Origin of the sequence: Pseudocolwellia sp. AS88 (assembly GCF_030551755.1) — a bacterium.
Lineage (GTDB): Bacteria > Pseudomonadota > Gammaproteobacteria > Enterobacterales > Alteromonadaceae > Pseudocolwellia.
On sequence record NZ_JAUPEC010000002.1, the window covers coordinates 57,672 to 115,342 of the forward strand.

Consider the following 57,671-nt stretch of genomic DNA (forward strand, 5'->3'; position numbering starts at 1 on the left):
GATAAAAATTGATGAAAAAAATCATCAACATTACAAAATATATTTATTAACGTATCCATCTGTCCACCATTGTTGCTTTCAAATCGTTTTTAGTCGAAAGATGTGAACGAAAGGTGGAAATTTAGTTCAATCCTCATCCAGCTTTCAGGTTATTTATTTACTAATAGAACAATCAACCTACATTAGGCTTTATAATATTCAATATCATAAAAATAATTGACCATTAAACTCAGTTTGCACTAAAAAGAATGCTGAGATTTATAATCATTCATTCAACACTTTGTTATATATTTTAATAAAAGGTGTCGGAATACTTTACACAAATGAGTTTTAAATTAATTATACTTTTTCAGTAATTTGATACAGCCCTTTGACAACTTGTAATTAACAGATTATTTACAAGTTGGAACATTTATTGCTAATAAAGACCCTACAAAATACAAGTGATTAATTGTGATTTCTTAAGTATTAAAGAAAATAATCACTGTTTTGAATATTTCGTTCATTTTTATTTCAAAGGATAAATAATAAAATGCTTAAAAAATCTATAATCACGGCGGCAATTTTTACGGCTATAACAGCATTACCTAGTCAAGCAGGTATAGTTTTTAATTTTGATTATTCGGGTAACACTGCAGATGTTGGCTTTTTAGATAGCAGTGAAGGAATCGCACGCCAATCAGCATTAGACACTGCAGGTAGCATGTTCTCAGATTTATTCGGCAGCTACTTCAGTGACTCAGCGACTCTTGATATTGCAGTAACTTCTACTGATGATAGTACAAGTGATACATTAGCTTCTGCAGGTTCAAGTATTGTTAGTTCATGTCCAATTACAGGTGGCTGTGTTATAACAGAAGTTGTAAAAACTAAACTACAAACAGGTGTTGATGCTAACGGTACAGAATCAGATGGTAGCGTTGATGTAAACTGGGCTTCGGATTGGCAACTAGATCCGAATACTCCTGCTGACTCAACAAGTGAATTTGATTTTTTTGCTGCTATATTTCATGAATTAACTCATGCACTAGGTTTCAGCTCACTTATTGATGAGAGCGGTGTTGGTTTCTTTATTGATGAATGGTCAACATTTGATACGTTTTTAGTAGACGCTAATGGTGTAAATGTTGTTACTGATACCTTTTTTATAGATCAAGCTGCCTGGGACGATGCTAGTGTAAGTGCTAATGGTACTGGTTTATACTTTGGCGGTGCTAATGCTGTAGCAGCTAATGGCGGCAACGCTGTTGAAATATATAGCCCTACAAGTTGGGAAGAAGGAAGTAGTGGTAGCCATATTGACGGTACAGCTTTTCCAACTGACATGATGAAATATGATAGAGGTTACGGTGCTGAAACTCGTACTTATAGTGCTGTTGATGTTGGTATATTAACCGATATTGGTTATACCAGAGTAGCTACAACAAGTGTTCCAGAGACTGGCACTTTAGGCTTAAGTTTTTTGGGAATGGCTGGTTTATTTTTAAGTCGTCGTAAAAAAGCATAGCAATAGTATTACAAGAATTTTTTATTTAAAAAGCTCGGAAACGAGCTTTTTTTGTTTTTATCCTTTTATTTTGAGGTACCCAATAAATGTGTTTTAAACAATTTATCACTCTCTTATTAGCGGGAACTTTTTTTGTAGGAACTGGTTGTATGGCAAAAGCAAGAAGTAACAATACAGATTCTTTTCCCTTAACTTATGGATTAGACACAGTAACTGTTACTCTAACAAAACACGCTGGAGCTAAAAAAGGCTCGAGTTCTCAACATATTCAGTTTTTAGGGACAGGTCTTTCGATATTAGAAAAAGAAGGCAAGAAAGTAACATTCAACTATTCACACACAAAACTAATAAAGCTACTGAATAACCTCTACAGTATTCATTTTTTTAACCTGCCGACTCGGTATAACATAAAGTATTCTGTTTATCTCAAAGAGGATGGCACTGTTAATACTAATGCTTTACGCATGGTAGATGCATCAAGCACTACAATTTGTTTTAATATTCCTAGCTTTGAAAAGTGTGTTACTTATAGCTCAGACGGGCCAACAGAGTTACAAGAACTTACTAAATATTTGTTTTCTGAAGCCGAACAATTAGCAAATATAACTCCCACTAAAAAATAATATGCTGGTATAGGTTGAATTTTATAGTGTCGTATAGCCTTTAATAAAGAGGGTTTAGATTAAATATGTAACCACTTGGTGATTTATGACCAAGTGTCAGGTTGGGTGCCATTAAAGGAAACTTTAAGTCTATGAGAAGCTGTTATTTAATTTCTTTCAAAAATTCTCTATAGTCATTCACATTGATAAAACCATCAATATTTTTTAGATGGTATTTAACTATTAGGGTTAGCAACAGTAAGTAAATGTTTATTCCCCTCAACGTATTTCTGGTAGTGGTTATATCGAACCAGGCAGTAAGTTTCCTACTATATTAAACGAAGCTTTACCTTTCCTTGGTAAGCCACAGGGCGGTCGATATAAACTTAACTTTTAGTGGTTAAGTCTTTAGCTAAAATTCGCTTAGTTACTTAAAACTGGATGTGCTTTTATTTCTTCTAAAAGTACATCATAGTTTGAAATAGCAGGATATTGTGTGATCACATTGTCCGCTTTTTTACTGTCAGGATTTGCAATCGCCAGTAAATGCCCGATACCATATTGCTGCGCCGATGCTAAAATTGGCAAGCTATCATCAACAAATAATGTGCTTTCTAATTCAAAACCTTCTTTAGCCTGTAATCTTTCCCACAATAATTGTGACTCTTTAGTGACACCAAATTCATGGGTAGAATATAAAGTATCAAAATATTTATCGAGCTGAGTACGTTCAATTTTCAATGACAAACTATCAGGATGCGCATTAGTCACTAATACAACTTTTCGACCACTTTCTTTTAAAGCGACTAGAAAGTCGTGTGCGTCATCACGTAACTTAATAAGATGTTGCACTTCTTTTTTTAATTCAGTGATCGGTAGTTGCGTTTGTTCAGCCCAGTAATCTAAGCAATACCAGTCAATAGTACCAAACACCTTTTCGTAGTGAGTGACTAATTTTTGTTGTGCTTCGTCTAGACTTATTTGAGCAGATTCGCTATATCTAAGGGGCAAATGATGAAGCCAGAAGTGATTGTCAAAGTGAAGATCGAGTATGGTGCCATCCATATCAAGTAAAACTGTTGAAATTTTTGACCAATCAAGCATAGATTTTTTCCTAATAACCCGTTTATTATAGGATTATATATAAAAATATCATGCTATTCTAAATGAATTAGCACTATCGAGTAAGGTACATATCGGAATGGGAAAAAAGCTCCCTACTATTGACGACCGTAAATTGGTCGCAAAAAGTAAATTATTTTCAATTGAACAACTCGAACTTACTTTTAGTAATGGTGTCAAAAGACAATATGAACGTATGCAAGGTGGCACTCGAGGCGCAGTGATGATTGTTGCTATGCCTGATCCTGAAACCGTTTTATTAGTTCGTGAATACTGTGCCGGTACTCACACTTATGAACTTGGTTTTCCTAAAGGCTTAATTGATCCTGGAGAAAGCCCTGAAATAGCAGCTAACAGAGAACTAAAAGAAGAAGTCGGTTTTGGTAGTAAGCAAATCAAAGAAATTCAGACTGTTGCTATGGCACCCGGTTTTTTTGCCGCTAGCATGAATATTTTTATAGCAACAAACCTTTACGAAGAACGTTTAGAAGGTGATGAGCCAGAAGAGCTCGACATAATACCTTGGAAATTAAGTGAATATAAGTCGTTACTTGCTCAGCCCGATTTTAACGAGGCACGAAGTATAGCAGCACTTATGTTAGTTAAAGATTATTTAAGTGGACCCCATGAATAACGAAGAACTTCTTTTAATCGCGATAGAAAGCGCTAAAAAAGCAGGTGTAGAAGTGACCAAGCACTATAAAAACGGAGACTACACCTCTGAAATTAAAAAAGATAACAGTCCTGTTACAAGTGCAGACCTAGCTGCAAACGACGTTTTAATGAGTGAGTTACAAAAACGTACTCCCAATATTCCTATTATTTCTGAAGAAGTTGGTGCTTTGCCGCTAGAGGAACGTAGTAAGTGGAAGCAATACTGGTTACTCGATCCTATTGACGGCACCGGTGAGTTTATTCTTGCTAGCGGCGATTTTGCGGTGAATGTTGCGCTAGTTGAAAATGGTTGGCCAACTATAGGTGTAATTCACGCTTCAGATAAAAATACCACTTACTATGCTCAAACGGGGTTAGGTTCTTTTAAAGAAACACCAGAAGGTACCACCAAGTTAGAAGTGGCTGAATACGATAATAAGCGTCCAATCAAAGTGGCGGTGAGTCGTCGTCAAGAATTGAGTTTAATGGGGCAGTACTTAAGTCCAGAATTTGATTATGAATATGTACCTTTAGGTAGCTGTTCATTAAAAAACAGCTTGATAGCTGAGGGCTTAGCCGATTGTTATATACGTATTGGGCCAACAGGTGAATGGGATACAGGCGCGAGTCATTGTATTTTAGAGCAAGCGGGTGGTTCAATTATCGATAGTGAGTTTTCACCATTAAGCTATAACAAACGTGATAGCTTAATGAATCCAGACTTCATGTCGTTAGGTGCTGCCAATATTCCTTGGCAAAAAGTGATAAAACCTCACACAGCTCGACGTGATTAGTTTTTATCATAAGATCTAAAACCTAACTTAATTTATTAAAATAAATTGTGTAATACGGAGAGCTATTCAAGCTCTTCTTTTTCTTCTTCAAATTGATCTTTAGGGATTATATTTACTGTTTCATGTAATTCTGAGTACACCAAAACAGCAGTGCCTAGATCCAGTTGTTTACGTACTTGTTCAACTTTTTCTTCAATTGAAACATCTTCGGCTCCGTATTCGGTACCTTCTCTTAAAACAAACTCTTTAATAATACTAAATAACGTGTCTGGGTTTATATCCTGGATAGGAATAATCATAAAAAATCCTGTAAAAATTGTGGAACCTTAGTCGCTAGCCAATACTTAGGTTTGAAAGGGGAGTTGCCTGTTAGGAATCCTACGTGACCACCTGTGGCTGAAACCTCAAAGGTTATATTATCAGGCAAAGTGTTTAATGCGGTTATTTCCTTATGAGATAAAAAAGGATCGTCTTGCGCATGAATAATTAAACACGGTTTGGTTATCTTGTTTAAAACGCTAATACCACTCGACTCACTGTAATAGTGCTCAGCGTTATCAAAACCATTTAAAGGTGCCGTAACCTTATTATCAAATTCCCACATGGTTTTAATGTGTTTTAGTTCGTTTAACGTAATGTTTTTAATAATACCTAGCTTGATTTTCTTTTCTGTTTCTCTTTTAAGTAACTTCAGTAAGTAATTCTGATAGATCTTTGAAAAACCGCTATTAATTTTAGCACTACAGCTTGATAAATGTAGCGGAGCACAAATGACCGTAGCACATTCATACGGAGAGTTTGGTGTTTCAGCTAAATACTTAGTGAGTACATTACCTCCTAATGAATAGCCAATAGCCGCGAATTTACAATGCTGATAACGTGATTGTAATTGCTCGGTAAAATAGCGAATATCGTAAGTAAATCCGGAATGATAAGAATGTGCCAAGCGATTTGGCTTACCACTACAACCACGAAAATGAATTAATACACCTATCCAACCTTTTTGCACTATTGCTTTAAACATACTTTTAACATAATGGCTGTATTCACAACCTTGTAAGCCATGTAATAAAACCACAATAGGTTTAGTGTTATCTGCTTGTGGAATTTCAGTCCAAGTTAAGTCGACAAAGTCACCGTCAGGTAATTCGAGGGTTTCACGGACAGTAGGAATTAAATCTTTTTGGGTTAACCATTTTGCCACCATTGTTTGTAAATGGGGATTTGATAAACCTTTGGCTGGTTTGAAATTACTTGCTTGGAACATTATTTACAATGAGTTGTATGGCTATAGCTTATTGTAATGAAAATAGTGCCTTTGGTATATGAGGTTAAGACTAAGAGTGGAAAAGAAAAAAATGGAGAGCATCAATAGCAGCGCTCTCCCAAAGCAAGCGTAATTTGAGGGTAGATAAAATAACTATGTTTCAACAATTTTGTTTGTTGTAAATTTACCAATACAACTTTAAGTGACTCAATTTATTATTCAAATTGGTGTTAAGCGTTGTCGTGTACTTTTTTCATAAAATAGAACACATAAAATCCACAAATTCCAAACAAAACCAATAAACCAACAAGTGAATATATGGCAACTGGATCTGTTAGTAGTAAAGTGAAAACGTTCATATAAACCTCTCGTTAGTTGATTGTTAAGTTCTGTAAGTATATTAACTAAACTGAGATTTAAAATGATGATGTGGATCAATAGAAAGTTTGAAAGCTCAAAATATATGTAACTTTAACTCAGGATAATGAATGCCATAATACTCAATGAAAAGAAGTGATTATTAATAACCTTGCTGAGTGACTTTGCTTATATTGAGCTGAGAATTTCAATTTAAAAATAGAATTATTTGAATGAGAGGGGAAAGAGAAAGACAGCTGACTAAAGCAAGTGTTTGTTTAGCCAGCTAATTGAGCTAATTGAGCTAATTGAGCTGATTGTGTATCAGCCTTTATTTGATATTTATTGAACCTAGAGGTCTTAGTAGCTTTTTTGATTCGCTAACTTAGCTTTCATTTCTTCACGTTTCACAATCTCTGCTCGTTTACGCTCCGCTTCTTCACGTACTTTTTTGATTTGAGCAGAACCTAATACACGCTCGTCCATCTCTAAGCTTTTCTTTGCTATAGCGTAGCCATTTCTGTAAGCAATAATATTCCAAAAGTATGATTGCTCATCGCTTTTAGTTACACCTTTACCTTCAGAATACATTAAGGCTAAGTTGAACTGTGCTAATGCATAGTTTTGTTCAGCTGCGCGTTCGTACCAGCGAGCTGCTTTAGCGTAGTCATGGAAAACGCCTTCGCCGTTATAATACATAACACCTAAGTTAAACTGAGCACTTGCTAAGTCTTTATTAGCTGCTTTTTCTGTAAGCGCGAAAGCAGTTTTTAAATCTTGCTTAACACCTTCACCAGAAGAATACATAAGAGCTAAACTGAAAAGGGCGTCAGGGTAGTTTTGTGAAGCTGCAAGGGAAAATAATTCAAATGCTTTTGTTAGATCTTTTTTAACGCCATAACCGTTTTGATAAATTAATGCCATTTGGTATTGTCCGGGCGCATAACCTTCTTTTACAAGTGGTTCAAATTCAGCCTTAGCTTCTTGAAATTCGCCTCGGTTTAATTGAAAAATACCTAATTCTAAATCACCATCGAAACTAAAAGCTGAGAAGCTCGTAGCTAAAGCTAAAAATATACATACTCGTGAGTGCATTTTCATTGTGGACTCCTTATTTATCGGCATTTTATGCAAGATAAATGGTCAAAATAAATAGTGAATAAATCGATCATTGTACAACGGCTTTGTTGAAGGCTATTTCATTTTAGATAAAAGCCAAAATAAAAGAGCAACAGACCTTTCTACAGTGTAGCAATAATGTTGCAATTTAGCTTACAACATTAATGTTACGATATTTGTGTATATATCTAATTGAGTTGTATTGATAAATGTTACTCTTGAGACATAACTGCTTCAATCTGTTCTTCTAAATCTAGCCATTGCATTTCATTTTCTTCAATTTCTGATTTCAAGTTTGCTTGTTTTTTTATAAGTTCAGACAAGCGCGCTTTATGTTCAGCCTGATATATATCGGGATCTGCCAACACAGATTCAACCTCATCAAGCTCAACTTGGTATTTTGTTACTAATTTTTCAAATTTATCAGCTTGTTTCTTCAAAGGAGCCGCTTTTTTTCTTAGCTCGGCTTGTTCTCTACGTTGTTGTTTTTTATCAACGCCTGAATCTACAAAACCTGAATTAACTTTCGCATTTTTAAACGTTAGTTTTTTCTCGTCATTTAACCATTGTTGGTAATCGTCTATATCACCAGAAAAATCTTTTACGGTGTTATTTGCCACAATATAAAATTCGTCAACGCACGACTCAAGTAAAAACCTATCATGTGCAATCAGTATTATCGCACCTTCAAAATCTTGCAGCGCTAATACTAGAGCTTGGCGCATTTCTAAATCTAAATGGTTAGTTGGTTCATCGAGTAAGAGTAGTTGTGGTTTTTCTAAAACAATTAACGCTAAAACTAAACGCGCTTTTTCACCACCCGACATAGTACCTACAGAATCTAACGCTTGATCACCACTAAAACCGAAGCGACCTAAAAACGAACGTGCTTCTAATAGCGTTTTTTCAGGTTTAGCACGTAAAATATGATCAATCGCTGAACTTGCCATGTGTAACTGTTCTAATTGATGCTGCGAGAAGTAACCTACTTTAAGTTCTTGTGCGCAGTATCGTTCACCTTGCATCAAGGCTAATTCACCCGCTAACGACTTTATCAATGTTGATTTACCCGCTCCGTTTCGCCCTAACAATCCAATGCGGCTTCCTGGTACTAAGGTCATATTAACTGAGCTTAGAATAATTGCTTCAGGGCTATAGCCACACTCACTGTCGGTAAGTGAGAGTAAAGGATAAGGTAAACTTTCAGGTGTTTCGAAATTAAAGGTAAACTGGCTGTCTACATGTGCTGGCGCTAAGTCAGGTAACTTTTGTAAGCGTTTTAAACGACTTTGCGCTTGTTTAGCTTTACTGGCTTTTGCTCTAAAGCGATCAACAAAAGAGGTGAGGTGAGCCACTTCCTTTTGTTGTTTTTGGTATTGTGCGTCTTGCTGGGCTAAATGTTCGGCACGTTGTCTTTCAAATGCCGTGTAATTACCAGCATAAAGTTTGGCTTGTTGGTGCTCAATATGAAGAATCTGGCCGATAACATCATCTAAGAAGTCACGGTCATGAGAAATAAGGACTAACGTACCTGTAAAACGTTTTAACCAACGTTGTAGCCAAATAACCGCATCTAAATCTAAATGGTTAGTAGGTTCATCGAGTAATAATAAATCGGCACGGCTGATCAAAGCTTGTGCTAAGTTCAAACGCATGCGCCAACCACCCGAGAATGCTTTTACAGGATTAACGAGTTGTGATTGTAAAAAACCTAAACCATGCAACAACTCACCCGCTCTTGCCGGTAAGCTATAACCATTAATGGCATCAATTTGGTTAATGATTGTTGCTTCAAGCGAGCCATTGTCGTCTTGACGAGCTTGCTCTAACTTCTCTTCAAGCTTTCGGAATTCTTTATCGCCATCCATTACATAATCAAGCGCCGATTGCTCTAAAGCCGGCGTGTCTTGTTTTACGGTAGCAATACTCCAACTGCTTGGCATAGACAAATCGCCTGTATCTGGCTGTAGTTCACCAAGCAAGGCCGCAAATAAAGAAGATTTACCACAACCATTAGCGCCTACTAATCCTACTTTATGATTAGGGTGAATGGTAAAGCTAGAGCCAGAAATAAGGTTTTTTGTACCTCGGTCTAAGCCCAAGTTATTCGCAGTAATCAATGTATTATTCCTTCTTTATAATCAATATGGGTATTGTCGCTTTTCCTATGGGGGTTATTCAAGGTAAAATACGCGTCCTTACAAAATATAAGAGCTTCTTATTGTGAAAAAACGTTTTATCGCTGGTGCAGTTTGTCCAAAATGTAAAGCTATGGATACCTTATCTTTAACTAAAGAAAATGGTGTTGAAAAAGTAACGTGCGTTTCTTGTGGAGAAAGCATGACACAACCAGAAGAGCATGTAGCTAAAGAAGTACGACCTTACGAGCAAGTAATTGGTGTATTTAAGCAAGACTAATTCAAGCTTTATAGGTTAAATAAAGTTTGAACAGATCGACTCTTAAATTAATTTAGTAGTGAGGCGGTGGCGGTTCAATTTCTTGGTCGCCTGATTGTGGCGCCGAAGATGAGTCTTTAATGCGCGCAGCAATTAATGTTAGTTGATGTTGTAATTCTGCTATTTGCGATTGGTGTACCGTAATTTCATCGTTGAGTTGTTCAATAACATCATCTTGAAAAGCATTACGCGATTCTAATGCTTCGATACGTTGTTCTAATGCTGTAATAGAGGTCATATTATTTTATTTGCCACAATTCGGCATATCCAGAAGAGCTTTCAGTAATTATGTGGGCATTATCGCGAAAAGCGACACTGTAAACAACTGCTCCGGCAGGTCTAATGTCATCTCTTGGTGTAACATGCCAACTTTCTATGCGTTTACCGGTTTTAATATCCCATAAACTTACTTTACGAGAAGGTGCACCGGTAAGTAATTGTTTACCATCTTCAGAAAATTGTACTGAGCTAAACACTTCTTGTCGGTTGGTATATTGTAATTGGCTAACAAGTTTTCCTGTTTTTAAATCCCAAATGTTCGCGTCTTTTTTACTGTCGGCAGTAAAGGCATAACGACCTTTTGCATCTAACGCGACTTTGGTTACTCTACTTGGGTGATTAAAACGATAAATAACTTGTCCTGACAAAGTATCCCAAACGTAAGCCACAAAATCATTACCACCTGATAAAGCAACACGTCCGTTAGGCAATAAGTCTACTGAATTAACTTTTTCTTGGTGACCTAAAAATTCTAAGCGTCTGCCTGAATCAATAGTGACATGAACAACCGTACCGTTACTTTTACCAATAAGTACATGTTCGCCATTATTTGAAAGAGCTATATCTCTGATGTTGGAATCACGAACCTGCCAATAGCCTTCTGATCCCCCATTGACCATATTCCATAAGGCAAAGTTTTGGCTGCTAGCGGTTAATACATAACTGTTATCGTCGGCGATATCTATGGCGAGTACTAAATTGTCGGCGCTGTTTTGTTCTTGTGACCAACTGAACTTACGGGCATTTTTTTCTAAATCCCATAAGCTAATGCCGTGATGAATAGATGACACAGCACTGAATTTACCGTTATTTGAAATATCAGCCGCATAAGCGCCTTCAACAGAATGTTGCCAACGTTCAATAGGCGTACTTGAATTAGGCTGACAAGCACTCAATATCAACACAAATAAGATCGAGATATACCATCTGTTACATTTATACAAACTATTAATACTTTTCACTGCCGGTATTTATAGTTAGTATAAGCCGCAATGGTTAACATTACACAAATAAAAACGTTGTCTTGAGGGATAAATTTCCACCGAGCAAGGATATGGAGAAATTAATGAGATTTTTTAAACCGACTTTAGTCGCTATCGCACTTGTAACAGTAATGGGTTGTCAAGAAAAGGCACCTGTTGAAAAAGAATTAGTATTAGATACTGATGTGCAAAAACAAGCATATAGCTTAGGTGCTTCCATTGGTATGTACATGGAACGTAACCTAGAAGAACAGGCTAAAATGGGTATCGTGTTAGACCAAGAAATTATTTTTCAAGGTTACAAAGATAGCTTAGCGGGTAAATCTCAAATTGAGAGAGAAGATATCCAAGCTATTTTAATGAGCTTAGACCAACAAATGAAAGCTAAACAAGCTGAAGCAGCAGCCGCTGAATCTGAAGCAAGTAAAGCTGAAGGTGTAGCTTTCTTAGCAGAAAATGCTAAAAAAGAAGGCGTAATGGTTACTGAATCTGGTATTCAATATAGTGTAATTACTGCAGCTGAAGGCGAAAAACCTACGGCTGAAGATACTGTAAAAGTTCATTATAAAGGTACTTTCTTAAACGGCGAAACGTTTGATAGTTCATACGATCGTGGCGAACCTGCAGTATTCCCACTAAACCGTGTAATTCCTGGTTGGACTGAAGGTGTTCAATTAATGCCTGTAGGTTCTAAATACAAATTCACAATTCCTTCAGAATTAGCTTACGGTGAAGCGGGTAGCCCTCCACGTATTCCTGGTAATTCAGTATTAGAATTTGAAATTGAATTGTTAGATATCCAAAGAGCAGAAGCTCCAGCACAAGTTGGTGAGTAATTCTTCTTCTTAAATAATAAGTGCTTTAAATAGCACTTATTAAAAAAGCGAGCTGTTGAGGGTAAACTTCAAAATGCTCGCTTTTTTTATACTTGTTTTTTGTTAATGTGTTTTAACGAAAAACCATGTAATTATCTGTTTTTAATTACTTAATTCAAAGTATTTTCAAGTGTATAAGCTAAACGAACTGAAGCTTGTAGCATTCTTTTCTCTAAAATACCTTGGTGATCGTCCTGATAATAACTGGGTAAATTAATGATGTTCTTTTCTATTGGCAGGCAGTAATTTTTGTTATTTAACTCACAATATAAAAGATCCGCTGAGCGCGTAATGTTTAACGACTCGGTAGCCCAAGTATAAACAGAATCCTTTTGCCATTGACTCACAGGCGCAAGTGGCCATTGTTTACTTAACTTGTTATGTAGCACGTTAAATAAACCTTGGTTGCTATGATCATGGCTTTTAGATTCAGTTTTAGGGTAAAGCAAACACTCATCCCATAACCAATGCATGTTGTTGCACTTAACAAACTCTTTACCATTTGCTTGAGGATTTAGCATACTGATTTTAGTACGGTTTCCACCAAGGTCGCTGGCGAAATTAATGTGCATAGGCTGGTGAATATCTCCAAACCAATGGCCTAAAAACATTAAGGCTTGAAGTTTCTCCCAAGAATTATCTTTAGTTGACGTACTCGCTGAAGATTCTGACAATATTGCTTTATGAAGTTGTATCGCAGCAGTAATACAATTTTTAGCACAAGTTTGCTCAGTTACTTCTGTTTCATTTCGATCAACATTCAAATAATGCCAGCTTTTATATTTGTCGAATGATTTATCTTTTTTGATTGCATCAGCCCAGGTACAAGATTCAGCAAAGGTAACCTCAGATTTGGTGCTTGAATGGTTGTATTTATTGATGAGTTTCTTATGTTTATTAGAGAGTCCATTCAGCATAGAATTTACTTTATTTTGGGTATTTGAAGACAAATTATCGAAAGCCAGCTGACAAATAACTTGATGCCCAACCTTACCTAACGCAAAAGCCTTAGGTGTAAAAAATGAAAATAAAACTAGGCTAAATCCTAGTAGGGCAATAACACCATTATTTGAACGAATACGCATAGGTTTGTTGTTCCTTGATTTTTGTTTTTAATACTAGTCGCTAATACAGTAAACTACCTCTTTATAGCACTAATTTCATACACTTTTTATCTACAGTGAGCGAATTGATGACCACTCCTGCACATTCTGAATCTTCCTCTGCTCATTCTACAATTATTGCAGGACCAATTGTTAGACATTGTGATGTATCACAACTTAACTTTTGGTTAGTTACCACAACAGCTTGCGATTTCACCTTTAAATTATTTAATGAACAGAGCGAGAGTGACCACTCACTTTTATTTGAAGTTAAATTAAGTTCAAGTGAGGAATTATCTGATAAAAGGTCTAAATCTCATCTGAAGCAGATACAAATAGGTGAATCTGCTTTTATCAACTTAATTAGTATTTATGCAGAAGAGCATTTACCTGATATCTCAATACAAGAAAATAACCTTGTTGAAAGCTCTTTTTCTGCAAGCGTATTCCCTGAAAACACCGTTTTATATTACGACATACTAACTTCACAAATAGATAAAGAATCATCAGATAAAACCAAAAGCGTGAGTGAAGGCGAAAGCATTACCGGTTTGCAAGATTTACTTTATGCTGAACAAAGTTTACCGAGCTTAGTGATAAAGCCAAAAATTGAGAAATTGCTACATGGTTCTTGTCGTAAACCTCATTACAAAGGTGACGATGGTTTAAAGCAAGTCGATAGCGTATTAGAAAGTGCAGTTACCCAAACGATTCATTCAAAAATAGATAGCGAAGAGAATACACAAAGCACCTCAAATATTGAACGACCATCAATGTTAATTATGTCGGGTGACCAAATCTATGTAGATGATGTTGCTGGGCCAACACTAAGTGCTATTCATCAAGTTATTGAGCTGTTAGGTTTATACAATGAAGAGTGGCTAAGTGATGACCCAGTGGTAACTAACAGCCAAGAATTATTCAAACATAAACATTGTTATTACCAACGTCAACATTTATTACCTAACTTTAATAAAAACACACTTTTTGGAGAGAAAACTACACCTATATTTACCTCGGTAAGCGTACACAACCATTTAATTACCTTGTCTGAGATTATGGCAATGTATTTATTAACTTGGTCGCCTGAGTTGTGGAATAGAGTAGATATTACTAAACCACCAGCCAATTTGTCAGCTCCGCATCAAGAAAAGTATGCGCAAGAACTTAAACACATCACCGATTTTTACCAAGGTTTATACCAAGTAAGAAGGGCGATGGCGCATATACCTGTATATATGATTTTTGATGATCATGATGTAACAGACGACTGGAATTTAACCCGAGGTTGGGAGGAAGCTGCTTATACACATCCGTTTTCTAAACAAATTATTGGTAACGCAGTAGCAGGTTACTGGCTGTGTCAAGGAGTAGGCAATGCACCGGACAAATTTACTCAGCTACTAGAAAAGCATAACAATGTATTTAGTGAGCAAGGTTATCAACATAAAGACGATCTAATTGATGAGCTATTAGCGTTTGATCAATGGAATTACACTTTAAGTACATCGCCTAAAATTGTCGTGCTAGACACTAGAACCCAACGCTGGCGATCGGAAAGTAACGCCAACAAACCCTCTGGCTTAATGGATTGGGAAACTTTAACGGATTTTCAGCAAGAAATAGTAAAAGAGCCGAATGTTATTGTCGTTTCACCTGCGCCTATTTATGGCGTTAAGTTAATTGAAACCATTCAAAAAGTATTTACTTTATGTGGAAAACCACTCGCAGTTGATGCGGAAAACTGGATGGCTCATTCAGGCACAGCTAACGTAATATTAAATATATTTAGAAATCCAAGAACACCACCCAACTTTATTATTTTATCGGGCGATGTACATTACTCTTTTGTCTACGACGTTACCCACAGATTTAGAAAGAACAAAGCTAAAATCACACAAATAACCTGTAGTGGAATTAAAAACACTTTCCCAGATAAGTTATTAACCACCTTAGAAAAGCTTAATAAAGTATTGTATGCGCCATATTCGCCACTGAATTGGTTTACGAAACGAAGACGTATGAAAGTTCGTGTACGAAAACCTAACATAGCGGCGGACACACACTTGTTAAATAGCTGTGGAATTGGAGTTTTAAGGTTAGAAGATGGAAATGAAGAAGTGATAACAGAATTTATCACTTCTCAAGGTAAGATGGTTGAGTTTATTCAGTACGAAGCTGACGACGATTAATTCCTATCGTTTATAATTTTAAGGCTTTTTTGCCTTGTTTTAAGCCTGATAATAAATCGTCACTTAAAATACCGTCTCGACCAATAGTAATCGGAATAAAGCCGTTCGGATCTATGGTTGTTGCTAAATGATACTTCAACTCTTCGTTACGGTGTTCACCAAAATAAGTGAGTAACTTTAATAAATCAAACAAACCAACACCTGCGCTTATGCTAACAGGAGTTTCTGTATAAGCTTTTAATAATGGAACTGAACTCGACATCCCCGTTAGTACTTTTTGATCGGCTATACCTAAGCTAAAAGTAACACCTTCAATATCTAAATCGAAACTGTTTGGATTAGACACCATTAAATTCAAAGTAAAATATTGCGTAAAACCTTTAGTTTTTGCAGGCTCAATACTGATCAAACTTACATCAGGGTTTTTAATTGGGGCTATGCTGGCGCAACTCGCTAACATCATGCTAAATATAGCGAAAAACATACTCCATGTACGCATCGGTGGATTCCTTAATAAACGTAATGTTAATAAAAATCGTAAAAAACTAATGTAGCACGCAGTCTTTTAAAATTCGACTAGAAGAAGTGAAAGATAGATGAATTAAATGAGGGTATAAAATGGAACTATATTTCTAAAATATCATGGTAAATATTTAAACGATTTTAAATTGAGATATTCGCTTTGTTGTTGTTTTTACATTATTTTACAAATAAAAAGGCCTTACCAAAGGTAAGGCCGTAAATGCTCGCTGTATTGTCTTGTATAACAAGCTTCTTATTATTTATTTTGACTATTTATTGTTGTTATTCGTTAGCTCGGGACAATTTATAGCAAAGGGATCTAGGGGATGCAACAACTTTAATAGAGTATATACACCAGTATTTCCTTCGTATTTCTGTATGAAAATTAGCCGTTAATTAATTGTTAACAAAATATTTCAATGAATACATATGCTTATTTGTCGGTCTATTAATATTAATTGTAATAAAATATTTGTTTTTATTACGAATATAGAAGAAATAAAATTGTAGTGTTAGAATATTCCCACTTAAAAACCGAGATCCCTTTGATGACTGAATTACAAAACGATACTTATTTACGTGCATTATTACGCCAACCTGTAGATTACACTCCCGTATGGATGATGAGACAAGCTGGACGCTATTTACCTGAGTACAGAGAAGTACGCAAAGGTGCAGGTGATTTTATGTCGGTTTGTAAAAACGCCGAATTAGCGTGTGAAGTTACTATTCAACCTTTACGCAGATTTAAGTTAGATGCTGCTATTTTGTTTAGCGACATTTTAACTATTCCTGATGCTATGGGTTTAGGTTTATATTTTGAAACAGGTGAAGGTCCTAAATTTGAAAGACCAATCACATGTAAAGCTGATGTATTGAAAATTGCAGTGCCTGATCCAGAAGATGAATTAGGTTATGTAATGAATGCTGTTCGTACTATTAAGAAAGAGTTAAATGGTAGTGTTCCGTTAATTGGCTTTTCTGGTAGCCCGTGGACTTTAGCAACTTATATGATTGAAGGTGGAAGTTCTAAAGCTTTTACTAAGATCAAAAAGATGATGTTTTCAGACCCACAAACATTACACATTTTATTAGATAAGTTAGCTGACTCTGTTATTAGTTATTTAAATGCGCAAATTGCTGCTGGTGCTCAGTCGGTAATGGTATTTGATACTTGGGGTGGTGTTTTATCTCCTCGTGACTATAAAGATTTCTCTTTACAGTATATGGCTAAAATAGTTGATGGTTTAACGCGTCATGCTGACGGTCGCCAAGTACCAGTAACTTTATTCACAAAAAATAGTGGCATGTGGTTAGAAGATATTGCCGCAACAGGTTGTGATGGTGTTGGTTTAGATTGGACGATTGATATTGAAGCAGCTAAAGCGAGAATTGGCGATAAGGTTGCACTACAAGGTAATATGGATCCTTCGATGCTTTATGCTCCGGTTGAACGTATTGAACAAGAAGTTGCTAAGATTTTAGCTGGCTTTGGTGATGGCGGTACAGGTCATGTATTTAATCTAGGTCATGGTATTCACCCTGATGTGAATCCTGAGCATGCTGGTCACTTTATTGAGTCGGTTCATCGTTTGAGTAAGCCTTACCACAAGTAAGATAGTTGATAAGCTAAACTAGAAGTTATTTAGTTATAAAAAAGGAGCCTAGGCTCCTTTTTTGTTAGGTTCACTTTTACATTTCTATAAAAGTGAACAGGTATAGCTAGTATTATTAACGGATCATCAAGAATAAACTTGAGTTGCCACGGATAACGTTTAAAGCAAATACGTTGTCTTGTTTTTTCAGGATAGCTCTTAATTCTGCAATGTTGTTAACTCTTTGGCGGTTAACACCAATAATTAAGTCACCTGAACGTAAACCTGCCATAGCCGCTGGACTACTTTTATCTACTTCTGGTACCTCGATACCTTGGCTGTTACTGCTGTTTTCTAGTTTTGCACCTTCTAGCATGCGGTGAATACTTTCAGCCTCTACATTCGCCATTTCAGATTTCTTAAGAGTTACTTTGTAGGTTTTCTCTTTTCCATCTTTACGGATAACGGTAATTTTTACTTTTTTACCTGCACCGATAGAGCCTATTTTTCCGCGTAGTTCGTTGAAAGACTTAACGGCTTTACCATTTACTTTGGTAATTACGTCGCCAGCTTTAATACCCGCTTCTTCAGCTGCTGAACCAGGTGTTACTTGTTCAACAAATCCACCTTGGTTGGTTTCAAGTTCCATTGCTTTAGCAATATCGCTTGTTACGCTTCTGCCTTGAACACCTAACATGCCTCGGCGTACTTCACCAAATTCGATAATTTGGCTAACTAGGTTATTAACCATTGAACTTGGTATAGCAAAACCAATACCTACGTTACCACCACTTGGACCTAAAATAGCGGTGTTAATACCGATAAGCTCACCTCTAAGGTTTACCAGTGCGCCACCTGAGTTACCACTGTTTATGGCAGCATCGGTTTGAATAAAGTCTTCATAGTTTTCTATATTTAAACCGGTACGGCCTAAAGCACTAACAATACCTGATGTTACAGTTTGACCTAAGCCAAATGGGCTACCAATGGCAATAGCAAAGTCACCAACACGAATATTATCTGAGTCAGCTAGTTTTATTTCTGTAAGGTCTTCATGATCAATTTGCAGCAGGGCGATGTCGCTGTATTCGTCAGAGCCAATTTTTTTAGCTTCTAGTTGGCGACCATCTTTTAACGTTACAATAATCTCATCGGCTTCTGCAATAACATGATTATTTGTCACGATATAACCTTCGCTTGCATCGACGATAACACCAGAACCTAAACCTCTAAATTCCTTTTCTTGTTGCTGACCTCTGTTACCTTGTCGGCCAAAAAAGAATTTGAATGCTTCTGGAACGTTGTTTTTAACTTCGTGGGTACCTTTTACTGATATCAGTACTACGGCAGGTGTTACCTGCTCGAGCATTGGAGCTAAACTTGGTAAAGTTTCACCGGCTACGGCAAAAGGTAAATTTGCGCTAGCCGGTAAGCTGGTTAACGCGATTGAGCTGGAAAGCAAAGCTGTACTTACAATAAGAGAAAGTTTTTTCATATTTTGATTAACTCCTTAACAAATAAACAAAATTTTATATATCCGTTGCCATTCAATAAGCAGGTTTCTTTGGGAAGTAAAACAATTTAAGCAGCAATTTCGCGTTTCAAACGCAATCTAAGTAGTCGCGTTCATGTCAGTAAAAGTATTAAGTTTAAGTAATGGATATTCTCTTACTAAAATTAATAACGCAGCATAAATTGTTTTTAATCCCATCGAAGAAACGCTTGAGAGAAGTCATTTCTTCGATAACGTTTTTTATGAGGAATAAATCATTAATAAAAAACGTTACCTTGAATTGTTCTCACTCAAGTGTTCTGGTGTAAGCATCTTGAGTGGCAGCGGGCATCAATATTATATGTATGCTCTGAGTCTTTAATATTTAACTAAGTTCCTTTTTTTCAACTTCAGGATTTGTAACACTTTGTGTTTCATCTTTAAATAAGCCACTCGGATTCCCTGAATAGTCGAGAGGCGCTTCAGTGATTTCTACGTCTTTCTTATTCGCTGAACTTGCATCTCGTAGCTTAATTGTTTGTGCTAGTTGATCTTGTGTTTCTTGTGAGAAAAATGGCATAGCAGAAGTTTCGTCTGGCGTAGCTTCTTGTAATAATTTTGTACTTTGTGCCATTTGTATCATGGCGTCTTTACATGTTGAGTGCATTTGCTCAAGTAACTTAGCCGAGCTTTCTAAATGTTCTGCAACATTGGCTTTATATTCTTCTAAAGCTTTTTCGCCTTGATCAAGTTTATTGGTGAGCTCTTGGTTCTCTTGAGAAGTGCTGCCCATAAACTTATTTACTATTAAACCAACAAGTAAACCCACAACGAAAATAACTAAACCGATTATAAGTGTCATACACAAACTACCTTTGATAAATGAAATAAAAATTTAAACTTGGGCTCTTCACAAAAGTTATGAGATTTAGTTTAAAAATAATGTTTTGCCTTGTTATACTTGAGTTTCTCTATATATAGAATATGTTTACAAAAATTTAAATTTCAAGCATTCCTAACTAAATATATTGTTTATTAATCTAATGGCCATTGTATGATAAAAATCACCCCTATTGAAAAGTATAATTTAGATTTAAAGCAAGAAGGATTTCAATACGACGCAGCACAAGAAAATGCAGTGCAGTGCTTACAACGATTATTTGATGATTTGAGTAATAAACCAGTACCTGTTTCTGGGTTTAAAAAAGTGCTTAATCGTTGGAAAAAAACTTACTCAAAGCAACAACCATCAAATATTAAAGGTTTGTATTTTTGGGGCGGAGTAGGGCGTGGAAAAACGTATTTAGTTGATACCTTTTTTGATTGCTTACCTTTTGAAAACAAAACGCGTGTGCATTTTCATCGCTTTATGCATCGTGTACATGAAGAGTTAAAAACTCTGCATGGCCAATCAGATCCTCTTAAAATTATTGCCGAGCGCTTCGCTAAAGAAACCTGCATTATTTGTTTTGATGAGTTTTTTGTTTCAGACATTACCGATGCGATGATCTTAGGGACATTGTTTGAAGAGCTATTTGCCCGCGATGTTATTTTAGTGGCAACTTCGAATATTATTCCTGACGAGTTATATCGTAATGGTTTACAACGTGAACGCTTTATTCCTGCTATTAAATTAATTAATAAACATTGCGATATTGTTAATGTAGATAGCGGTGTTGACTATCGATTAAGAACGCTTGAGCAAGCTGAAATATTTCATTGTCCACTAGATGAACAAGCCAGTAGCAATTTAAATACTTATTTTAATCAGTTATCTGTAGAAGAAGGTATTAGTGGTAAAACCATAGTGATTAATAATCGTGATTTACTTTCTGTTCAAGAATCGAAAGGTGTTGTGCATTTTGAGTTTTCGGTTTTATGTGAAAGCGCACGTAGCCAAGGCGATTATATGGAAATTAGTAAGCTGTATCATACGGTATTAATGGCGAATGTAACGCAAATGAATGCTGAGCATGATGATTCAATAAGACGTTTTATTGCCCTTGTGGATGAGTTTTATGAGCGAAATGTTAAGCTAATTATTTCAGCTGAAGTTGCTTTAGAGAAGTTATATATTGGCGAGCGTTTAAGTTTTGAATTTAAACGTTGTTTGAGCCGACTACAAGAGATGCAATCACATTCTTACCTTGCGAGTGAGCATATTCCGTAAATACTTTGATAAGTTTAAAAAATAACCTTTTTTTTATCGAAGAACTTCTGTATAATCCGCGCTCCCTGCGTTACAAAGGCCTGGTGTTTTTGAATATCAGGCACGGACTCGATACTCGAAGGGGTAGAGCGTAGTCTTTTAACGGGTGATTGAAAATTTTTAATCACTATTTAAAGTAACATTTATATAATTGGGTTTCTTAATGAAAACTTTTGTAGCTAAACCAGAAAGCGTTGAACGCGAATGGTTCTTAGTGGACGCCGAAGATAAAACTTTAGGTCGTATCGCTACTGAAATTGCTAGCCGTTTACGCGGAAAGCACAAGCCAGAATACACTCCTCATGTTGACACTGGCGATTACATCGTTGTTATCAACGCTGAGAAAGTACGTGTAACTGGTAACAAAGCGAAAGGTAAAATTTACTACTCGCATACTGAATATGTTGGCGGCTTAAAGCAAATTAGTTTTGAAAAACTAATTGAAAAAGCTCCTGAGCGTGTTATCGAATTAGCGGTTAAAGGCATGTTACCTAAAGGTCCTTTAGGTCGTGAAATGTACCGCAAGCTAAAAGTGTATGCTGGTGCTGAGCACAAACATACTGCACAACAACCACAACTTTTGGAGCTTTAAGCAATGGCTGATAATCAATATTACGGTACTGGTCGTCGCAAGAGCTCAACTGCTCGTGTGTTTATGAAAGCTGGTAACGGTGCAATTACAATTAACAAGCGTGATATTTCTGTTTACTTTGGTCGTGAAACGGCTCGTATGGTTGTTCGTCAACCATTAGAATTAGTAGAAATGCTTGAGAAGTTTGACTTTAACATCTCTGTTGTAGGTGGTGGTATTTCTGGTCAAGCTGGCGCAATTCGTCACGGTATTACTCGTGCATTAATGGAGTTCGATGAAACTTTACGTGGTGATCTACGTAGAGCTGGTTTCGTTACTCGTGATGCTCGTAAAGTTGAACGTAAGAAAGTTGGTCTACACAAGGCTCGTAAAAAGCCACAATTTTCAAAACGTTAATATTTACCAATACGTTATATTCAAAAAACCAGCTTCTGCTGGTTTTTTTATGTCTGCTTTTTTATTTTCTCATCATTTTTTTTATATTTTCTATAAACCTTTGAATTATTGCTAAGTGCAATAAATTATCTTGGCATAAATTACGATTTTATTGTTTTCAATCAATATTTTTCTATAAAAAATCAGTCAAAATTTTCTGTCGTTATTTTTATTCCCTCTCGAATGCTCATAAAATAGTCTAAGCTATTGGTAGAGATAAATAAGACTAAGTTGTAAGTGTTTACTTTTAATAACTGATGCGTGTTTTTTATACAAATATTTACTGTTTTATTGGGTAATAAAACCTTTATTTAAAATGAATGAGAATCATTATCAATAAAGGGTTGGGGAAAGCAAATTGATTAGCCATAACTGCTGAATTACCTTGTAAAAAAACACTGATTTCTTTATGATCGTAAAAATTTTTTTGTCGCTAGTTTAATAAAACCGTCGTAATAAAATTTTGTTTGAAATAAGAAAAATTATTATTGTGGTAATTGAATACTAATTGGAGATCTTGAATGAGCAATGTGCCCGTTAATAACGGCCGACGACGCTTTTTGACTGCTGCTACTTCTGTAGTTGGTGGCGTAGGTGTAGTTGGTGTAGCTGTGCCTTTCATTGGCTCGTGGAACCCAAGTGCTAGAGCGAAAGCTGCTGGTGCTCCGGTTGAAGTTAATGTAAGTAAAATTGAGCCAGGCCAAATGATCCGTGCTGAATGGCGTGGTAAACCTGTGTATATAATTCGTCGTACTGACGCTATTGTGGAAGCTTTAAGCAAACATGATTCTCAGTTACGTGATCCAGAGTCTGCTGAACCTCAGCAACCTGAGTATGCAACTAATCCTTACCGCTCAATTAAACCTGAGTTTATGGTAGCGTTAGGTGTTTGTACTCATTTAGGTTGTGCTCCTACTCATCATAAAGGCGACTTTGAAGAGTTTGTTACTGGTGTTAAAGATGGTTTCTTCTGTCCGTGTCATGGTTCTAAATTTGATATGGCTGGCCGTGTATTCCAAGGCGTACCTGCACCTTTAAACTTAGTAGTTCCTGACCACTCTTTCCCAACTGAAGACACCTTATTAGTTGGTGTTGCACCAGGAGAAGCATAATGAATAGCTTTATGGCTTGGATCGAGAAACGCTTACCTTTCATGGATGCCATGAATAAGCATGCTATTCAATATCCAGCACCTAAAAATTTCAATTTTTGGTATGTGTTCGGTATTTTAGCAACTGTAGTTTTAGTAAACCAAATCCTTACGGGTGTTTGGTTAACAATGAATTATGAACCATCTGGCGATGGCGCATTTGCTTCTGTTGAATATATTATGCGTGATGTCGACTACGGTTGGTTATTACGTTATATGCATTCTACGGGTGCTTCAGCATTCTTCATCGTAATTTATTTACATATGTTCCGCGGTGTTATGTATGGTTCTTACCAGAAACCACGTGAACTTCTATGGATCTTCGGTATGCTAATTTACTTAGTATTAATGGCTGAAGCGTTTATGGGGTACTTATTACCTTGGGGTAACATGAGTTACTGGGGTGCGCAGGTAATTATTTCATTATTTGGTGCTATTCCTGTTATTGGTGAAGACTTAACAATTTGGATCAAGGGTGACTATGTTATCTCTGGTGCTACGTTAAACCGTTTCTTCGCATTACATGTTATTGCATTACCACTTGTTCTTGTAATTCTTGTGTTCTTACACATTTTAGCATTACATGAAGTAGGTTCTAACAACCCAGATGGCTCTAATATTAAGAAGCCTAAAGGTAGTATGAAACCTGAAGAATTATCTAAATTTACTTTCCATGAGCAATATACTAAGAAGTATGACATTGTTGATGCGATACCATTCCACCCTTACTACACTGTTAAAGATTTAGTAGCGGTTGTTATATTCTTGATTCTATTTTCTTGGGTAATGTTCTTCTTCCCTGAAGGTGGTGGATATTTCCTTGAGCCGCCAAACTTTACGCCTGCGAATGGTTTGAAAACTCCTGAGCATATTGCTCCAGTTTGGTACTTCGGTCCTTTCTACACGGTATTACGTGTTATTCCTGATAAGTTATTAGGTATGATTGCGATGTTTGCTGCAATTGGTATGTTATTCGCTTTACCTTGGTTTGACCGTGGTGTTGTTCGTTCATTCAGATACCGTAGTAAATTACATCTTTTAAACTTAACTCAGTTTGCAATTTGTTTTGTTGCTTTAGGTGTTTTAGGTACAATGCCAGCTTCAGATCTAGCTAACCTAATTGGTAGACTTGCAACTTTAGGCTATTTTGGTTTCTTCGTTTTCCTATGGTTCTATAGTAAAGGTGAGAAGACTAAGCCAGTTCCAGAGAGGGTAACAGGATAATGAAAAAATTCATTTTAGCTTTATTAGCACTTGCTCCTATGCTTGCTATTGCAGCAGGCCCTAGCTTACATTTAGATAGCGCAGATAATGATTTATCAGATAAAGAGTCACTTAAACGTGGTTTCGAGTCTTACTTAAATTACTGTTTAGGTTGTCATCAACTTCAGTACCAACGTTATGGTCGTACGTTTGACGATTTAGGTATAGATCAAGCTGAAGGTGTTAAAAATTGGATGCCTACTGGTGAGAAAGCAGGTGATCATATTTTAAATACGATGCCAGCCAAAGATGCAGCTGCTTGGTTTGGTAGCACACCACCAGACTTAACATTAGAAGCTCGTTTTAGAAGCCCTGATTATATTTACACTTACTTACGTTCTTTTTATGTTGATGAGAATCGTCCGTTTGGTGTAAACAACAAGGTTTTCCCTGATGTTGGTATGCCGCATGTACTACAAGGTTTACAAGGTGTTCGTACAGTAAATGAACATGGTGAACTTGGAGAAGCACAAGGTGGGTCAATGACTGAAGAAGAGTATGATGCTTTTGTTCGAGATTTAACCAACTTTTTAGAATATACTGCAGAGCCAAACAAACTTGAGCGTAAGAGCTTAGGTTACTGGGTTATCGGTTTTCTATTCATCTTCTTGATCTTCGCGTACTTATTGAAGAAAGAATATTGGAGAGATGTACACTAGTTAATAGCTGTGTATTGTATCTTTCTTGATTGGGGGCTTTGTGCCCCCTTTGTTAGTTTTTATTTAAAGAATTTTGGGAGTCAAAATGGCCGTAACTGCAAACAAACGCTCTGTTATGAATTTATATTCACATGCTGATGACATGTATAGTCATCAAACACGCATAGTATTAGCAGAAAAGGGTGTTGGCGTAGACATACACCTAGTTGATTTGGCAAACCTGCCGGAAGACTTACTAGACCTAAATCCATACGGTACTGTTCCAACGCTTATCGATAGAGAATTAGCGTTATATGAAGCAAGTATCATTATTGAATATTTAGATGAGCGTTTTCCTCATCCACCATTAATGCCTGTATACCCAGTTTCACGTGGTAGAAGTCGTTTAATGATGCACAGAGTTGAACAAGATTGGTATAGCCTAGCTAAGACTATTTATAACGGTCCAGCTGACGCTGCTGCTAAAGCACGCCAAGAACTTAAAGAAAGTTTATTAAGTGTTGCGCCTATCTTAAACGAAGCACCATACTTTATGAGTGAAGAGTTTAGCTTAGTTGATTGTTACTTAGCTCCGTTATTATGGAGATTACCTGTATTAGGTATTGAGCTTGATGGTCAAGGTTCTAAAGAATTAAAAACTTATATGTTACGAGTTTTTGAACGTGAATCTTTCCAAGCTTCTTTAACTGAGTCTGAGCGTGAATTACGTTTTGGAAATCCAGTATAGTGTCTGATGTTAAGATGACATCCAACAAGCCTTATTTAGTTAAAGCTTATTACGATTGGATTTCAGATAACGAATTAACACCTTACATCATGGTAGACGTTAATGTTTACGGTGTTTTAGTTCCTATGGCTTATGTTACCGACGGTCAAATAGTTCTAAATGTATCTGGTGGTGCTGTAGGTGTTATTTCTTTAGGAGCTGACACTATTGAGTTTAGCGCTAGGTTTGGCGGTAAGCTTGAGCACATTGTTGTGCCTTACGGCGCAATAGGCGCGATATATGCGAAGGAAACGGGTGCTGGCACCTCGTTACCTATCGAACATCCTATTGAGCAAGAAGAAGAGCCTAAAGCTACTTCAACACCTCGAGCTACATTAACGAGTGTTGATAATAATAGCCAAAAGTCTTCTTCATCAGCCAAGCCGAAAGGCGGAGCTACGCTGAAAGTGATTAAATAACCTCAACTCGGGATAAGCAAAGTTACTCAATATGCTATTTTTAAGCCTAACATCGTTGCCTACATGGATGTAGGTACTTAGTTTTTATCGGGAATAAAAAAACTGTGTATTCGTTACCAATAGCCAGCTATTGGATACACAAATCCGCCTTGCTAGGCATAAAACTATCAATATAGAGTCATCATATTACATGTAAAGTACTCTGATGGTTCTTTAATTTATTGATAAATAATTCTTTTTATTGAATGTTATGACATTCATTATCCCGAATTGAGGTTAAATAACCTCAACTCAGGTTAAGCTACATAGGTTTAAAACTTATTTAGCAGAAACAAAAAAGCAAGCTTAGTCGCTTGCTTTTTTTGTGCTCAAATTTTACTAAGAAACGTTTAGTTCATAACTAAACGTCGTTTCGTTTATAGGTATTCAAACAACTTGTATACTCGACTTACACCGGTTAGGTTACGGGCAACGTCAACAGCTGTATTTGCTTGAGCTTCAGGTAGTAAGCCCATTAAGAATACTTCTCCATTTTCAGTTACAACCTTAACATCTTTGGCATTTACATTGTCTTCAGCTAACAAAGCTGCTTTTACTTTAGAAGTAAGCCATAAATCATTACTTTTAGTGGTAGTAGAAATGATGTTGCCAATTCTAATTTGGTTATGAACCGTTAAAACACCATTGATGTTACTTAGGGTTTTCATGACTTGATCACGTAGTTGAGTCGTAGGTGCCTGACCAACCGCTAATACACTACCGTTAACGCTAATTACTTGAATGTTAGTGTGTTCACTTAATTCAGGCATTTTAGCTAACTGATTGTGAGCAACTAGTTCAATACGTTGGTCATCAATTTGTTTACCTAGTGTTCTATTGTCGGTTGCAACACTTGTACCGCCAACAATAGCGACAACAGCAGCAGCCGCACAACCTTGTAATATAGTTACACAAGCTAATACGATGAGTGATTTCTTAAATTGCATTGTTAATCTTCCGCTTGAGGGAATAAAGTTGTGTCGATAATATCGCACAGACTATGAATAACAAGAAGGTGAACTTCTTGTATACGTGATGTTCTTTCAGATGGAACTCGGATCTCTACGTCGTTCTCGCCAAGTAAACCAGCGATGTCGCCACCGTCTTTACCTGTTAGAGCAATAATAGGGATATCTTTCGATACAGCAACTTCTATGGCTTTAATCACGTTACGTGAGTTACCACTCGTAGATATAGCTAATAGCACATCGCCACTATTACCTAGAGCTCTTAATTGCTTAGAAAATACTTCATCATAACTATAATCGTTAGCTATAGACGTTAGGGTTGATGTATCTGTTGATAATGCAATTGCAGGCAATGGTGGACGTTCTGTTTCATAACGATTTAGAAGGCCTGCTGTAAAATGCTGTGCATCGGCTGCTGAACCACCGTTACCACAAGATAATATTTTATTTCCTGATAAAAGGCTTTGAACCATAATCATACTGGCTTGTTCTATAGGACCAGAAAGTACTTCACTTGCGGCAATTTTTGTTTGGATACTTTGTGTAAAGTTACTTTTTATTCTTTCTAACATAGCATTAATGAGTTCCGTAGGGGTTAAAAGGCATTTTTAAGCCAATTAATATTGGGATTTTCTATGTCACCTTCCAGTGCAACGATATCGAATCTACAAGGTGTATTATATTCATTTAATTGTTTTAGTTGCAGATAAAACTTAGCACAAAGGCGAAGTTTTTCTTGCTTGCTTGGGCTTACTGCCACTAGGCTGCCACCAAAGCTATTATTTTTCCGATATTTTACTTCAATAAAAACATAAGTACTGCCATCGAGCATAATAAGATCAATCTCTCCATATTTACTATGAAAGTTTTGATCTAGAAATGTTAAATTTTGTAAAAGCAGATACTCACAGCTAAATTTTTCCGTAATCTTACCTGTTTCTGTGGTGGTTTGCTTTCTATTCCATATCCACTTCTTTAACTGTTCCATTGTTATATTGTCCCCAGAGAATACTTCGAGAAATAATATTGTTCTTATCCATATTTAATTCACCTGTTTGTCCGAAGTGTCTTAAATAAGGTAGGTCTCTCATTAGTTCTAATTTAGGCATAATTTGTAAGCTATCGAAGCCTAAAGCAAATATACGTTGCAGGCTTTCTGGTCTATTAGGCCAAAGTTGATCACTGATCGTATATTGGGTTTTATTTTGTGCTTGGCTTTCTAGTAACCAAGGGATTTCAGAAAAGGTTAAGCCAGACAAGTCTCTTATTTCAGCATCTTCAGTTGCACCTTTGTGACTTAACGAGCTTGCAAACATTGGGATAGTGTCAGAGTAGGTACTTGTATTCACATCAATAAATGGCTTTATTAGTCGAGTATATTGCGATGGAGCCGCAATAAATATCATGTCTATATCGCGTCTATTACGGTTTTCAGTTTTAATCTTTTGGCTAATTTGAGCTTCAAGATTACGAATACGCGCAGTACTTACATCAATGTCTAAACTTGTTTTAAGGTCTTTTTGCATATCTTGATTTGGTGGTAGTTGCACTGTTTCAAGTAAGTCGCCCGTTAACTCTTGCCATTTACTAACAAACGAAGCGGCTATCTTACGACTTGCGCTATCTTGCGTGGCAAATAAAACAGGATGTTTATAATTTCTATTTGCAAGAACTGTAGCTGCTTGAATAGCTTCGTCCTCTCTTTTCATTGAAAGAGCGAAATGGTTGTAAGCTAAGTTACCTAAAGTCGGTATGTTTAATAATAGCGTAAGTTGCTGTATTTCTGTTTGAGCAATATATTCATCAACATTAGGCTTGAGTAATGGCCCAATAACATGATCGATTTCTTCATCTTTAAAGCGTTGAGCTAATGTTGTGAAATCAAGATCTGTTGTATCAATAAAAGTTAACAAGGTTTGGTCGTTATAGCCTGCTAATATACCTTGTTGAACGATTTCTCCAATGCTTTCGTGCTTACCTGAAAGTGGTAACAAAATAGCGATATGGTTAATTACTGGTGTGTCTGCTTGGCTTACAAGAAGTAGTTGCTCAGCAATAAATTTAGCTGGATGGTTATAATATTTAGCTTGGAATTCGATAACTTTTTGATCGAATATTACTTTATTGTCGCCCCATTTATTGGCTTTTAAAATTAAGTCTAACCAGCCTTCAAAGTAAGGTGGTTTTAGGTTTTTTAACTGTTGAAGCTCCCAATTTGATAATGAGCTAAGCTCACTCCATAAAGTCATTAGGTTGCTGTTGTCTACGTGAGTATTTTGGCTAAAAGCGAGTAAGGAAGCATTACTTGCGCGAATGTTGTTATTCTTTTTCTTTTCAGAAATGGCAGTAACCACATAGTATTGATAATTAGGTTCTACATCTTCCTCAGCAATAAAGTTGTTAGCTAAACTTAATTGCGCTTCAGCTTCTTTGTTTTTATCTAACGCAAATAAACTTTCCGCTCTGATAAGGTAGGTATTAAATAATTCTTCATTACTCAGTGGTAATTTAATTAACTCACCAGCTAACCATAACGATTTAACATAATTTTTTTCATTATTATAAGTTTGTGCTGCTTTAAGCATGAGAAGAATAGCATCTTCAGGTGATGCATTTTTTGCATCTCGCAGATAGTCTTTCGCAGTTACGCCTTGTTCAACCTCTAATACGGCTTCTTCATTCGTTACCGGCTGAACGGTTTTAGGTTTTTTTTCAGGGCTAGCACAACTAGAAACTATCAGAATGGTGATAAAAACTGATAATATGCGTTTTTTGAAAGAATATACTGTTGTTTGGGTCACTTATAATAGATCCATGCGTCATAATATCCCTTATAATAAACGTCATCCACTTCAGTCTCAACTATAGCGAACATATTACATGCAAACATCTATCGACGCGGGCACTTTGTATATTGTAGCCACACCTATTGGCAACCTGGGTGATATTTCACAAAGAGCTTTAGACGTTCTAACTCAAGTAGACCTAATCGCATGTGAAGATACGCGTCATACTCAAAAATTACTTTCGGCTTATAGTATTAAAAATAAAACGATGTCGATGCATGATCATAACGAACGTCAACGACAAGAGCATATAGCCAAGTTGCTAACAGAAGGGCAAAGTATCGCGCTGGTATCAGATGCTGGAACGCCTTTGATAAGTGATCCTGGCTTCCATTTAGTTAGGCATTGTCGTCAACAAGGCTTAAAAGTTTCACCAATTCCTGGGGCTTGTGCTGCAATTGCTGCTTTATCTGCGGCTGGGTTACCGACAGATAGGTTTTCATTTGAAGGTTTTTTACCGTCTAAATCAGGTGCGCGCCAAGCAGCATTATTAAATCTTGCCAATGAAGAAAGAACTATGGTGTTTTATGATGCACCAAGACGAGCGATTGATACCGTTGCAGATATAGTTACCGTGTTAGGCGGCGATCGTTATGTGGTTATCGCACGTGAACTAACCAAAACTTTTGAAACCATTTATTCAGATACCGCTGAAAACTTATTAACTTGGTTAAATGAAGATCCAAACCAACTAAAAGGTGAAATGGTACTTATTATTGAAGGTTTTAAAGTTGACCCGAATGCTATTTCCCCAAAAATTATTGATACTCTTAAGTTATTGTTAAAAGAAATGAAACCAAAAACAGCTTGCGCAATAACTGCCGAGATTTATGGTGTGAAGAAGAATGCACTTTACGATTTTGCCTTAGAGTTAAAAGGATAATAATCCAACAACTGAAGCCTTAAACTTCATAAACATCTAAGTTATTAACGTATTTCAGCCATACATCTTATTTTGCTATTGGTGATATCAGGTATTTACTGTAGAATGCGCCGCGAGTTGATCAGACAATCGCTGCTTTATCGTTGTATTTAGTGCTTCGGCATTTTATATACGGGTAGGGGGGAGGAAAGTCCGGGCTCCAATGAGCAGGGTGCCAGGTAACGCCTGGGCGGCGCAAGCCGACGACAAGTGCAGCAGAGAGAAGACCGCCGATGACCGCTTGCGGAACAGGTAAGGCTGAAAGGGTGCGGTAAGAGCGCACCGGACCACTGGTAACAGTTGGTTGCAGGGTAAACTCCACCCGGAGCAAGACCAAATAGGGTTTCATATGGCGTGGCTCGCGTTGAAACCGGGTAGGTTGCTTGAGCCTTAGAGCGATTTAAGGCCTAGACGAATGATTGTCCTAGACAAAACCCGGCTTATCGGTCAACTCACTAAATTCAATTAGACGAATGATTGTCCTATCCGCTATACCTAAACTCAGCGGCTTATCAGTCAGTTCGCTAAATTCAATTAGACGAATGATTGTCCTATCCGCTATACCTAAACTCAGCGGCTTATCAGTCAGTTCGCTAAATTTAAAGAATACAGAAAGCCTTAACAGAAATGTTAGGGCTTTTTTGTTTTTTAGGATTTGTTATTGAAAGTTTGGATAGTAATCTGTTTTTGCTATTTTTTGATAAAATAAACAAGCTAGACAATTAATTGTCCTATCCGCTAAATCTAAACTCGGCGGCTTATCGGTCAACTCACTAAATTCTAAGAACAAAAAAAGCATAGCCGGTTACCCAGACTATGCTTTATTTTTTAACACTAATAAGTCTTAATACTTTTTAGTTCATATACTTATTTAAAACTTGTAGCTGATACCAACTTCTAATGAGCGCTCTGGACCAACATAAATACCTTGGCGTAAACCAGTAATATAGCGTTTATCAGTCAAGTTTTTAACAGAACCAAATAAGCGTAAATTAGTTGCTACATTATATTGTGCTGTTAGATCTAGCAATGTATAAGATGGAAGTAAACCACCCCAAATACCGCCTGCTGCATCTGTTGGGATCTCTTCAGTATTACTAGCATCACCGTATTGTTCGCCTCTATGGTGAACCGTTAAAGCTGTGCTTAAGTTTTCATATTGGTAGTTGAATATAAGATTAGCTACAAATTTTGGCGCATACGGTAATCTATTACCTTGGTTTTCACCACTTTTAAACTCTGAAGTAGGAACCCAAGTAGCATTAGTGTCGACACTAAAACCACCACCTATCACATAGCCTAGCACGAACTCCATACCTAGATGCTCAGTTTCACCACCGTTAGATTGTGATAAGTTTGGATCGCTATTACCCGTAACTACCTGATTACTGAAATCCATAGCAAAGGCAGCAATTTCATAATTGATATCTCCCTTATTGCCACGAAGCCCCAATTCATAATTAGTTGAACGTTCACCGTCTAAGTCTTGATCAGTAAGTCCATCAAGTGCTACACCATTAGAAGCAGGTGAAAACGCACGGTATACACCACCGTAAACTTGTGCTGAGTCGCTTAGGTTATAAGTAACCCCAACACCCGGTAAAACTTCAGTATTAGTGGTTTTAGCTGTGCTATTATTTTCGGTTAATATCACACGTTTTTGTTCGTATGATTCAACTCGTAAGCCTGGAGTAACCGCAAATTGTTCAGTTACTTCAATACGTGTTTGACCATGAGCAGCAAAACTGTCTGCAGAATCAATTCTATGTCTGTCATTAATACCCGTACGATCAGCAGCACGTGTAGCTCGGATACGAGTATCATCTGATTCTTCTTGCATAAATCGTAAGCCGAATTCACTGTCTGCAGTCATACCAAATAACTGATGATCGAGTGTTAAACGGGTTTCTATACCTACACGATCAAATGAGCGGTTATTACCTGTTAACGTGTCTTCATAAACCCATCGTCCAGCAGCGTTTGAAGCTTCAGTATCAACATCGTAACGCCAATAATCACGAGTTACTTCACTCCAATACACTAACGTTTTTAATGTAGCTCGACTAGATATATTCCATTCATGATTAATATCAAAAGCGGTACGGTCTGTTAAAAAATTATCATCGGCGCCAGGGTTATAATCAGCACCAGCTAAGTAATCATCTCTTAACAAACCACGGTAAGAAATATCTGCATCGTTTTCATAGCGTGAAACTTTAATACCAATCTTTTGACCGTTACTTAAAATAACACCAGCTTTAGCCATGACATCAGTCATTTCATAGCCTTTATCCATAAAACCATCACTGCTAGCATGGGTTGCCACAATACCAGCGAAAGCATCACCAGATTCGTTTTTTCCACCAGCCTCTAAGCTAAGTTCTTGCATGTTAAAAGAGCCAGCTCTAGCTGTAAGCATAACACCGTCATCAGGTGTTTTTGTTTGGTAATTTATTACGCCACCGATAGTTGAAGGACCATAGCGAAGTGACGATGAACCTTTCAATACTTCAACTTGCTCTATACGTTGAATACGAGGATTGTAGTAACGTTCATTACCAATAAATAAGCCCGGCGCTACAGGAACACCATCTTCTAACATTAGAGATTTTGATTCACTCGCAGATAAACCACGAATACCAAAGTTAGCTACAATTGAAGTTTCTTCTTCGCTTTTAGTATTTATGCCTGGAATGCGACGTAAAATATCTTCAGTAGATAGCGGCTGAATTTTCTCAATTTGTTGGCGATTTACCACTACAACAGAACCGGTATGCTCTAATATTACGGAGTTTGCATTGCCAAACACATCGATAACTTCCATTGCTGGCATAATTGTTTGGTTTTCGTTTTCTTCACCACTACCTTGCTGTTCAGCAACAGTATTTAATGATACTAATGCTAACGTAATTGCTAGCGATAGCGATGACTTAGTTGTCCGCATAATGGTTATCCCCTGAAGATTAAATATACTTATAATAAAATTGAGCGCAATTAAATCATAAAACATAATGCGAATCAATATCATTTGGTTTGAGTTTAGTTATAAACAAATAATAGGTTCTAGTACTTGCAACAAAATTGATTAATCTCAGAGAGGGTTAAGCCTAGCCTTCTTTATTCTTCTCTATCTCATTATGTTGTTCAGTTAAGAATCAGAAAAACAAATGAGGTATAATATTTCCAATTAGATTAACAAAAGGTTTATTAATAACATGGCTAATCAACCCCGCACTAATGTTCCTGTAAGCGTACACACCCTTGATGATTTGGCTAAGTTAACAGATTACTCTTTACTGAATAATCTTAACTGTGATCCTGATGCTACTGAAACTGGCGACGATTATGAGCCAAGACAAGTTTTCTCTGGCCATTATGTCCCTGTTAAACCTACTCCTATTGCTAGCCCAAAATATATCGCCCACAGTGAAACATTATTTGCTGAATTAGGTTTTGATAACAATCTAGTTCACAGCGAAGACTTTGCTCAGCTTTTTACTGGCGATATCTCTAATGTGCCAGCACCTATGCATCCATTTGGCTGGGCTACTGGTTATGCGCTATCTATATATGGAACCGAGTACATTCAGCAATGCCCTTTTCGAACAGGCAATGGCTATGGTGATGGTCGAGCTATTTCTGTAAATGAATCTGTTATCAATGGGCAGCGTTGGGAAATGCAGTTAAAAGGTGCAGGGCCAACACCATATTGTCGTGGAGGAGATGGTAGGGCTGTATTACGTTCTAGTATTCGAGAATTTTTAGTGCAAGAACATATGCACGCTTTAGGGGTACCAACATCTCGCTCACTATGCTTGTTCGTCTCACAATCAGAGCAAGTAAATCGCCCTTGGTACTCGGAAGGCTCGTACTCAACAAATCCTGATATGTCTGTTTATACTCCAGTGGCTATTTCAACTCGTGTTGCGCCTTCGTTTTTACGTGTAGGTCAACTTGAACTGTTTGCACGCCGCGCTCGTTTTAATTCTCATCCTGATGCATTAAAAGAGTTAGAGATGATTGTATTGCATTTGATCGATCGTGAATATCAAGGTGATGTTGACCGCGAGCTCCCACTTGCAGATAAAATTCTACAATTAGCAACTGTATTTCGTGATCGACTAACAAGCTTGATCAGCCATTGGATGCGAGTAGGTTATTGCCAAGGAAACTTTAATAGCGATAACTGTGCCTGTGGCGGCTATACCCTCGATTATGGTCCTTTTGGTTTTGTTGAAAGTTTTGAACCTTATTACCAACCTTGGACGGGAGGCGGGCAACATTTTTCGTTTTTCAATCAAGGCGCTGCCGCAAAAACTAACTTCAACATGTTTTGTAAATCTTTATCGGCTTTGCTTGCGTTAGACCCTGATGCATTAGAAGAATTGAATAAGATAAATAAAGGCTTTGATTCAGAAATGGAAGATAAGATGCAAAACATGTGGGCATCTAAACTAGGCTTAAAATCCTTTGATAATGAGCTAATTGAGCAGTTGATCTCCTTGATGGTAAAAACGTCTGTCGACTACACCATTTTCTTCCGTGAACTTTCTAATATTCCAGAAGATATTTCGGGTATAGCTAATAGCTTTTATACTGAGCCGGCAGAACAATTGAAACAACAATGGGCACAGTGGCTACAGAATTGGCGAGGACTGTTGGATATTGATGGCGATGATGATGAAAAGTCGCAAAGAATACATTTAATGCAACAAACTAACCCAAAATATAGTTGGCGAGAATGGTTAGTAGTGCCAGCATATCAAAAAGCTAATCATGGTGACTTTACACTTGTTCATGAATTACAAAAGGTATTAACCCAACCTTATAATGAACAATCGGAAGAGGTTGAAGAAAAATACTACAGCTTAAAACCACAAGCCTTTTTTGACGCAGGTGGTGTGTCACATTACAGCTGCTCTTCTTAAATAGATAAGGTGCATACAAGTAAGTTTAAGTAACCTGAGCTCGGCTTAATATATTCTTCTCTACCAGCTACTTTTACTTGCTTCATCGTTAAATTTACTTGCAATAGGCTAGCTATTGACGCGAAATTTGCCTTGAAGCAAGAAAAACTATCAAGCTAGAGTATAAGTTAAATTTTATTAGTAATTATTTCAATGAATTAAAAACATCTTAAGCCGAGTTCAGGTTAAGTAACCTGAGCTCGGCTTAAGATGTTCTTCTCTAACAGCTACTTTTACTTGTTTCATCGTTAAATTTACTTGCAATAGACTAGCTATTGACGCGAAATTTGCCTTGAAGCAAGAAAAACTATCAAGCTAGAGTATAAGTTAAATTTTATTAGTAATTATTTCAATGAATTAAAAACATCTTAAGCCGAGTTCAGGTTAAGTATCTGATTATTAGATAATGCATACTGATATAAAAGGCTCGATTGTTTTAGGTAATCGAGCCTTTGTAGTTTTCCAGAGTTTTATTATTATAATTGTTAATTTTATAAGCCAAATAGTCGAATGATTGACCTTTCCTTCTGAATATACCTAGTGGCTTATTGAACAACTCAGCTATTATTTTTATAAGAATAACCCTTCATATAAGTATCTAATACTAATCACACTTTCTCCTAATCACTCATAAATAGTATATTATTTGAATAAATTGATAAATAATCCTCTTATTGAAGATAACGTTGAAGTTTACAGGGAATCGAATGGGGAAAACTAAAGTACTAATTGTTGAGGATGATGCCGAAATATCGCGTTTAACTGCTATGTATTTAGAGATAGAAGGCTTTGATACAAAAATTATTGATGATGGTTTGGCTGCATTATCAGCTATTAAAGACTATGAACCTGACTTAATTATATTAGATTTAATGTTACCTGGTTTTTCTGGTGTAGAAATTTGTAAAGAAGCTAGAATCTTTTATACGGGCCTCATCATAGTGTTAACGGCTTGTTCTGACGATGTTAGTGAGGTGAGTTTACTTAAGTTAGGTGCCGATGACTTCCTGACTAAACCATTAAAGCCACACGTACTTGTTGCTAGAATGGAAGCATTAATGCGTCGATTCAAGCCTGTAGAAACTTCTCTAGTGAAAAAGGTAAATAGCAGATTAACTATCGATACAACTAACCAAAGAGTTAAATTAGATGGAGAAGAGTTGGCCTTATCTAGCGCAGAATATGAGATGTTGGTAATTTTAGATAAAAATATTGGAGAGGCAGTTTCTAGAGAAGATTGCTGTAAAATATTGCGAGGAATTAATTACGACGTTAATAATCGATCTATTGATATGCGCATTAGTGGATTACGTAAGAAAATTCAAGATGATCAAGCACCTTATAAGATTATCACCACAGTAAGAAACAAAGGTTATATGTTACTCAATGATTAAACTACCATCACTTTCCCTTTTTACTCGTTTGTATTTAACAATTATTGTCGCGGTAGTGTTTAGCGGAACGATATCATTCATTCTATTAGAGAAATTGAAAATACAAACAGCGGTTGCTGATTATGTGTTTTTTACTGATCATATTTATCATAACTTACTAGAGCAAAAGAAAGTTGTACTTGATTCTGATTTGAAAGAATTGAATGAAGATGTTCACGATATAAAAGACATGATGATGAGTTGGCAAATAAAATTGAGCCCGCCTCCATATGGCGACTCTATACTTCTTGGAAGTGCTCGAGATGTAGAAGTTTATATGAATACAAGCGAGCAGTATCTTGCCATATATGAATTCCCCAAATTGGATGCCTGGTTGGTGATCAGTGAAAATAATTTATTTTCATTTGATGAAGATGAAGATTTTGAGCATAAAGAGCCACTAGAAGAAACCTTTTTCAGTCAGTACTCTTTCCATGATTATACCGAAGTTACCTTGTTACTTACTATTTTAGTTAGTGTTGTGGGGGGGATTTATTGGCCTATTAAAATCATTCAAAACCAAATAGAAAGTTTAATAGAAATACAGCAAGAGTTTGGTAAAGGTAATATGAGAGTGAGGGCTCATGATGATTTTTCTAAACCATTAAATGAATTAGCTGATAGCTTTAACTCAATGGCAAATTCTATAATGGATACAGTGAACGAAAATCAAATATTTGCTCAAGCAGTTCCACACGAAGTACGTACACCTTTAAGTAGAATTCAGCTAGCGGTTGGCCTATTAAGTCGAAATAATCATGATAAACAACAACTGGAATTACTTGGTAATATTGATACTTATATCGATGATATGAGTGAACTCATCAGGCAGGTTGTTGCTTTTTCTAAGTTGAATACAGTTAAAAATGATACTGAATTTTCCTTAGATACTTTAGTAGAGCTAACTCCATTTATTGAAGCAAGACTAAAACTTTTAAAATGTGAAGAGAAGCATGTTATTACACGTCATCTAGACCATACTTTAACCTTTAAAACTAACCCTGCCTATTTGAGGTTATTACTTGATAACCTATTTAAAAATGCCAGTATTCATGCCAAAAGTCATATTACTATTTCTTTAAGTAAGCAGGAAAGTCACATTGAATTAATTGTTGAAGATGATGGTGCTGGTATTCCAAGTGGGCATATAGATACTATATTTATACCTTTTGCTCGACTAGATCAGAGTCGTAACCGTAAAACAGGTGGTTTAGGTTTAGGTCTTTCTATAGCGAGTGCCGCTTGTAAGAGAATGAATAGCCAAATCACTGTTGAAAACCGTGCCGCTGGAGGAGCAAAATTCATTTGTCGTTTTAATATCGTTTAACCGCGTTTTAGAATGAATCTGTAAGATTATAAATAATGAATAAACAGAAAAAATAGCGCCTTCATACGAGGGCGTTTCTTAACAATATCACTTTGCTTACAAAGTGCTTACAATTCATATCTCATGCTTACATAGCCTTACTTTATCCGCATTATCATAATGTTATATAATTTTAAGGCTTGATCTGTCGCAAGTAATCATAAAAAAATTCAAATACATAACTAACAGATGATACTAAACCATCATTCAGATAAGGAAAATCTTATGTTTATCTCTCCTCAGAGGCAAATACATAGTCGTCTTAAATTAGTTAAATCAATAACAGCATTAGCGCTGATTGTTGGTATAACCAGTGGTTGTAATAGTGATAAGAATAAAGAAACCGTAGTTAACGATGCCAGTGTTGAATCACAAGTGCACTTTATGCTTGCTTCTGTAGATAACGGAACATGTTCTATTATTGCTAATGGCGAAACAATCGCGACTGCTGATACTGAAGTAGGAGTTGCTACATTTAAAGATATTCCAGTGGATACTGGCTTTGCACTTATCGAGTGTGAAGGGGGAGAATATTTAGATGAAGCAAGCGGTGAACTACTAACACCTGGTTTAACACGTGCATACTATAATGTAACGTCTCCAACTTTCACTACGAGTGTTACTCCTCTTACTGAGATAGCGACTCAAGTTGTTGAAGTATATGACCTTGATCCTATTACACAGTATGCCGATATTTTAACTAATGTAGGTGATGCATTTGGCATGAAAGGTTTTGATCTTTCAACCGCTATCCCAATGGACTTAAACATTGAAGAAGCTGATGGCTCTGCTGGTGGCCGTTACGGTGTTGTGCTCGCAGCATTATCTCAAATGCAACTAGATATTGAAGCTGAGAGTGCAGATGAAGTTATTGAAACTCTAGTTTATGGCTTAGCTAATAACGGCTTATTTACAAGTGATGAAATACGCGATTACTATTTTTATGCAATGGAGAATATGTTTGATAATCCACGTATAGATCCTAATTTAGGTTATGACATTGATCTTGATGCATACTTCCATGACGTTGTTTTAGCGCCTCTAGCTTCACAAGTTGAGTACGTTGATGCTGAACATCCAAATAGTACTAATTATGAAGCATTTTCTACTATCACAGCTAACGAAATGTCTACTTTTGATATTGTTGGTACACACTTATCCTTAAATTTAGATGTTACTTTAGGTGATGATAAATGTTCGCTATACGATTTACGCTCACTAAAAGCTACAAATAATGAATTTGAACATAACATTATGCACGCTGACTGTCCTGCACAAAATGAAGGTCAAGTTGACCTAGTTGTAATGGATCATGACCGTTTAGAAAGTACTACTACTATCACAGTTGAATCACCTATTGTTCAGCAAGCTAATAGCTCTAAAGGTGTTAGTCGTGTTTCCGCTGTGGCTTCTGGCTCTAGCTATTTATTTGGTACTATAACTGCTGAAGCGCCTGGCGTTGTATATGATGAAGGTGCAGCACATAAATATGATAGCGACAGTTTAGAAATATTCCCTATCGCTGGTGTACCTGTTGATATGATTGATGCAGACGGTGGAGTGATTGCAAGTACACTTTCAAATGATGATGGTTATTATCAATTTGATACTGCACCTGAATCAACAGCAGTGAAAGTTGTTGTTAAAGCACAACTTCAGAAAACTCGTTCTACACCGAATGTTGGACCTGAGTATAATTTTGCTATTCGAGACAATACAAGTGAAGGCAATGTTAAAAAATTATATGAACTGACTTCAAGTGCTATAACAATTAAAGATGAAGCAGGTAGTGATAATAAGTTAGATATTAAAGCTAAAATTGGATTTGATAGCAATGGTAATGTTATTGATGGAGTAGAACGTGAATCTGCACCATTTTCAATATTACGTATTGTGAAAAGTGCAGCTGATAAATTAGAAGCAATGAATCCTAATATTGAAATGCCAGCATTGAACCTTTACTGGTCTACTAAAAACGTAGCTACTTCAGGCGATATAGCCTTAGGTCAAATTGGTACTTCTTTTTATAGCGGCAATGGATTATGGCAAGGTGTATTTATTTTAGGTAAAGCTGATTCAGATACTGATGAATTTGATAAAGGCGTAATTGGTCACGAATTCGGACATTTCTTACAAGCACAATTATCATACTCAGATAGCCCAGGCGATAGCCATGGTTACAATGAATATAAAGATGCAAGTTTAGCTTATGGAGAAGGTTACGGCACTGCAGTTGGTGGTTTATTATCTGGTAGTCATTACTATTGTGATACCTCAGGCGAGCAACAACTTGATGGATCGTGTGATGATTTAACTGCGCCACTTGAGACTGATCGAGCTAATGGCTTTTATTCAGAAGAAACAGTTATTAAGTTGATGTATGGAATAGGTACACTTAACGGTAAAGGTTTTACCGAATTCTTTGATGCTGTATCTCAAATGAAAACAGGTATTCATTCAGCGACTATTTTTACATTTTTAGATCATTATTTAAAAAGTAACCCTGATGTTGAGACTGACGTTAAGTCATTAATGGCAACAGCTAATGTTAAAACAAGCGATCCTTTCGGTGTTTATCCAGCTAATACACCAGCTGATCCTGCAATCAATGCAGAAGCCAATAAAGGCTCATCTAGTGAAGGTGCAAACGATTTAGAGAAGTTATACCTTACGATTAATCTAAGTGCGGGAGAAGCTCCTACAGGCGACGGTGATCCTGTTGTACTTTCTAATAATTCTCCTGAATTTTGTTTGAATAATAACTTACCTGGAGCAAATCTCAGTAATGGTTTAGGGATGAGACGTCGTGTAGAATTTACAGCGAACTATACGGGAAATATGGTAATAAGTGCCTTTAATAAGTTAAATCACGTAATAAGTGATCAATCGGCTTATATTGAGGTTCGTGATGATACTGGAAGTGCTGTTAAAGTAGAGGGTTACCAAGATAATTATTTCGGTAAAATAAATGTAATATCTGGTAGAAGATATTCGTTTTCTTTAAATGTAACTAATCCTGAAATCATTTTAAAAGGAAGTCAGTGTGGTTATTATTTTGAATTAGCTCGTTCTGCTGATTCAGTTTAACCGAAGCTAACTTAATGATAAAAAATCAATTAATAAAAGTACGAAACAAAGCGAGAATATCTAGCTCGCCTTGTTTTGTCTTTTTTACCTCAATAGTGCTAAGTCTATTTTTTACTGGCTGTTCGCCAAGTGACAATAAGACTGATATTTTAGTTAATGAGGAAAGTAATAAAAGCTTAGATGTTACACCTCAATTAATTAAAAAAAACAGTGTTAATAAGTTACTTAATTATGCGCCAACAGTTAATGAACGTCGCCAAGGTTTTTGGTTGGGTGGAAGTCCTCCAATAAATAAACGAGCGTCAAGGATTGATACATATTATAAAATGGTGGCAAGTGATAAACCAAACCACTTATTGGTTAAATTACAATTTGAAGGCGTAAAGTTTGACGATGCTTATATTACTTTTAAAGCATTAGATGGCGCTGAAATAGTATCAACTCAGCAACTTAAATGGTTATTGAAAGGAGATGCAGTGTCAGAAGTTAGCTTTGAAGTTAAAATCCCTGAAAAGGTAAGTTATCTAACCCTTTATACTTCTCAAGAGGGGAAAGGGGCTTCTAGAGCTTTTATACTTCAAGAAACAAAACATAAATGAAAGTTTTTTAATAAATATGTTTTTAACTAAAAATTAAAGTCGGGCTGATGCCCGACTTTTTATTTATACCTAAACAGCTTGTGAGTCGGCTATAAAGCTAACTCTACGAGTGCTTCAATCAATGACTATGCTTAGTGGTCATGTTCTTCTTCTTCAGCGATACCTAACCAAACTGCGCCAGATGGTGCGAAATCTAAAGTTAAGATTTCTTCAACGTGTTCATCATCTAAATCAACACTTGTTACTTGTTGATCATTAATAATATAAATAACTTCGCCAGCTTTTGATGAAACAATTATTGGATCGGCATCAGTCGCTAGGTTTTCAATAACAAGAATTCGTTTCTCAAATGCCCAGTCATCTTCAGCGCTATATAGGTTTAAGTAACCCTCATTATCTAGAATTAACATATGCTCTTTATGGCCATCAAAGCTGTAAACAACAGAGGTTAAGTTGTCTTCTGTTTGCCAATCAAATGGAGTGATGTTAGATGATGTTAAGTCAACAAAATAAAAGTCTGAAGAAGCTGTACCAATCATGATGTTGCTTTCAGGGCTACCGTATAATGCACCAATACGTGAACCGGTTGCTAGCTCTGCAGGGTTGGCAATTTTTTGTGGAGTAAATACATTACCTTGTTGCTCTATTGATAAAACACCATCACTACAACCAAAAGCTATATGGGTTTCAGTTTGAAAGCTTCCATGTAAAGCAGGGCAACTAATGTCAAAAATTTCTTCTTGGTGGAAGTGATCATCATGTAACTCTAATAAAGCAACATATTCAGGCAATGTGCTATCAGAATCGCTGTCACGTAGTGTTGTTAACACATAATTATCACGGATTTCAGCGGTACCATGTATGTTAGTATCGAAATCGTGATCGGCAATAGTAGTTTCTTCAGCAATGCTTTCATCAGACAATATGCTTAATCTAGCATTGATACCTGAATCACCGTCGCCATCAAAAAATACAGCTGTTTGTTCACCGCGTTGTACATAGTGAGTAGGCTTACTATCATTTAAGGTGAAGTTTGTTAACACAGGAGCATCATCATGTTGATCGTAGTGATCATCATGTAATTCTTGCCAAAGACCACCATCAACAAACTCTACACTGTCTAATGTACGTTGAATTGAAACGGCATAACGGTTTTCAGGGCTCGCGTACAAGTATTCTGCTGGGTGTGTTAAATTTAATGAGTCGATTAAGTTGTTATCTTCTAAATCATAAACATATATAACGGCTTGGTCTGCTGCTGTAATTGCAAGGCGACCTTCACCAGCTTCTTCGTCATGGTCATGGTCGTCATCATCTTCAACAATAATCGTTGGCTCTAATTCCGTAATATTTGTTTCTGCATCTCCACAACCGGTTAATGCTGCGGCACAAACTAAAGCTAAGGTATTTAAACTAAATTTTTTCATGTTATTCCTTGGTAAATGGGTCTATATCCAGTGATAAAGTAAAAGTTAAAATGAGCCACGAATACCAATAGCAAATGAACGTCCTGCTAGTGGTGTTAAGTCTTTTAAGAATGATGTGTGTACTTGTGCGTAATCATCCGTTAAGTTTTTCCCTTTCAAGTAAATAGCTAAATCTTGCTGCTTTATACTGAAGTGATAGTTAACGTTGAAATCAACAAGTACGTATCCGTCTGTAGATGTTTCTAATTCTGCGATGTGATCTTGGTCAAAGTAATGATTAATAAATAAGTCAGCTGAAATGCTTTCACCTTGATATTTTAATTCTGTTGCGATTCTCGCTGGCGGTGTACGAGGTAAATCTCCTCCGGCATCTAAGCTTGCGCGAATAATATCTCCTTGCACCGTCCATGAAAATTCATCATTTACTTGCCAAACAGCTTGGGCTTCAAAGCCATATAAAGTCACATCTTGTGCAGTAAATGCATAGAGAGGTAATGTGGTTGTTTCCTCTTCTTCATGGTCTGAAAGTTCTTCTTCTCCATGATCATGTTCATGTTCGCTAACTGCCAATAAGCCGGTTGCTTGCTCATAGTAATAATCGTCAATTTGGTTATAAAAAGCATTTAGAATAAAACCAAAATCACCTTTAAATTTACGTAAACTTAAATCGATATTGTTGGCTGTTTCCATCTTAATTGGTTGATCGTTTAAACTGAAATATGCTTCTTCACCTGCACTTTCTTGTAAGGAGAATAGTGCGCCTACTTCATATGAACCAGTACCTATGTGTGGTCCAAAAGACAGAAGTTCAGATGCTGAAGGTGCTCTTTTAGAATGGGAAAGTGAAAGGCCAAGGTTATAGCTATCAGCAAAATCCCAAACAAGACCTGCAGAAAAACTAACAGGAGTAAAAACATGTTTAACGTCGAAATTACGGGTGATCTCTTCTGAGCCATGATCATGATCATCATGTGCGTCTACATCGCTAAGGCTTTCAAATAACTCAAGTTCAGGTAAGCGTACCGTTGAGGCTGTAATTTCTGTTCGCTCAATTCGAGCTCCAAGTTGAAGTAATACATCACCAAAATGACGTTCTTCCATTAACGCTAATGCAATTGAGTCAGTTTTAGACGGTGGAGTAAAAGCTTCTTCGCCAACGGCTGTGAAATCATTTTGTTTATAATGAAGACTTATTCCGCCACGCCAGTTTAGAAAGTCTTGATGTAAAACTTCTGTACGAGCTTCTAAAGTTTCATTTTCGAAAGTGGTGCCAACAACGCCCACCTCTAGTTCACTGTGCTCGTAGTCGGTGAAAGCAATTCTGGTATTTACTGCTTTAATGTATTTATTATTAAAGTCTAATTCACTTAATAGTTGCCAGCGTTCTTGCTCTAAATCAGCTAATACCGCGACTTCTTCATCACCATGACTATGGCCAGGAATTCCGTATTCTTGATCCAAGCTTTGATATGAAAGACCAACAAAACCATTACCAAGTAGGTAACTTGTTCCTAAAGTGAAACCACTTGATTCTGCAGCAGAGTTCTCTACTTTATCAACGCCATCTCTTTCAGGTATTTGGTAATTATTACTCTCACGATAAAAACCATCAGCATGCACAGCAATATTTCCAACGCCGCTATTAAATGAACCTGAAGCGAGTGTTTGATCGTTATTATTATTGTGCTCTACTAACCATTCACCTTTGGTGTCTGTACTACGTGGTACTCTTTCGTCAACAAGATTAACGACACCGCCAATTGCACCACTACCATAAAATAGTGTTGCAGGCCCACGTAAAACCTCAATTTGCTCTGTGGTTGATGTTTCTGTCGATACTGCGTGGTCAGGCCCAATGCGTGAAGCATCACCCGCATCTAAACCATTTTGAGTGACTAATACTCTAGGTCCGTCTAAACCACGAATAATAGGTGTACTTGCAACAGAACCATGGAAGTTACTATGTACGCCAACTTCTTTGCTTAAGCTATCACCTAAGGTGTTTTCTTGACGCATGCGCAATTTTTCACCGTGTAATACGGTAATAGGTAAAGCTGATTCTATGTTTGAACTGTGAAAAGGCGTGGCATGTACATCAATAATTTCGATAGCCGACTTATCAAGAAAAACACTTAATTCAGCATGCTTATCTTTATCAATGTTTACGTTAATATTTTTATGAACAAAGTTGTTTGCAACAACGTGGAGCTCGTATTTACCTGGCTCTACATCTAAGGTGAATACACCTTCTTCATTTGTGGTTGATGTGTTGTTGGTCCCCATTATTTTAACCATTGCGCCAGAAATAGCTTTACCTTGGTTATTTGTAATAGTCCCTTTAACTTGTTCAGCATTTATTTGAGCACTTGCTGTAACAGCAAGCAATACGCTCATTATTTTCGATAGCTTTCTCATGTTTCCCCTTGCGGAAGTGTTATAATATAACAGTCGTGTAAATGTTATGTTATAACATAACGCTTCGCAAGATGTTTCAGGATATATTTATTGATTACCATTCGTGAAAATGATTATTTAAATATTGAGTGTTGATGAAAATAATACTTTAAAATCAATGTTGTTAGTGATTTTTGGGTTTTATAATGAACAGACAAGGGAAACCGAACGCTTAATACTTTGGTTCTTTTTTTTGAGCTAAAGTTATCTGCGGTTTGCTTCTTTAAAAGCCATAAAGGCAGGAGGGATAGCTGCTAAAAATGTTAAAAAAAGTAATATGCTGACAGTTATCAATGTATTAACAGAAAGTATGTTTGCATTAACTGACAATCCATAATGAGTTAACAAGAATGACTTTGATGCAGTTAAACCTACCGTCAGTAATACAATTGCAATAAATGCGCTAACTAAAGTAATAAGTAGAGCTTCGAGTTCTATAAGCCAGTAGATGAAAAAGGGAGATGCTCCTATCATACGAAGTAGTTTTATTTCTTGCTGGCGTTCTCGGATAGATGCCAACAACATAGCACTTAACCCAAATAAGGTTGATATGATCACTAAGCTCGAAATTAAACGAAGCGTACTTTCTGCAACAGATAAGGTTTGCCATAACTCGGAGAGCGCAACACCGGGAAGTAAAGCCATTAAAGGTTCTTCGTTGTTTGTATTAATATTACGTTGAAGTTGAAAAGCACTGAGTCGAGATTTTAAACCTAGCATTACAGCAGTAACAGATTGCGGTTGTAATTCGACGAAGTTAGTTAAAGGCTGTTGCGCTTTGTTGAGTAATTCTTTGCGTTTAGACGCAGATAAATGAATAGCCTCTAAACCTTGTAAACTAATATGTAATGTTTGATCAACGGCTGTGCCTGTAGGTTTCAGTACGCCAACAATTTTGAAAGGTGTATCGGTATGATTAGTAAAGCTTGTACTACCTATGCCATGGGCTAGTGTTAATTGATCACCCAATTGATATTTTAATGATTTAGCAACTTCAGAGCCAATAACAACATCAAATAAGTGATTAAACTTATCACCGTTTGAAAACTCTAAAGCCTGTTTCTCGCCATAGCTAAAGTAATCAAAGTAGTTAGATGTGGTGCCTAACACTCGATAACCTCGATGAGAATCACCCAGAGAAATAGGTAAAGCCCACTTTACCTGCGGGTTGTTTTTTAGATTGGTATAAGATTGCCAACTCATATTATTTGTTGGTTTTCCCATTCTAAAAACAGAATACAGTAATAAATTCAATTCACCTGTTCGCGTACCAACAATAATATCTACACCAGAAACACTATTAGAAAAGCTGACTTTTGCTTGCTCTCTAATATGCTCTACACCAAACATAACCAACATACTTATACTTAAGGCAATTATGGTTAACATTACTGAGCCTTTACGGTAAATAATGCTCTTAGATGCGAGTCGGAAAAACATTAATTCTTAACCTTAAGATGATTAATACTGTTTAATGCAATGCTTGAATTAAAGTGGTTTTGTAAGCTCATATCGTGACTAACAAAAAGCAGAGTTGTGGCATTTTCTTCACAAAGGGAAGTAAGTAACGAAATAAAGCTATCTTTAGCAACTTGATCAAGTGATGAAGTGGGTTCGTCAGCAATAATTAATTTAGGTTGGTTTATTAAAGCTCTCGCTATTCCTACTCGTTGTTGTTGACCAATACTTAACTGATTAACAGGACGATGCCAATCTTTAGCATCAAGTTTAAGTGTTGTGAGTATGTTATCTATTTGTGCTGCAAGCGTTGATGGTTTGGTATTAGGAGAGAAATGTGTTGCTAGCTTAATGTTCTCAATAGCATTTAGGTAATCAATTAAATTAAACTGTTGAAAAATATAACCAATATGTGCAGCTCTGTATTTATCTCGCTGGCGCTTGCTCATATTATTTAACGCTTCGCCGAGTACTTTAATCTCACCAGATTGAGGAAGTTGTAAACCGCAAATAATATTAAGTAAAGTAGACTTACCACTACCCGAAGGACCATGAATGAACAGTTGCTCACCTTGTTTTACCGACCAATCGGCTATTTTTAAGATGTTCTGCTCAGATTTTATTGAGTAAGAAAACTCAAGATTGTTAATTTCAATGGCATTCAAAATAATACAGAGTTATAAAGTTACAGTTTGAAATGATATTGTTATATTATAACAATGTTGTTTTGCTGTAAAATAAGCAAATGTAACCAGCAATGTAAGCTCTTTGTAACTAACCTGAGCTCGGCTTAATATATTATTCTCTAACTAAAGAAAGAAAAACTATTAAGTTAGCGTATAAGTTAAATTTTATGAGTAATAATTTCAATGAATTAAAAACATCTTAAAGCGAGTTCAGATTAACTAATACCAAACGGATTAATTTATTACTCACTTAGCGAGAATTTAAAGGTTCAGAGGCACAGGTTCATAGTTCCAGACTGAACCTAAGCACCTACATCCATGTAGGCGAGGCATTGATTGAAGATAATGGTTATTCTCGGTAACTGCTCCTGCGTTACCCTAATGTCCTACATCCATGTAGGAACCTTGTCAAAATCAATAACGCGGCATATGAGCCTTTAAATTCTCGCCCTTCGGGAGCTCATTAGCAAACTGATAACATCACAAAATTGAAGAAATATAGAATAACTATGTTTAATCAATTTTGCTTGTTCTAAGCTTGCTAATGTAGCTCTAAGTTGCTCAATAAATTAATCCGTTTGGTATAAGAGCTAAGCAAACCTTACATAGCAAATGTGATTATTTTACAGGTATAAATCAAAGGTATTATTTATGAAGTTTTTTTTGATCTTATTTTTATTTTTGTTAGCTGCGTGTGAAAAACCTTCGCTAAAATCTGAATTAACAGTCTCACCTGAAAATCCAGATCCAATAAGTACAAAGCAAGATAGCACTCCAGCCCAAGTACAAAACCCAGCTGAAAAACAAACGTTTGATGAGATCTACTGGGAAGAGCTTATCCCGCAAGATGACTTAGACGCCATATTAAATCCACCCGATTACATCGCTCAAGTAGAAGATGGCTCAGCAGAAGATCAACTTGAAAACACTATCCAAAGTGCTATTAATCCTGATAAGTCTACAAATGAAGTTTATGAAAAAGCTTTAGTTTCTACTCGTATTATTGAAGCTATGGATGGCAGGAATATACGTATTCCAGGTTTTATTGTTCCTATAGAATTTATAGGAGAAAAGAAAGTCGCAAGTTTCTTTTTAGTCCCATATTTTGGGGCATGTCTTCACTTACCGCCACCTCCACCTAATCAAATTATTTATGTAGTATCGGAAGAAGGCATTACCCTTGAAAGCTTATACGAACCTGTGTGGATTTCAGGTAAATTATCAACCCAGCTTTTTGAAGACGAAACAGCAACCTCTGCCTATACTTTAACATTAGCAGAGATGAGTATTTACCAAGATGGTGATTCGAACTACGAATAAATTTGTATTGAATAGCTGAGCTTAAATATGGTTAAAAGCTTTGAGGTTTTGGATTCTAGATTGAATGGAAAATCTCTAGCAGCAGGCCACTTAGTTGCATTTAACAATGCCACAATATATCCGCCTTATTAAAGCTGTCATCTTTGGATAAATTTAACACTGTCAATGCACACTTATGCCACATAGGGGACATTATCATTTAAGCTGTAGTATTAATTTGGATTAGATTCTGTATCGATAACGCCTTTTCATGAATAATTATTTTTGTCGTAATTCTAACTAGAAACTAAGTGCATTGTTCGAGACTACACAAGCCCAATGCGCTTTTCAAACTCGGAAAGAAGCCATGTGTTTTTGAAATCATCAAAGACTCTCAATTGGTCTTTTACTTGTCCATGTGAGGATAAATATTCAGGGCAATTCAAAATACAAGCTCCTGAAGAAAGGTTAAGTAACTCATCTTTATTTTTAAGATAAGAAATGCCCAAATATGCGACATTTTTAACTTTTGTAGTATCTACAAAAGCCATAAGCTCTTCTTCAACAGATCGAGTTGTTTTATCTCGATTAAAGAACCAAGCACCAACATGCTCAGTCGCTTTATCATTCACTCTAAAAGTATCACTTGATTTTACATAATCTAAAACTAAACATTTCAAATTATGTTTTTTAGCTTTTAAAAAATTTGTTTTATTTGTCTTAAGAAATAAGTACTTTCCCGAAGCGATATCAAGCGAAACTCTATTAACTTGTGCTTGCTGTGTAATTGGATACATCCAGTTGCCTAAAAAACCAATGAACTCTGAATGCGTAAAACCCATGTCAATAAAAGCCCAATAACGGAGTAGCAAAACAATTTTATTGGTAACTGTGACTTCGTATGTAATATTCCCTTCATTTTGAATTTTAGGCTCATCTCCATGCGCTACAGTATTTCTAAGTTGCTTCAAGTGTCGAAAATCATCATCTTTGAACCCCAGCACTTCAATGATATTTGGGTTAGTTCTAGACACTTTCAGATCGAATTTTTCATTAAATGAGGGAATAGATGTGTTTTGAATATTCTGATTAACCTGAATGCACATGCTATCAATAACAGCATTGAATTTTTCCTTATCTTCATCGCCTAAACTGCATTCTGATTTCACTTTTTCCAATGAAGTTCGTGCAACTCGTCGGTATTTCTTAAACTGCCCAAGTGATAGAGACTTTTCTTCATTCTTGGCGAAGATACTTACGTATCGGTCGACCAAACTAACATATGCTAATATTCTATATTCCCAAAACCCTTCATATGAAAGCATACCAGAGATTCTAGCCCAAACATTTTTGTATTTTTCATTGTTACTACTGAAGTAACCTTGTAGTAATTCTTGCCACTTATTTTCTTTGAATAAAAATGATGAAGGAACAAAGCACTTTCTCGGCAAGATATCTTCGTTTGTATCTCTTGTAGCGTTTACAAAATATATTGACTGCTTAGTGTTTTTTGTAGTTGCATCCAGTACATACTCGACACCAATCGAATGACCAAGTAGTAATGTAAAGAATGTCCTTATATCGTTAATTATTGCCATCAATTCAGTAATAGACCAAGAGGAATTTTTAGATTCGATTCTTAGAAGTGAGTATTGGTTAAGTTGGTAATTATTATCTTTAACATGCTTAGTATCACACCAATGTTCATTACTTAAAGAAATCTTTTTACCGCCCAAGTTGACTTCAGCATCAAAAGTTCTAGAGTCTCTTTTTCTAATGATTTCACTATCAGTAAGCTCAAAACTTCCATTACTATCCATCCATTGTGATAGTCCTTGGAGAAGAAGGTAAACTTTCTTAAATTTAGCTCGCTTTTCCTTTCCCCTAATAAAGACACTTGGAAAAATGGCATTATCAAATACTTCACAATCTTGCAATTGGTACTGATACTTTTCAGACTTACAAATAAACACTTTTTGTTTTGCATATTTAGATATAGCTGTATTTAAATCAAAATTAACTTGAGGGGCTTGATTTTTTTTAACTGATAGCTTACCACTACCAACAGCAGTACCTGATGTAGTAAAAACTTCAATATTAACTGAAAACTCATCTAAAAAACCAACATATTGATCAAAAATCATAAATAATTTCTAACGCCTCAATGAGAATAAATAAAAAGAAAGTAGAGCAACATAACAGTTATTATGGAGGTTTTTCAGTAATAAGACACCTATAATTCATTAGAAAAAGTATCGAATCATTTAAAGTGAACACTTCCGCGATGCGCACAAAGTGATCATATTTATCAGTGGCAAACTCATGTTATTTAGTGGTCACGGTAAATGTGATTAGGTGACAGAGTTGAATGATAATGACTGGCGCTTATGATGCAATTGGGTGGCACAACTGATGTAATTGTCCAATTGAATTCTAAATCCAATTCTAGACCCAGTGCTAGGATAAAAGTTGGAGATGAACTTTGCTCTTCAATAAACGTAGTTTAGGTTTCATACATACTAGGCAAAGCTTAATCCCAAGCCTATTATTTCCACTTCAACCTATTATTGTTAGGGGTTAAGGTAACCGCTCCTTGACCTTTTTCACTGATCCATAACGTTCTGATTTTCTTTATTTCTTCAAACTGTTCAAATAAATTTATTGTTGCTGTATTCACTTCTGAAAGTTTTTCACACATTAATGTATAGCTAAAACTAAGCTCTGTATGTTCAACATGATCGTGGTGTTCATGTTTATGTTCATCTAGGGTTAAATGAGATTCTTTAGCTAATAATGTGTTTAAGTTATTTTCATTGTTACTGAGTTCGCATTCCATCTTAGAAAGGGTGAGTATAGTGTCTATTTGACTTAGTTTTACTCTAACATCTTCTATTTTTTTAATCTGATCAGCTGTTTCTGCTTTATGCTCAAATCCCAAAAGGCTATCAGCGGGAGTTAAGAAATTAATAAGTAATTTATTTGATTCTACTGCTAGTGTTAATTCTGCTTCACCATGAACATGGGCTGTATGCTCATTTGCCATCGATGAAACCTGAAGAGTTAATGATATAAAAAGAATAAATATCATGTTAAATAAATAACGCATAAGTTTTGGGCTCTTTAGTATGTTTTTATTTGTGTAGCTAAGTTTTTAAAGCAACTTTTAAGCAAGACGAGAATAAATAACCTCAGCTCGCTATTTGCACAAATATTAAGTTTGTATGAATATTACATAAATGCCGGTTTTCGAATTGGAATAATATGCTTCTTCCTGTTAGTGTTACAATATAACACTTTGTGACTGGTAAAATAAAAATGTTTTACTATAAAAAGATCTAAGGATAAAAAATTGGACAGAAGAAACTTTATTTATGGCGCTGGTTCTATTGCATTTGCAGGGCTTGCGGCAAGCGTGTTGGGTTGTTCACACAAAGTAGAACATATTACTAACAAATATGGTCCTCTATTGCCTGATTCTAATGGTTTACTTGATTTACCCGCTGGCTTTAATTATCAGGTTATTTCAAGCTTTGCAAAACCAATGAATGATGGTTTTCATGTGCCAGATCGTGCTGATGGCATGGGCTGTTTACCGTTAACAGAAAAGCGAGTGGTTTTAATAAGAAATCATGAATTGAGTTTAAAGCACTTACGTCGTCAGCCCGATAGTATTCAGTCTCATAAATCAGCACTTAGTTATGACTCTTTGAATAATGGTGTATCGTTACCGGGCGGCACTACAAACATTGTTTATAACTTAGAAACTCAACAAGTTGAGCAAGAGTTCATGTCGTTAACGGGAACCTTAAGAAATTGTTCTGGTGGCATAACTCCTTGGAATTCATGGCTAACGTGTGAAGAGTCTGTTGAAAAAGCTAATAACAAACATAAAAAAGATCATGGTTATATCTTTGAAATACCTGCTACAACAAAGGGGTTAATTGAACCTAAACCATTAAAAGCTATGGGTAGATTTAATCATGAAGCCGCTGCTGTTGATCCTCAAACTGGAACCGTATATTTAACCGAAGATAGAGGCGATAGTTTGTTTTATCGTTTTGTACCTAATGTTTATGGCGAACTTGATAAAGGAGGGCAGTTACAAGCTTTAGTATTTATTAAGCATCAACAGTTTGACACTCGAAACTGGTCAAATTCTTCAATGAAAAAAGGTACTTGGTATCAAACTAAATGGATAAATATTACTGATCCTGAAAGCCCAAATGATGACTTAAGAAAGCAAGGTTATGAATTAGGCGCTGCATTGTTTGCTCGTGGTGAAGGTGTTCATTGGGCAGATAAAGAATTGTATTTTTGTTGTACCAATGGTGGAGCTAAACAAATAGGACAAATAATGCGTTATCGTCCTACCCCAACAAGTGATATACCATTAAATGAAGTTGGTGATATTCAGTTGTTCTTGGAAAGTGAGAGTACAAACTTATATAACTTTGGTGATAATTTAACGGTTATGCCTCATGGCGATTTATTAGTTTGTGAAGACCAATACACAGATGTTGTAGACAATCATTTGCGTGGTGTTACACCGCAAGGTGAACTTTATAATTTTGCCAAACTCAATGCTCAAACAGAGTTAGCTGGCGCATGTTTTTCTCCAGACGGCAAAGTCTTATTTGTTAATGTGTATTCCCCTACAAAAACATTAGCGATAAGAGGTCCATGGTAATTTCTGTTATGTAAATAACTTCAGATTGGGTTAAATAATCTCTGCTTGGTTTAGAGCTTTTTAATTGATTAAAAGTTTTAAACTGAGCAGAGCTTAATTAAGTTAAATTTAGGTAAATATACTAGGGCCTGTTGATCTTTCAGGGTTAAATTTTATTCAATTTAAAACGGATTTAATCGCGATGTGAGCTTTGTCTAATAGTCATTCTATTATAAAAGCGAACAGCAATGAGTAAATTCGTTTTAAATGAACCCAAAGGGCAGCATATGTTTGAAATTCCTTACTTTGGATAGGGAGGGCGTTATCGTATGTTCGAGTAGCCAGCTACACGTCACATACTCTGCCTTGTCTAAATATCAAACATCTTGCTGTAAAAGTAATCTCGAAAGATCAACAGTCCCTAAGCCCCTAACCGCTTTTGTTACTCACTCTAAAAATATGTATTATATGTTCTTTGTCATTATAACTTTGCCAACCTGTAACTAATCAAACCTCAAAGGTGACTCTGTGTCGTTAAACTTGAATACATTTTTTCCATATCAATTCTCTGTTTTAGCTCAGCAAGTCACAGCATTTATTGCACAAATATATGAAGAATATGGGTTAACTAAGATGGAATGGCGTGTTATTGCTACTATCGGCTACCATGATGAGATATCGGCGCGTGATATATGTAGCTTTACTCATCTTGATAAAATGCAGGTCAGTCGAGCTATTAACCGCTTGATCAAAAGAGAGCTTTTACAGCAACAAACAAGCTCTGAAGATAGACGTAAAAACTTACTCAACCTTAGTGCTGAAGGTGAAAAACTTTATCAGGAAATTATTCCATTAGTGCAAGTTCAAGAAGAACGATTACTTGAAGGTTTAACAGCAGGAGAATGCGAACAGTTGAAAATGCTAACTCAAAAACTTAGCGCTAAACTTGAAAAAAATAGTTAACCTGAACTCGGTTTAAGATTTTTTTAATTGATTGAAATTATTACTCATAAAATTTAACTTATTCTCTAGCTTGATAGTTTTTCTTTCTTCAAGGCAGATTTCGCGTCAATAGCTAGTCTATTGCAAGTAAATTTAACGATGAAGCAAGTAAAAGTAGCTGTTAGAGAAGAATATATTAAGCCGAGTTCAGGTTAGTTATCTGGATTGCTTTAACTACCTAATTTCGCGTCTTAATTTAATAACTTAATTCCGTTATCTCATTTAACTTGATTAATCAAATCCCATAGTCATTCATCATAAAAACTAGAGTGTAAAACAAAAAAACTCTACAAGTATGCCTTGTAGAGCTCGCCAAGTTGGTTGGGCTGGGTAATTGTTTTAACAAGTTGTTGTATTAATTATCTCACTCAAGTTAGCACTTAAATTAGCTTAGCTCAGGTTAGTTATACTAACGGCACAGCAGGAAGTACCGTTCCAGTAACTTCACCAAAGCCGATGCGTGCAGCACCTTCTTTATGACAATATCCACGCATAATAACTGTGTCGCCATCTTCTAAGAAAGTACGCTCTTCGCCGTTACTTAGAGTGAATGTTTCTTTACCACCACGCGATAGTTCTAACATAGAGCCAGCTTGTTCGTGTACTGGACCTGATTGTGTACCTGAACCAAGCAAATCTCCCGCTTTCATAGAACAACCATTCACACTATGGTGTGTCACTAATTGCGCTATGGTCCAGTAAGAATATTTAAAGTTAGACTCACTTACTTTATCTGCAGCTTTATTGTCGTTACGCATCTTTTCAGTTTGAATTAAACATTCTAGTTGAATATCTAAACCACCAGATTGAGTATTCGCTTCACTTGTTAAATAAGGTAAAGGTTGTGGGTCACTTTCTGGACGAGTAAAGTTAATTCTGTAAGGGGCTAATGCTTCGGTTGTTACTATCCAAGGAGAGATTGTTGAAGCAAAGTTTTTCGCTAAGAATGGACCTAATGGTTGATATTCCCAAGCTTGAATATCTCTTGCCGACCAATCGTTGAATAAACATAAACCAAAGATATGATCTTCTGCTTTTTCGATAGAAATACGCTCACCTAATTGTGTACTTTCACCAATAAATATACCCATTTCAAGCTCGTAATCTAAACGCTTACACGGCGCTAAAACAGGAGTATCAGCATCGGGGGCTTTTAGCTGGCCATGTGGACGTGGAAATTCTTGCCCAGAAATATCAATGGTTGAAGCCCTGCCATGATAACCGATAGGAACCCATTTATAGTTAGGAAGTAATGGGTTATCTGGGCGGAATAAAGAGCCCACAGCTGTAGCATGATGAATAGAAGTATAAAAATCTGTGTAGTCGCCAATTTGACAAGGCATGGCGTAAGTCACTTCACTTTGTGCAATCAAACAATATTTAAGAGAAGACTCTTCAGCAGCTCCAACACGTAAGGCTTTTGATAGCGCTAAACGTAAAGCTGAATTCGCTTCTTTACCTAATGCCATTAAAGCATTCAAGGTTGGTTGTGCAGCTGCTTCAGCTGCTTCTTGAGCAATATCTGTAAATAATTTTAGTTTAGCAACAGCAGCCATATCTAAAACATAATCGCCTATGGCAACAGCGCCTCTGTTTGCTTCATTTGTACCATTTTTACGAAACGTCGCAAAAGGTAAATTTTGAATAGGGAAGTCACTGGTGTTATTGGCTGAAGTTACCCAGCTAGACAAGTTAACATCGTGAGTTTCATTTAATAAAGTCATAATTTATGTCCGTAAGTTGTTTACTTGTGTGTTATTTGTGAAGCCAAGCCGCATGATCTGGTGCCACTTTAGTTTCAGCCCAATCGTCAATCATTAGCTGAGCAACACTATGAAGCTGTTTGAATTGTTCCGGCGTGCCGGTATTTGCCGCAAGCTCCAAACGATGGCCATTAGGATCAAAGAAATAAATAGACTTAAAAATAGTGTGATCGGTAGGACCTAAAACATCAACACCTTTACTTTCTAGTTCGGCCTTCGCTTCAAGTAAATCTGCAACACTATTTACTCGTAATGCCAGATGCTGAACCCATACAG

50 protein-coding genes and 1 other RNA gene (1 of these 51 only partly in view) are annotated in these 57,671 nt (G+C 36.4%); 26 read left to right on the top strand and 25 right to left on the bottom strand.

Going from position 1 to position 57,671, the window contains the following annotated elements:
* Nucleotides 1-532: 532 nt before the first annotated feature.
* Nucleotides 533-1,507 carry a hypothetical protein gene (locus Q5N69_RS01830; protein WP_304367083.1) on the top strand — a complete coding sequence of 325 codons (975 nt, stop codon included), beginning with the start codon at nt 533-535 and terminating at the stop codon, nt 1,505-1,507.
* A gap of 149 nt (nt 1,508-1,656) precedes the next feature.
* On the top strand, nt 1,657-2,130 hold the full coding sequence (locus Q5N69_RS01835; protein ID WP_304367084.1) for a hypothetical protein: 474 nt from the start codon (nt 1,657-1,659) through the stop codon (nt 2,128-2,130).
* A gap of 402 nt (nt 2,131-2,532) precedes the next feature.
* Here the strand turns inward: Q5N69_RS01835 and yrfG are convergent, their stop codons facing one another.
* The gene (gene yrfG / locus Q5N69_RS01840) at nt 2,533-3,213 is read right to left on the bottom strand and encodes a GMP/IMP nucleotidase (protein ID WP_304367086.1); all 681 of its coding nucleotides are present in this window, start codon (nt 3,211-3,213) and stop codon (nt 2,533-2,535) included.
* A 97-nt stretch (nt 3,214-3,310) separates the two neighbouring features.
* Here yrfG and nudE point away from each other — a divergent pair, with 97 nt between their 5' ends.
* Both nudE and cysQ read left to right on the top strand, forming a co-directional pair.
* The gene (nudE, locus tag Q5N69_RS01845) at nt 3,311-3,865 is read left to right on the top strand and encodes an ADP compounds hydrolase NudE (RefSeq protein WP_304367088.1); all 555 of its coding nucleotides are present in this window, start codon (nt 3,311-3,313) and stop codon (nt 3,863-3,865) included.
* Nucleotides 3,858-4,679 (top strand): 3'(2'),5'-bisphosphate nucleotidase CysQ, encoded by an 822-nt coding sequence (gene cysQ, locus Q5N69_RS01850; protein WP_304367090.1) that lies wholly within the window; start codon nt 3,858-3,860, stop codon nt 4,677-4,679. The genes nudE and cysQ overlap by 8 nt, the downstream gene beginning before the upstream one ends.
* Nucleotides 4,680-4,741: 62 nt before the next feature.
* On the opposite strand, the gene Q5N69_RS01855 is transcribed toward cysQ, so the two are convergent.
* The 5 genes from Q5N69_RS01855 to Q5N69_RS01870 form a co-directional block, all read right to left on the bottom strand.
* Nucleotides 4,742-4,978 (bottom strand): YheU family protein, encoded by a 237-nt coding sequence (locus Q5N69_RS01855; protein ID WP_304367092.1) that lies wholly within the window; start codon nt 4,976-4,978, stop codon nt 4,742-4,744.
* A complete protein-coding gene (locus Q5N69_RS01860) occupies nt 4,975-5,946 on the bottom strand; it encodes a hydrolase (RefSeq protein ID WP_304367094.1) in 972 nt (323 codons plus the stop codon). The genes Q5N69_RS01855 and Q5N69_RS01860 overlap by 4 nt, the downstream gene beginning before the upstream one ends.
* A gap of 230 nt (nt 5,947-6,176) precedes the next feature.
* On the bottom strand, nt 6,177-6,305 hold the full coding sequence (locus tag Q5N69_RS18335; RefSeq protein ID WP_369686659.1) for a DUF3149 domain-containing protein: 129 nt from the start codon (nt 6,303-6,305) through the stop codon (nt 6,177-6,179).
* A gap of 358 nt (nt 6,306-6,663) precedes the next feature.
* On the bottom strand, nt 6,664-7,404 hold the full coding sequence (locus tag Q5N69_RS01865) for a tetratricopeptide repeat protein (RefSeq protein ID WP_304367096.1): 741 nt from the start codon (nt 7,402-7,404) through the stop codon (nt 6,664-6,666).
* A 230-nt stretch (nt 7,405-7,634) separates the two neighbouring features.
* The gene (locus Q5N69_RS01870; RefSeq protein ID WP_304367098.1) at nt 7,635-9,542 is read right to left on the bottom strand and encodes an ATP-binding cassette domain-containing protein; all 1,908 of its coding nucleotides are present in this window, start codon (nt 9,540-9,542) and stop codon (nt 7,635-7,637) included.
* 103 nt (nt 9,543-9,645) lie between these two features.
* Here Q5N69_RS01870 and Q5N69_RS01875 point away from each other — a divergent pair, with 103 nt between their 5' ends.
* Complete coding sequence (locus tag Q5N69_RS01875) at nt 9,646-9,840, top strand: YheV family putative zinc ribbon protein (RefSeq protein WP_304367100.1); 195 nt, start codon at nt 9,646-9,648, stop codon at nt 9,838-9,840.
* 52 nt (nt 9,841-9,892) lie between these two features.
* Here Q5N69_RS01875 and Q5N69_RS01880 read toward each other — a convergent pair whose 3' ends face one another.
* Both Q5N69_RS01880 and Q5N69_RS01885 read right to left on the bottom strand, forming a co-directional pair.
* Nucleotides 9,893-10,117, bottom strand: a complete 225-nt coding sequence (locus tag Q5N69_RS01880) for a SlyX family protein (RefSeq protein ID WP_304367102.1) — start codon at nt 10,115-10,117, stop codon at nt 9,893-9,895.
* Nucleotide 10,118: 1 nt separating this feature from the next.
* Nucleotides 10,119-11,063 (bottom strand): WD40 repeat domain-containing protein, encoded by a 945-nt coding sequence (locus Q5N69_RS01885; RefSeq protein WP_304367104.1) that lies wholly within the window; start codon nt 11,061-11,063, stop codon nt 10,119-10,121.
* Nucleotides 11,064-11,224: 161 nt separating this feature from the next.
* Here Q5N69_RS01885 and fkpA point away from each other — a divergent pair, with 161 nt between their 5' ends.
* Nucleotides 11,225-11,977, top strand: coding sequence for an FKBP-type peptidyl-prolyl cis-trans isomerase (gene fkpA / locus Q5N69_RS01890; RefSeq protein WP_304367106.1), 753 nt, complete (start codon nt 11,225-11,227; stop codon nt 11,975-11,977).
* 149 nt (nt 11,978-12,126) lie between these two features.
* Here the strand turns inward: fkpA and Q5N69_RS01895 are convergent, their stop codons facing one another.
* Complete coding sequence (locus Q5N69_RS01895; RefSeq protein WP_304367108.1) at nt 12,127-13,101, bottom strand: S1/P1 nuclease; 975 nt, start codon at nt 13,099-13,101, stop codon at nt 12,127-12,129.
* 107 nt (nt 13,102-13,208) lie between these two features.
* Between Q5N69_RS01895 and Q5N69_RS01900 the strand changes: the two genes are divergently transcribed.
* On the top strand, nt 13,209-15,311 hold the full coding sequence (locus Q5N69_RS01900; RefSeq protein ID WP_304367109.1) for an alkaline phosphatase D family protein: 2,103 nt from the start codon (nt 13,209-13,211) through the stop codon (nt 15,309-15,311).
* Between the two features lie 10 nt (nt 15,312-15,321).
* On the opposite strand, the gene Q5N69_RS01905 is transcribed toward Q5N69_RS01900, so the two are convergent.
* Complete coding sequence (locus Q5N69_RS01905) at nt 15,322-15,810, bottom strand: LEA type 2 family protein (protein ID WP_304367112.1); 489 nt, start codon at nt 15,808-15,810, stop codon at nt 15,322-15,324.
* A 571-nt stretch (nt 15,811-16,381) separates the two neighbouring features.
* On the opposite strand from Q5N69_RS01905, the gene hemE reads away from it, so the two are divergent.
* Nucleotides 16,382-17,449 carry a uroporphyrinogen decarboxylase gene (gene hemE / locus Q5N69_RS01910; protein WP_304367114.1) on the top strand — a complete coding sequence of 356 codons (1,068 nt, stop codon included), beginning with the start codon at nt 16,382-16,384 and terminating at the stop codon, nt 17,447-17,449.
* Between the two features lie 115 nt (nt 17,450-17,564).
* Here the strand turns inward: hemE and Q5N69_RS01915 are convergent, their stop codons facing one another.
* Together Q5N69_RS01915 and Q5N69_RS01920 are read right to left on the bottom strand one after the other, a co-directional pair.
* Entirely contained in the window at nt 17,565-18,923 is a 1,359-nt protein-coding gene (locus tag Q5N69_RS01915) for a Do family serine endopeptidase (protein WP_304367116.1), read from the bottom strand.
* 382 nt (nt 18,924-19,305) lie between these two features.
* Nucleotides 19,306-19,782 (bottom strand): YhcB family protein, encoded by a 477-nt coding sequence (locus tag Q5N69_RS01920; protein WP_304367118.1) that lies wholly within the window; start codon nt 19,780-19,782, stop codon nt 19,306-19,308.
* A gap of 192 nt (nt 19,783-19,974) precedes the next feature.
* Between Q5N69_RS01920 and zapE the strand changes: the two genes are divergently transcribed.
* From zapE to Q5N69_RS01960, 8 genes are all read left to right on the top strand, one after another.
* Nucleotides 19,975-21,090: a cell division protein ZapE gene (gene zapE, locus Q5N69_RS01925; RefSeq protein ID WP_304367120.1), complete on the top strand. Its 1,116-nt coding sequence runs from the start codon at nt 19,975-19,977 to the stop codon at nt 21,088-21,090.
* Nucleotides 21,091-21,292: 202 nt separating this feature from the next.
* A complete protein-coding gene (gene rplM, locus Q5N69_RS01930) occupies nt 21,293-21,721 on the top strand; it encodes a 50S ribosomal protein L13 (protein WP_304367121.1) in 429 nt (142 codons plus the stop codon).
* Nucleotides 21,722-21,724: 3 nt separating this feature from the next.
* The gene (gene rpsI / locus Q5N69_RS01935) at nt 21,725-22,117 is read left to right on the top strand and encodes a 30S ribosomal protein S9 (RefSeq protein WP_304367122.1); all 393 of its coding nucleotides are present in this window, start codon (nt 21,725-21,727) and stop codon (nt 22,115-22,117) included.
* Between the two features lie 560 nt (nt 22,118-22,677).
* Nucleotides 22,678-23,268, top strand: a complete 591-nt coding sequence (petA, locus tag Q5N69_RS01940) for a ubiquinol-cytochrome c reductase iron-sulfur subunit (RefSeq protein ID WP_304367123.1) — start codon at nt 22,678-22,680, stop codon at nt 23,266-23,268.
* Complete coding sequence (locus Q5N69_RS01945; protein ID WP_304367124.1) at nt 23,268-24,530, top strand: cytochrome bc complex cytochrome b subunit; 1,263 nt, start codon at nt 23,268-23,270, stop codon at nt 24,528-24,530. Before petA ends, Q5N69_RS01945 begins: the two co-directional genes overlap by 1 nt.
* On the top strand, nt 24,530-25,228 hold the full coding sequence (locus Q5N69_RS01950) for a cytochrome c1 (RefSeq protein ID WP_304367126.1): 699 nt from the start codon (nt 24,530-24,532) through the stop codon (nt 25,226-25,228). The genes Q5N69_RS01945 and Q5N69_RS01950 overlap by 1 nt, the downstream gene beginning before the upstream one ends.
* 85 nt (nt 25,229-25,313) lie before the next feature.
* Nucleotides 25,314-25,955 (top strand): stringent starvation protein SspA, encoded by a 642-nt coding sequence (gene sspA / locus Q5N69_RS01955; RefSeq protein WP_304367128.1) that lies wholly within the window; start codon nt 25,314-25,316, stop codon nt 25,953-25,955.
* 14 nt (nt 25,956-25,969) lie between these two features.
* Nucleotides 25,970-26,413: a ClpXP protease specificity-enhancing factor gene (locus Q5N69_RS01960; protein ID WP_304367332.1), complete on the top strand. Its 444-nt coding sequence runs from the start codon at nt 25,970-25,972 to the stop codon at nt 26,411-26,413.
* A gap of 416 nt (nt 26,414-26,829) precedes the next feature.
* Here the strand turns inward: Q5N69_RS01960 and Q5N69_RS01965 are convergent, their stop codons facing one another.
* From Q5N69_RS01965 to Q5N69_RS01980, 4 genes are read right to left on the bottom strand one after another with little or no spacing between them, the layout of a single operon-like run.
* Nucleotides 26,830-27,399, bottom strand: a complete 570-nt coding sequence (locus Q5N69_RS01965; RefSeq protein ID WP_304367130.1) for a BON domain-containing protein — start codon at nt 27,397-27,399, stop codon at nt 26,830-26,832.
* A 2-nt stretch (nt 27,400-27,401) separates the two neighbouring features.
* The gene (locus Q5N69_RS01970; RefSeq protein ID WP_304367132.1) at nt 27,402-27,992 is read right to left on the bottom strand and encodes a phosphoheptose isomerase; all 591 of its coding nucleotides are present in this window, start codon (nt 27,990-27,992) and stop codon (nt 27,402-27,404) included.
* Between the two features lie 23 nt (nt 27,993-28,015).
* Complete coding sequence (locus Q5N69_RS01975) at nt 28,016-28,408, bottom strand: YraN family protein (RefSeq protein ID WP_304367134.1); 393 nt, start codon at nt 28,406-28,408, stop codon at nt 28,016-28,018.
* Nucleotides 28,377-30,221, bottom strand: a complete 1,845-nt coding sequence (locus tag Q5N69_RS01980) for a penicillin-binding protein activator (RefSeq protein ID WP_304367135.1) — start codon at nt 30,219-30,221, stop codon at nt 28,377-28,379. Before Q5N69_RS01980 ends, Q5N69_RS01975 begins: the two co-directional genes overlap by 32 nt.
* Before the next feature lie 79 nt (nt 30,222-30,300).
* Here Q5N69_RS01980 and rsmI point away from each other — a divergent pair, with 79 nt between their 5' ends.
* The gene (gene rsmI, locus Q5N69_RS01985; RefSeq protein ID WP_304367137.1) at nt 30,301-31,149 is read left to right on the top strand and encodes a 16S rRNA (cytidine(1402)-2'-O)-methyltransferase; all 849 of its coding nucleotides are present in this window, start codon (nt 30,301-30,303) and stop codon (nt 31,147-31,149) included.
* A gap of 113 nt (nt 31,150-31,262) precedes the next feature.
* An RNA gene (gene rnpB, locus Q5N69_RS01990) (RNase P RNA component class A) lies at nt 31,263-31,647 on the top strand.
* Nucleotides 31,648-32,059: 412 nt separating this feature from the next.
* On the opposite strand, the gene Q5N69_RS01995 is transcribed toward rnpB, so the two are convergent.
* Complete coding sequence (locus Q5N69_RS01995; RefSeq protein ID WP_304367139.1) at nt 32,060-34,132, bottom strand: TonB-dependent siderophore receptor; 2,073 nt, start codon at nt 34,130-34,132, stop codon at nt 32,060-32,062.
* A gap of 271 nt (nt 34,133-34,403) precedes the next feature.
* Here Q5N69_RS01995 and Q5N69_RS02000 point away from each other — a divergent pair, with 271 nt between their 5' ends.
* The 5 genes from Q5N69_RS02000 (at nt 34,404) to Q5N69_RS02020 (ending at nt 42,640) form a co-directional block, all read left to right on the top strand.
* Nucleotides 34,404-36,116, top strand: coding sequence for a YdiU family protein (locus Q5N69_RS02000; RefSeq protein WP_304367141.1), 1,713 nt, complete (start codon nt 34,404-34,406; stop codon nt 36,114-36,116).
* A gap of 746 nt (nt 36,117-36,862) precedes the next feature.
* A complete protein-coding gene (locus Q5N69_RS02005; protein WP_304367143.1) occupies nt 36,863-37,549 on the top strand; it encodes a response regulator transcription factor in 687 nt (228 codons plus the stop codon).
* Nucleotides 37,542-38,915, top strand: coding sequence for a HAMP domain-containing sensor histidine kinase (locus Q5N69_RS02010; RefSeq protein WP_304367145.1), 1,374 nt, complete (start codon nt 37,542-37,544; stop codon nt 38,913-38,915). The genes Q5N69_RS02005 and Q5N69_RS02010 overlap by 8 nt, the downstream gene beginning before the upstream one ends.
* Nucleotides 38,916-39,179: 264 nt before the next feature.
* Entirely contained in the window at nt 39,180-42,041 is a 2,862-nt protein-coding gene (locus tag Q5N69_RS02015; RefSeq protein ID WP_304367146.1) for a hypothetical protein, read from the top strand.
* A 14-nt stretch (nt 42,042-42,055) separates the two neighbouring features.
* Nucleotides 42,056-42,640 (top strand): hypothetical protein, encoded by a 585-nt coding sequence (locus Q5N69_RS02020; RefSeq protein WP_304367148.1) that lies wholly within the window; start codon nt 42,056-42,058, stop codon nt 42,638-42,640.
* A 131-nt stretch (nt 42,641-42,771) separates the two neighbouring features.
* Here Q5N69_RS02020 and Q5N69_RS02025 read toward each other — a convergent pair whose 3' ends face one another.
* The 4 genes from Q5N69_RS02025 to Q5N69_RS02040 form a co-directional block, all read right to left on the bottom strand.
* Nucleotides 42,772-44,067, bottom strand: a complete 1,296-nt coding sequence (locus tag Q5N69_RS02025) for a hypothetical protein (RefSeq protein ID WP_304367149.1) — start codon at nt 44,065-44,067, stop codon at nt 42,772-42,774.
* A gap of 45 nt (nt 44,068-44,112) precedes the next feature.
* Nucleotides 44,113-46,482 (bottom strand): TonB-dependent receptor, encoded by a 2,370-nt coding sequence (locus Q5N69_RS02030; RefSeq protein WP_304367150.1) that lies wholly within the window; start codon nt 46,480-46,482, stop codon nt 44,113-44,115.
* Between the two features lie 243 nt (nt 46,483-46,725).
* Nucleotides 46,726-47,961: an ABC transporter permease gene (locus Q5N69_RS02035; protein ID WP_304367151.1), complete on the bottom strand. Its 1,236-nt coding sequence runs from the start codon at nt 47,959-47,961 to the stop codon at nt 46,726-46,728.
* Nucleotides 47,961-48,644: an ABC transporter ATP-binding protein gene (locus tag Q5N69_RS02040; protein WP_304367152.1), complete on the bottom strand. Its 684-nt coding sequence runs from the start codon at nt 48,642-48,644 to the stop codon at nt 47,961-47,963. Before Q5N69_RS02040 ends, Q5N69_RS02035 begins: the two co-directional genes overlap by 1 nt.
* 672 nt (nt 48,645-49,316) lie before the next feature.
* Here Q5N69_RS02040 and Q5N69_RS02045 point away from each other — a divergent pair.
* A complete protein-coding gene (locus Q5N69_RS02045; protein WP_304367154.1) occupies nt 49,317-49,985 on the top strand; it encodes a DUF3299 domain-containing protein in 669 nt (222 codons plus the stop codon).
* 305 nt (nt 49,986-50,290) lie between these two features.
* Here Q5N69_RS02045 and Q5N69_RS02050 read toward each other — a convergent pair whose 3' ends face one another.
* Both Q5N69_RS02050 and Q5N69_RS02055 read right to left on the bottom strand, forming a co-directional pair.
* Nucleotides 50,291-52,108 (bottom strand): HEPN domain-containing protein, encoded by a 1,818-nt coding sequence (locus Q5N69_RS02050; RefSeq protein ID WP_304367156.1) that lies wholly within the window; start codon nt 52,106-52,108, stop codon nt 50,291-50,293.
* A gap of 401 nt (nt 52,109-52,509) precedes the next feature.
* Entirely contained in the window at nt 52,510-53,007 is a 498-nt protein-coding gene (locus Q5N69_RS02055) for a DUF2796 domain-containing protein (protein ID WP_304367158.1), read from the bottom strand.
* Nucleotides 53,008-53,313: 306 nt separating this feature from the next.
* Here Q5N69_RS02055 and Q5N69_RS02060 point away from each other — a divergent pair, with 306 nt between their 5' ends.
* Both Q5N69_RS02060 and Q5N69_RS02065 read left to right on the top strand, forming a co-directional pair.
* Nucleotides 53,314-54,651: an alkaline phosphatase PhoX gene (locus tag Q5N69_RS02060; protein ID WP_304367159.1), complete on the top strand. Its 1,338-nt coding sequence runs from the start codon at nt 53,314-53,316 to the stop codon at nt 54,649-54,651.
* Nucleotides 54,652-55,158: 507 nt separating this feature from the next.
* Entirely contained in the window at nt 55,159-55,593 is a 435-nt protein-coding gene (locus Q5N69_RS02065; protein ID WP_304367161.1) for a MarR family winged helix-turn-helix transcriptional regulator, read from the top strand.
* Between the two features lie 443 nt (nt 55,594-56,036).
* Here Q5N69_RS02065 and fahA read toward each other — a convergent pair whose 3' ends face one another.
* Together fahA and Q5N69_RS02075 are read right to left on the bottom strand one after the other, a co-directional pair.
* A complete protein-coding gene (gene fahA, locus Q5N69_RS02070; protein WP_304367162.1) occupies nt 56,037-57,356 on the bottom strand; it encodes a fumarylacetoacetase in 1,320 nt (439 codons plus the stop codon).
* A 31-nt stretch (nt 57,357-57,387) separates the two neighbouring features.
* A protein-coding gene (locus tag Q5N69_RS02075) for a VOC family protein (RefSeq protein ID WP_304367164.1) crosses the window boundary here: on the bottom strand, nt 57,388-57,671 show its 3' portion. It continues 241 nt past the right edge of the window; the window shows 284 of its 525 coding nt (coding positions 242-525); its start codon lies off the right edge, out of view; it ends in the stop codon at nt 57,388-57,390.

Coding starts and splice junctions, on each gene's coding strand:
- Q5N69_RS01830 (WP_304367083.1), top strand. CDS start 533: ATGCTTAAAAAATCTATAATCACGGCGGCAATTTTTACGGCTATAACA.
- Q5N69_RS01835 (WP_304367084.1), top strand. CDS start 1,657: ATGGCAAAAGCAAGAAGTAACAATACAGATTCTTTTCCCTTAACTTAT.
- yrfG (WP_304367086.1), bottom strand. CDS start 3,213: ATGCTTGATTGGTCAAAAATTTCAACAGTTTTACTTGATATGGATGGC.
- nudE (WP_304367088.1), top strand. CDS start 3,311: ATGGGAAAAAAGCTCCCTACTATTGACGACCGTAAATTGGTCGCAAAA.
- cysQ (WP_304367090.1), top strand. CDS start 3,858: ATGAATAACGAAGAACTTCTTTTAATCGCGATAGAAAGCGCTAAAAAA.
- Q5N69_RS01855 (WP_304367092.1), bottom strand. CDS start 4,978: ATGATTATTCCTATCCAGGATATAAACCCAGACACGTTATTTAGTATT.
- Q5N69_RS01860 (WP_304367094.1), bottom strand. CDS start 5,946: ATGTTCCAAGCAAGTAATTTCAAACCAGCCAAAGGTTTATCAAATCCC.
- Q5N69_RS18335 (WP_369686659.1), bottom strand. CDS start 6,305: ATGAACGTTTTCACTTTACTACTAACAGATCCAGTTGCCATATATTCA.
- Q5N69_RS01865 (WP_304367096.1), bottom strand. CDS start 7,404: ATGAAAATGCACTCACGAGTATGTATATTTTTAGCTTTAGCTACGAGC.
- Q5N69_RS01880 (WP_304367102.1), bottom strand. CDS start 10,117: ATGACCTCTATTACAGCATTAGAACAACGTATCGAAGCATTAGAATCG.
- fkpA (WP_304367106.1), top strand. CDS start 11,225: ATGAGATTTTTTAAACCGACTTTAGTCGCTATCGCACTTGTAACAGTA.
- Q5N69_RS01895 (WP_304367108.1), bottom strand. CDS start 13,101: ATGCGTATTCGTTCAAATAATGGTGTTATTGCCCTACTAGGATTTAGC.
- Q5N69_RS01900 (WP_304367109.1), top strand. CDS start 13,209: ATGACCACTCCTGCACATTCTGAATCTTCCTCTGCTCATTCTACAATT.
- Q5N69_RS01905 (WP_304367112.1), bottom strand. CDS start 15,810: ATGCGTACATGGAGTATGTTTTTCGCTATATTTAGCATGATGTTAGCG.
- hemE (WP_304367114.1), top strand. CDS start 16,382: ATGACTGAATTACAAAACGATACTTATTTACGTGCATTATTACGCCAA.
- Q5N69_RS01915 (WP_304367116.1), bottom strand. CDS start 18,923: ATGAAAAAACTTTCTCTTATTGTAAGTACAGCTTTGCTTTCCAGCTCA.
- Q5N69_RS01920 (WP_304367118.1), bottom strand. CDS start 19,782: ATGACACTTATAATCGGTTTAGTTATTTTCGTTGTGGGTTTACTTGTT.
- zapE (WP_304367120.1), top strand. CDS start 19,975: ATGATAAAAATCACCCCTATTGAAAAGTATAATTTAGATTTAAAGCAA.
- rplM (WP_304367121.1), top strand. CDS start 21,293: ATGAAAACTTTTGTAGCTAAACCAGAAAGCGTTGAACGCGAATGGTTC.
- rpsI (WP_304367122.1), top strand. CDS start 21,725: ATGGCTGATAATCAATATTACGGTACTGGTCGTCGCAAGAGCTCAACT.
- petA (WP_304367123.1), top strand. CDS start 22,678: ATGAGCAATGTGCCCGTTAATAACGGCCGACGACGCTTTTTGACTGCT.
- Q5N69_RS01945 (WP_304367124.1), top strand. CDS start 23,268: ATGAATAGCTTTATGGCTTGGATCGAGAAACGCTTACCTTTCATGGAT.
- Q5N69_RS01950 (WP_304367126.1), top strand. CDS start 24,530: ATGAAAAAATTCATTTTAGCTTTATTAGCACTTGCTCCTATGCTTGCT.
- sspA (WP_304367128.1), top strand. CDS start 25,314: ATGGCCGTAACTGCAAACAAACGCTCTGTTATGAATTTATATTCACAT.
- Q5N69_RS01960 (WP_304367332.1), top strand. CDS start 25,970: ATGACATCCAACAAGCCTTATTTAGTTAAAGCTTATTACGATTGGATT.
- Q5N69_RS01965 (WP_304367130.1), bottom strand. CDS start 27,399: ATGCAATTTAAGAAATCACTCATCGTATTAGCTTGTGTAACTATATTA.
- Q5N69_RS01970 (WP_304367132.1), bottom strand. CDS start 27,992: ATGTTAGAAAGAATAAAAAGTAACTTTACACAAAGTATCCAAACAAAA.
- Q5N69_RS01975 (WP_304367134.1), bottom strand. CDS start 28,408: ATGGAACAGTTAAAGAAGTGGATATGGAATAGAAAGCAAACCACCACA.
- rsmI (WP_304367137.1), top strand. CDS start 30,301: ATGCAAACATCTATCGACGCGGGCACTTTGTATATTGTAGCCACACCT.
- Q5N69_RS01995 (WP_304367139.1), bottom strand. CDS start 34,132: ATGCGGACAACTAAGTCATCGCTATCGCTAGCAATTACGTTAGCATTA.
- Q5N69_RS02000 (WP_304367141.1), top strand. CDS start 34,404: ATGGCTAATCAACCCCGCACTAATGTTCCTGTAAGCGTACACACCCTT.
- Q5N69_RS02005 (WP_304367143.1), top strand. CDS start 36,863: ATGGGGAAAACTAAAGTACTAATTGTTGAGGATGATGCCGAAATATCG.
- Q5N69_RS02010 (WP_304367145.1), top strand. CDS start 37,542: ATGATTAAACTACCATCACTTTCCCTTTTTACTCGTTTGTATTTAACA.
- Q5N69_RS02015 (WP_304367146.1), top strand. CDS start 39,180: ATGTTTATCTCTCCTCAGAGGCAAATACATAGTCGTCTTAAATTAGTT.
- Q5N69_RS02020 (WP_304367148.1), top strand. CDS start 42,056: ATGATAAAAAATCAATTAATAAAAGTACGAAACAAAGCGAGAATATCT.
- Q5N69_RS02025 (WP_304367149.1), bottom strand. CDS start 44,067: ATGAAAAAATTTAGTTTAAATACCTTAGCTTTAGTTTGTGCCGCAGCA.
- Q5N69_RS02030 (WP_304367150.1), bottom strand. CDS start 46,482: ATGAGAAAGCTATCGAAAATAATGAGCGTATTGCTTGCTGTTACAGCA.
- Q5N69_RS02035 (WP_304367151.1), bottom strand. CDS start 47,961: ATGTTTTTCCGACTCGCATCTAAGAGCATTATTTACCGTAAAGGCTCA.
- Q5N69_RS02045 (WP_304367154.1), top strand. CDS start 49,317: ATGAAGTTTTTTTTGATCTTATTTTTATTTTTGTTAGCTGCGTGTGAA.
- Q5N69_RS02050 (WP_304367156.1), bottom strand. CDS start 52,108: ATGATTTTTGATCAATATGTTGGTTTTTTAGATGAGTTTTCAGTTAAT.
- Q5N69_RS02055 (WP_304367158.1), bottom strand. CDS start 53,007: ATGGCAAATGAGCATACAGCCCATGTTCATGGTGAAGCAGAATTAACA.
- fahA (WP_304367162.1), bottom strand. CDS start 57,356: ATGACTTTATTAAATGAAACTCACGATGTTAACTTGTCTAGCTGGGTA.